The organism is Kitasatospora sp. NPDC001119 (genome assembly GCF_053598475.1).
In genome coordinates, this window is sequence record NZ_JBSFKI010000007.1 from 168,578 (window position 1) to 223,172 (window position 54,595).

53 protein-coding genes, 3 tRNA genes and 1 pseudogene (2 of these 57 cut by a window edge) are annotated in these 54,595 nt (G+C 74.3%); 29 read left to right on the forward strand and 28 right to left on the reverse strand.

The window, feature by feature from the left end:
- Both ACWDD9_RS11255 and ACWDD9_RS11260 read left to right on the forward strand, forming a co-directional pair.
- A protein-coding gene (locus ACWDD9_RS11255) for a MarR family winged helix-turn-helix transcriptional regulator (protein WP_074000762.1) crosses the window boundary here: on the forward strand, positions 1–323 show its 3' portion. 142 nt of this gene lie to the left of the window's left edge; the window shows 323 of its 465 coding nt (coding positions 143–465); its start codon lies off the left edge, out of view; it ends in the stop codon at positions 321–323.
- Positions 324–449: 126 nt separating this feature from the next.
- Positions 450–2,042: an LCP family protein gene (locus ACWDD9_RS11260; RefSeq protein ID WP_449811435.1), complete on the forward strand. Its 1,593-nt coding sequence runs from the start codon at positions 450–452 to the stop codon at positions 2,040–2,042.
- Positions 2,043–2,198: 156 nt separating this feature from the next.
- Here the strand turns inward: ACWDD9_RS11260 and ACWDD9_RS11265 are convergent, their stop codons facing one another.
- The 5 genes from ACWDD9_RS11265 to ACWDD9_RS11285 form a co-directional block, all read right to left on the reverse strand.
- Positions 2,199–3,110, reverse strand: a complete 912-nt coding sequence (locus tag ACWDD9_RS11265) for a 1-aminocyclopropane-1-carboxylate deaminase/D-cysteine desulfhydrase (RefSeq protein WP_117487564.1) — start codon at positions 3,108–3,110, stop codon at positions 2,199–2,201.
- 96 nt (positions 3,111–3,206) lie between these two features.
- Positions 3,207–3,911, reverse strand: coding sequence for a GOLPH3/VPS74 family protein (locus ACWDD9_RS11270; protein WP_449811436.1), 705 nt, complete (start codon positions 3,909–3,911; stop codon positions 3,207–3,209).
- Positions 3,912–3,952: 41 nt separating this feature from the next.
- Positions 3,953–4,225 carry a hypothetical protein gene (locus ACWDD9_RS11275; RefSeq protein WP_380781115.1) on the reverse strand — a complete coding sequence of 91 codons (273 nt, stop codon included), beginning with the start codon at positions 4,223–4,225 and terminating at the stop codon, positions 3,953–3,955.
- A 9-nt stretch (positions 4,226–4,234) separates the two neighbouring features.
- Positions 4,235–5,182 (reverse strand): SPFH domain-containing protein, encoded by a 948-nt coding sequence (locus ACWDD9_RS11280; RefSeq protein WP_049650209.1) that lies wholly within the window; start codon positions 5,180–5,182, stop codon positions 4,235–4,237.
- A 304-nt stretch (positions 5,183–5,486) separates the two neighbouring features.
- A tRNA-Ile gene (locus tag ACWDD9_RS11285) sits at positions 5,487–5,560 on the reverse strand.
- A 189-nt stretch (positions 5,561–5,749) separates the two neighbouring features.
- On the opposite strand from ACWDD9_RS11285, the gene ACWDD9_RS11290 reads away from it, so the two are divergent.
- Together ACWDD9_RS11290 and ACWDD9_RS11295 are read left to right on the forward strand one after the other, a co-directional pair.
- On the forward strand, positions 5,750–6,613 hold the full coding sequence (locus ACWDD9_RS11290) for a trypsin-like serine peptidase (RefSeq protein WP_117487690.1): 864 nt from the start codon (positions 5,750–5,752) through the stop codon (positions 6,611–6,613).
- 117 nt (positions 6,614–6,730) lie between these two features.
- Positions 6,731–7,477 (forward strand): trypsin-like serine peptidase, encoded by a 747-nt coding sequence (locus tag ACWDD9_RS11295; RefSeq protein WP_053111986.1) that lies wholly within the window; start codon positions 6,731–6,733, stop codon positions 7,475–7,477.
- A 156-nt stretch (positions 7,478–7,633) separates the two neighbouring features.
- Here ACWDD9_RS11295 and ACWDD9_RS11300 read toward each other — a convergent pair.
- Both ACWDD9_RS11300 and ACWDD9_RS11305 read right to left on the reverse strand, forming a co-directional pair.
- Positions 7,634–7,706: transfer RNA gene (locus ACWDD9_RS11300), tRNA-Asn, on the reverse strand.
- Between the two features lie 61 nt (positions 7,707–7,767).
- Positions 7,768–7,840 (reverse strand) — tRNA-Asn (locus tag ACWDD9_RS11305).
- A gap of 228 nt (positions 7,841–8,068) precedes the next feature.
- Between ACWDD9_RS11305 and ACWDD9_RS11310 the strand changes: the two genes are divergently transcribed.
- The 4 genes from ACWDD9_RS11310 (at position 8,069) to ACWDD9_RS11325 (ending at position 12,978) form a co-directional block, all read left to right on the forward strand.
- Positions 8,069–8,374, forward strand: a complete 306-nt coding sequence (locus ACWDD9_RS11310) for a hypothetical protein (protein ID WP_310593127.1) — start codon at positions 8,069–8,071, stop codon at positions 8,372–8,374.
- 169 nt (positions 8,375–8,543) lie between these two features.
- Positions 8,544–9,977 (forward strand): FGGY family carbohydrate kinase, encoded by a 1,434-nt coding sequence (locus ACWDD9_RS11315; RefSeq protein ID WP_449811437.1) that lies wholly within the window; start codon positions 8,544–8,546, stop codon positions 9,975–9,977.
- 126 nt (positions 9,978–10,103) lie between these two features.
- Positions 10,104–11,507, forward strand: a complete 1,404-nt coding sequence (locus tag ACWDD9_RS11320) for a glutamate decarboxylase (RefSeq protein WP_449811438.1) — start codon at positions 10,104–10,106, stop codon at positions 11,505–11,507.
- Between the two features lie 439 nt (positions 11,508–11,946).
- Positions 11,947–12,978 carry a DUF2690 domain-containing protein gene (locus tag ACWDD9_RS11325; protein WP_449811439.1) on the forward strand — a complete coding sequence of 344 codons (1,032 nt, stop codon included), beginning with the start codon at positions 11,947–11,949 and terminating at the stop codon, positions 12,976–12,978.
- A gap of 9 nt (positions 12,979–12,987) precedes the next feature.
- Here the strand turns inward: ACWDD9_RS11325 and ACWDD9_RS11330 are convergent, their stop codons facing one another.
- The 5 genes from ACWDD9_RS11330 to ACWDD9_RS11350 all read right to left on the reverse strand — a co-directional run bounded on the left by ACWDD9_RS11330 (position 12,988) and on the right by ACWDD9_RS11350 (position 19,990).
- The gene (locus ACWDD9_RS11330; protein WP_449811440.1) at positions 12,988–14,130 is read right to left on the reverse strand and encodes an RNA polymerase sigma factor; all 1,143 of its coding nucleotides are present in this window, start codon (positions 14,128–14,130) and stop codon (positions 12,988–12,990) included.
- Positions 14,131–14,300: 170 nt separating this feature from the next.
- Positions 14,301–16,208 carry a DNA primase gene (gene dnaG / locus ACWDD9_RS11335; protein ID WP_449811441.1) on the reverse strand — a complete coding sequence of 636 codons (1,908 nt, stop codon included), beginning with the start codon at positions 16,206–16,208 and terminating at the stop codon, positions 14,301–14,303.
- Positions 16,209–16,309: 101 nt separating this feature from the next.
- On the reverse strand, positions 16,310–17,620 hold the full coding sequence (locus ACWDD9_RS11340) for a deoxyguanosinetriphosphate triphosphohydrolase (protein ID WP_049650217.1): 1,311 nt from the start codon (positions 17,618–17,620) through the stop codon (positions 16,310–16,312).
- A 173-nt stretch (positions 17,621–17,793) separates the two neighbouring features.
- Positions 17,794–18,801, reverse strand: a complete 1,008-nt coding sequence (locus ACWDD9_RS11345) for an SGNH/GDSL hydrolase family protein (RefSeq protein WP_449811442.1) — start codon at positions 18,799–18,801, stop codon at positions 17,794–17,796.
- Between the two features lie 244 nt (positions 18,802–19,045).
- A complete protein-coding gene (locus ACWDD9_RS11350) occupies positions 19,046–19,990 on the reverse strand; it encodes a PAC2 family protein (RefSeq protein ID WP_049650218.1) in 945 nt (314 codons plus the stop codon).
- Between the two features lie 765 nt (positions 19,991–20,755).
- On the opposite strand from ACWDD9_RS11350, the gene ACWDD9_RS11355 reads away from it, so the two are divergent.
- On the forward strand, positions 20,756–21,490 hold the full coding sequence (locus ACWDD9_RS11355; protein WP_049650219.1) for a GNAT family N-acetyltransferase: 735 nt from the start codon (positions 20,756–20,758) through the stop codon (positions 21,488–21,490).
- Here ACWDD9_RS11355 and ACWDD9_RS11360 read toward each other — a convergent pair.
- Positions 21,480–22,754, reverse strand: coding sequence for an ADP-ribosylglycohydrolase family protein (locus ACWDD9_RS11360; RefSeq protein WP_449811443.1), 1,275 nt, complete (start codon positions 22,752–22,754; stop codon positions 21,480–21,482). The two genes, ACWDD9_RS11355 and ACWDD9_RS11360, sit on opposite strands and share 11 nt — an antisense overlap.
- Positions 22,755–22,866: 112 nt before the next feature.
- Here ACWDD9_RS11360 and ACWDD9_RS11365 point away from each other — a divergent pair, with 112 nt between their 5' ends.
- On the forward strand, positions 22,867–23,862 hold the full coding sequence (locus ACWDD9_RS11365; RefSeq protein WP_380779627.1) for a hypothetical protein: 996 nt from the start codon (positions 22,867–22,869) through the stop codon (positions 23,860–23,862).
- A gap of 30 nt (positions 23,863–23,892) precedes the next feature.
- On the opposite strand, the gene ACWDD9_RS11370 is transcribed toward ACWDD9_RS11365, so the two are convergent.
- The 6 genes from ACWDD9_RS11370 to ACWDD9_RS11395 form a co-directional block, all read right to left on the reverse strand.
- The gene (locus ACWDD9_RS11370) at positions 23,893–24,432 is read right to left on the reverse strand and encodes a ribonuclease (RefSeq protein ID WP_053111988.1); all 540 of its coding nucleotides are present in this window, start codon (positions 24,430–24,432) and stop codon (positions 23,893–23,895) included.
- Between the two features lie 245 nt (positions 24,433–24,677).
- Entirely contained in the window at positions 24,678–27,386 is a 2,709-nt protein-coding gene (gene ppdK, locus ACWDD9_RS11375; protein ID WP_387827008.1) for a pyruvate, phosphate dikinase, read from the reverse strand.
- 564 nt (positions 27,387–27,950) lie between these two features.
- On the reverse strand, positions 27,951–29,120 hold the full coding sequence (gene dusB / locus ACWDD9_RS11380; RefSeq protein WP_388043998.1) for a tRNA dihydrouridine synthase DusB: 1,170 nt from the start codon (positions 29,118–29,120) through the stop codon (positions 27,951–27,953).
- A 200-nt stretch (positions 29,121–29,320) separates the two neighbouring features.
- Positions 29,321–30,145 carry a DUF4097 family beta strand repeat-containing protein gene (locus ACWDD9_RS11385; RefSeq protein ID WP_449811444.1) on the reverse strand — a complete coding sequence of 275 codons (825 nt, stop codon included), beginning with the start codon at positions 30,143–30,145 and terminating at the stop codon, positions 29,321–29,323.
- Positions 30,146–30,147: 2 nt separating this feature from the next.
- Positions 30,148–30,795, reverse strand: a complete 648-nt coding sequence (locus ACWDD9_RS11390) for a response regulator transcription factor (protein WP_049650224.1) — start codon at positions 30,793–30,795, stop codon at positions 30,148–30,150.
- Positions 30,783–31,997: a sensor histidine kinase gene (locus ACWDD9_RS11395; RefSeq protein WP_117487700.1), complete on the reverse strand. Its 1,215-nt coding sequence runs from the start codon at positions 31,995–31,997 to the stop codon at positions 30,783–30,785. Before ACWDD9_RS11395 ends, ACWDD9_RS11390 begins: the two co-directional genes overlap by 13 nt.
- 135 nt (positions 31,998–32,132) lie before the next feature.
- Here ACWDD9_RS11395 and ACWDD9_RS11400 point away from each other — a divergent pair, with 135 nt between their 5' ends.
- Both ACWDD9_RS11400 and ACWDD9_RS11405 read left to right on the forward strand, forming a co-directional pair.
- A complete protein-coding gene (locus ACWDD9_RS11400; RefSeq protein ID WP_449811445.1) occupies positions 32,133–32,708 on the forward strand; it encodes a hypothetical protein in 576 nt (191 codons plus the stop codon).
- On the forward strand, positions 32,705–33,094 hold the full coding sequence (locus ACWDD9_RS11405) for a hypothetical protein (RefSeq protein WP_049657058.1): 390 nt from the start codon (positions 32,705–32,707) through the stop codon (positions 33,092–33,094). The genes ACWDD9_RS11400 and ACWDD9_RS11405 overlap by 4 nt, the downstream gene beginning before the upstream one ends.
- A 43-nt stretch (positions 33,095–33,137) precedes the next feature.
- Here the strand turns inward: ACWDD9_RS11405 and ACWDD9_RS11410 are convergent, their stop codons facing one another.
- Entirely contained in the window at positions 33,138–34,016 is an 879-nt protein-coding gene (locus ACWDD9_RS11410) for a helix-turn-helix transcriptional regulator (protein ID WP_049657061.1), read from the reverse strand.
- Positions 34,017–34,127: 111 nt separating this feature from the next.
- Between ACWDD9_RS11410 and ACWDD9_RS11415 the strand changes: the two genes are divergently transcribed.
- Positions 34,128–35,657, forward strand: a complete 1,530-nt coding sequence (locus ACWDD9_RS11415) for an MFS transporter (protein WP_449811446.1) — start codon at positions 34,128–34,130, stop codon at positions 35,655–35,657.
- Positions 35,658–35,835: 178 nt separating this feature from the next.
- On the opposite strand, the gene ACWDD9_RS11420 is transcribed toward ACWDD9_RS11415, so the two are convergent.
- Positions 35,836–36,681 (reverse strand): alpha/beta fold hydrolase, encoded by an 846-nt coding sequence (locus tag ACWDD9_RS11420; protein ID WP_449811447.1) that lies wholly within the window; start codon positions 36,679–36,681, stop codon positions 35,836–35,838.
- A gap of 61 nt (positions 36,682–36,742) precedes the next feature.
- Positions 36,743–37,114, reverse strand: a complete 372-nt coding sequence (locus ACWDD9_RS11425; RefSeq protein WP_117487704.1) for a MerR family transcriptional regulator — start codon at positions 37,112–37,114, stop codon at positions 36,743–36,745.
- Between the two features lie 78 nt (positions 37,115–37,192).
- On the opposite strand from ACWDD9_RS11425, the gene ACWDD9_RS11430 reads away from it, so the two are divergent.
- The 3 genes from ACWDD9_RS11430 to ACWDD9_RS11440 are packed head-to-tail and all read left to right on the forward strand — an operon-like array spanning position 37,193 to position 39,172.
- Complete coding sequence (locus ACWDD9_RS11430; protein WP_387966238.1) at positions 37,193–38,434, forward strand: MFS transporter; 1,242 nt, start codon at positions 37,193–37,195, stop codon at positions 38,432–38,434.
- 31 nt (positions 38,435–38,465) lie between these two features.
- Positions 38,466–38,759, forward strand: a complete 294-nt coding sequence (locus ACWDD9_RS11435; protein WP_387966239.1) for a type II toxin-antitoxin system Phd/YefM family antitoxin — start codon at positions 38,466–38,468, stop codon at positions 38,757–38,759.
- On the forward strand, positions 38,756–39,172 hold the full coding sequence (locus ACWDD9_RS11440; protein WP_449811448.1) for a type II toxin-antitoxin system VapC family toxin: 417 nt from the start codon (positions 38,756–38,758) through the stop codon (positions 39,170–39,172). Before ACWDD9_RS11435 ends, ACWDD9_RS11440 begins: the two co-directional genes overlap by 4 nt.
- Positions 39,173–39,482: 310 nt before the next feature.
- Here the strand turns inward: ACWDD9_RS11440 and ACWDD9_RS11445 are convergent, their stop codons facing one another.
- Entirely contained in the window at positions 39,483–40,079 is a 597-nt protein-coding gene (locus ACWDD9_RS11445; protein ID WP_387966241.1) for a Clp protease/crotonase-like domain-containing protein, read from the reverse strand.
- Between the two features lie 308 nt (positions 40,080–40,387).
- A complete protein-coding gene (locus ACWDD9_RS11450; protein WP_375876430.1) occupies positions 40,388–40,567 on the reverse strand; it encodes a hypothetical protein in 180 nt (59 codons plus the stop codon).
- Between the two features lie 34 nt (positions 40,568–40,601).
- Here ACWDD9_RS11450 and ACWDD9_RS11455 point away from each other — a divergent pair.
- A pseudogene (locus tag ACWDD9_RS11455) lies at positions 40,602–40,826 on the forward strand (phosphatase PAP2 family protein); the annotation flags it as partial.
- A 228-nt stretch (positions 40,827–41,054) separates the two neighbouring features.
- On the opposite strand, the gene ACWDD9_RS11460 reads toward ACWDD9_RS11455, so the two are convergent.
- Positions 41,055–41,759, reverse strand: coding sequence for a response regulator (locus ACWDD9_RS11460; RefSeq protein WP_449811449.1), 705 nt, complete (start codon positions 41,757–41,759; stop codon positions 41,055–41,057).
- 91 nt (positions 41,760–41,850) lie between these two features.
- The gene (locus tag ACWDD9_RS11465) at positions 41,851–43,455 is read right to left on the reverse strand and encodes a sensor histidine kinase (RefSeq protein ID WP_449811450.1); all 1,605 of its coding nucleotides are present in this window, start codon (positions 43,453–43,455) and stop codon (positions 41,851–41,853) included.
- Positions 43,456–43,620: 165 nt separating this feature from the next.
- Between ACWDD9_RS11465 and ACWDD9_RS11470 the strand changes: the two genes are divergently transcribed.
- From ACWDD9_RS11470 to ACWDD9_RS11480, 3 genes are all read left to right on the forward strand, one after another.
- Positions 43,621–44,115 (forward strand): MarR family winged helix-turn-helix transcriptional regulator, encoded by a 495-nt coding sequence (locus tag ACWDD9_RS11470; RefSeq protein ID WP_449811451.1) that lies wholly within the window; start codon positions 43,621–43,623, stop codon positions 44,113–44,115.
- Positions 44,112–44,618, forward strand: a complete 507-nt coding sequence (locus ACWDD9_RS11475) for a MarR family transcriptional regulator (RefSeq protein ID WP_449811452.1) — start codon at positions 44,112–44,114, stop codon at positions 44,616–44,618. The genes ACWDD9_RS11470 and ACWDD9_RS11475 overlap by 4 nt, the downstream gene beginning before the upstream one ends.
- Positions 44,619–44,778: 160 nt before the next feature.
- Positions 44,779–45,012 carry a hypothetical protein gene (locus ACWDD9_RS11480; protein ID WP_049656043.1) on the forward strand — a complete coding sequence of 78 codons (234 nt, stop codon included), beginning with the start codon at positions 44,779–44,781 and terminating at the stop codon, positions 45,010–45,012.
- A gap of 23 nt (positions 45,013–45,035) precedes the next feature.
- Here ACWDD9_RS11480 and ACWDD9_RS11485 read toward each other — a convergent pair whose 3' ends face one another.
- Both ACWDD9_RS11485 and ACWDD9_RS11490 read right to left on the reverse strand, forming a co-directional pair.
- Entirely contained in the window at positions 45,036–46,172 is a 1,137-nt protein-coding gene (locus ACWDD9_RS11485; protein ID WP_449811499.1) for a serine hydrolase domain-containing protein, read from the reverse strand.
- A 202-nt stretch (positions 46,173–46,374) separates the two neighbouring features.
- Positions 46,375–46,821, reverse strand: coding sequence for an Lrp/AsnC family transcriptional regulator (locus ACWDD9_RS11490; RefSeq protein WP_074000737.1), 447 nt, complete (start codon positions 46,819–46,821; stop codon positions 46,375–46,377).
- 93 nt (positions 46,822–46,914) lie between these two features.
- Between ACWDD9_RS11490 and ACWDD9_RS11495 the strand changes: the two genes are divergently transcribed.
- The 9 genes from ACWDD9_RS11495 to ACWDD9_RS11535 form a co-directional block, all read left to right on the forward strand.
- Positions 46,915–47,724: an LLM class flavin-dependent oxidoreductase gene (locus tag ACWDD9_RS11495; RefSeq protein ID WP_449811453.1), complete on the forward strand. Its 810-nt coding sequence runs from the start codon at positions 46,915–46,917 to the stop codon at positions 47,722–47,724.
- A complete protein-coding gene (locus tag ACWDD9_RS11500) occupies positions 47,721–48,158 on the forward strand; it encodes a nucleoside deaminase (RefSeq protein ID WP_388044025.1) in 438 nt (145 codons plus the stop codon). Before ACWDD9_RS11495 ends, ACWDD9_RS11500 begins: the two co-directional genes overlap by 4 nt.
- A 110-nt stretch (positions 48,159–48,268) precedes the next feature.
- The gene (locus ACWDD9_RS11505) at positions 48,269–48,904 is read left to right on the forward strand and encodes a DUF6939 family protein (RefSeq protein WP_449811454.1); all 636 of its coding nucleotides are present in this window, start codon (positions 48,269–48,271) and stop codon (positions 48,902–48,904) included.
- Between the two features lie 145 nt (positions 48,905–49,049).
- Positions 49,050–49,913 (forward strand): alpha/beta fold hydrolase, encoded by an 864-nt coding sequence (locus ACWDD9_RS11510; RefSeq protein ID WP_449811455.1) that lies wholly within the window; start codon positions 49,050–49,052, stop codon positions 49,911–49,913.
- A 91-nt stretch (positions 49,914–50,004) separates the two neighbouring features.
- Entirely contained in the window at positions 50,005–50,661 is a 657-nt protein-coding gene (locus tag ACWDD9_RS11515) for a hypothetical protein (protein WP_449811456.1), read from the forward strand.
- 27 nt (positions 50,662–50,688) lie between these two features.
- Positions 50,689–51,798: a threonine aldolase family protein gene (locus ACWDD9_RS11520; RefSeq protein ID WP_449811457.1), complete on the forward strand. Its 1,110-nt coding sequence runs from the start codon at positions 50,689–50,691 to the stop codon at positions 51,796–51,798.
- An 88-nt stretch (positions 51,799–51,886) separates the two neighbouring features.
- A complete protein-coding gene (locus ACWDD9_RS11525; RefSeq protein WP_082346093.1) occupies positions 51,887–52,465 on the forward strand; it encodes an NADAR family protein in 579 nt (192 codons plus the stop codon).
- Entirely contained in the window at positions 52,462–53,634 is a 1,173-nt protein-coding gene (locus ACWDD9_RS11530; RefSeq protein WP_449811458.1) for a hypothetical protein, read from the forward strand. Before ACWDD9_RS11525 ends, ACWDD9_RS11530 begins: the two co-directional genes overlap by 4 nt.
- Before the next feature lie 68 nt (positions 53,635–53,702).
- Positions 53,703–54,595, forward strand: the 5' portion of a protein-coding gene (locus ACWDD9_RS11535) for a hypothetical protein (RefSeq protein WP_449811459.1). 259 nt of this gene lie beyond the right edge of the window; 893 of the gene's 1,152 nt are visible here — the first part of the coding sequence; its start codon is at positions 53,703–53,705; its stop codon lies beyond the right edge, outside the window.

Genomic DNA, 54,595 nt, shown 5'->3' on the forward strand with positions numbered 1-54,595 from the left:
AGGCCAAGGTGCTCGCCCTGCTGCGGCGCGGACCGATGCCGATGCGCCAGATCGCCCAGACGCTCAGCTGCGAGCCCTCCAACATCACCGGCATCGTCGACCGGCTCGAATCCCGCGGCTTCGTCACCCGCGAGGCCGACCGGCACGACCGCCGGGTCAAGCTGGTCGCCGCCACCGGCACCGGCTCGGCCGCCTCCGAGGAGCTCCGCGAGTCGCTCAACTTCGCCCGCGAGCCGCTGGCCGCACTCGGCCCGGACGAGCGGACGGCCCTGCGCGACCTGCTCCGGAGGATGCTCGCGGGCGCCTCCGGCCCTGGCGCGTGACCAGCATCACAGGTCCCGGGGGCTGTCCGTTGGCCCCGGGGGGGTAACCGAACCGCCTCCCGGAACGTCTAACGTTCGAACATCGAACATCGAACGCGAGATACCTGAAGACGGGGGGCACTGAGGATGAGCAGCAGTGCGCGTCGGCGCCGCTACCTGCGGACCGCCATCGGCCTGGCCGCCGCACTGGTGCTGTCGGTCGCGGGTGCCGGAGCCTGGTTCTACCACCGGCTGGACAACAACATCACCACCTTCGACCCGGGCGGCGTCGCCACCGAGCGCCCGCCCGCCGCCGTGCCGGCCAGCCCCGGCGCCCAGGTGCCGGTCAACGTGCTGCTGCTCGGCTCGGACACCCGCGACGGGGGCAACGACTCGCTGGGCGGCGGCGACGAGGGCGTCGGCCACTCGGACACCGCGATCCTGGTGCACATCTACGCCGACCACAAGCACGCCGTCGGCGTCTCGATCCCCCGCGACACCCTGGTCACCATCCCGTCCTGCAAGCTGCCGAACGGCAGCTGGACGACGCCGAAGAACGACCAGATGTTCAACTCCGCCTTCACCGTCGGCCTGGCGGAGAGCGGCAACCCGGCCTGCACCCAGAACACCGTCGAGAAGCTGACCGGGCTGCGGATCGACCACACCGTCGTGGTCGACTTCAAGGGCGCGGCCGCGATGTCCGACGCCGTGGGCGGCGTGGAGGCCTGCGTGCCCAACGACGTCAACCAGTTCGGCATACACCTCAAGAAGGGCCTCCAGAAGCTCTCCGGGCAGTCCGCGGTGGACTACCTGAGAGCGCGCCACGGCATCGGCGACAACTCCGACATCGGCCGGATGAAGCGCCAGCAGGCCTTCCTCTCGTCGATGATCAAGAAGGTGCAGGGCCAGGGCTTCTCGCTGCCCACCCTGCTGCCGCTGGCCGACGCGGCCACCAAGTCGCTCACCGTGGACGAGGGTCTCGGCACCGCGATGAAGCTGGTGGACTTCGCCCGCTCGATCCAGGACATCAAGCTCTCGGACGTCTCCTTCGTCACCGCCCCCTGGCGCTTCGCCGGCGAGCGGGTGCGACTGGTCCAGCCGGACGCCGACGCGCTCTGGAAGCTGCTGCGCGAGGACCGCACCCTGGACGGGCAGAGCACCTCCGGGACGGGCCAGGTGACCTCCTCCCCCGGCGCCGACCCGGGGGCCCCGGCCGCCCCGGCCACGCCGCTCACCCCGGAGCAGGCCGCGGCGCCGATCACCGTGGTCAACGGGGTCGGCACGCCCGGCCTGGCCGGCTCCGGCGCCGAGACGCTCAAGGCGCGCGGCTTCCGGAGCATCACCCTCGGCCCCAACTCCCCCGGGCAGCAGGCCACCCAGGTCTCCTACGACCCCGCGCTGAAGGCCGTCGCCGACCAGGTCGTGGCGCTCTTCCCCGGCGCCAAGGCGGTCGAGGAGCCCGGCTCGGGGGCGATCACCGTCACCCTCGGCGCCGACTACCGCGGGGCGGGCACCCGGATCGACGCGGTGGCCGCCCCGAGCCCGGAGCCCGGTGCCGGGACCGCACCCGGGGCTGCCGCCGGGGCCCCTGCCGCCGCGGCCCCCGCCGGGGCGGGCGCCGCCCCGGGCGCCACCACGGGCAGCACCCCCGGCGCCCTCCCGGGCGGCGTCCCCACCGGCATAGCGGAGAACACCCGCACCGCCGACACCGACCCGTGCGCGAACCTGACCTTCGGCTGACCGCGCCCGGCCTCCGGCCCGCCTGAGGGCCGGGCCGCCCGTCGAACTCCCGCCCGCCCTCCCCGCGTTCGCCCGGGGAGGGCGGGCGGCCCGGCGTCCGGGCGGGCACCTCGCGCGGCTGATCCGTGGGCGCCTCGCCCCGACGGCCGCCGGCCGCTACTCCGGATCCGGCAGCCCGGTGACGACGGCGGTGAGGCGGGTGCCGCGCGGGAAGGCGCCCGCCGCCGCCAGGTCCGCCAGCGCGGCGAGCAGCTTGGCGACGTAGCGGCGCTCCAGCGGGACGCCGTGGCGGCGCTCGAACCGCTCCGCGAAGCCGGCCAGCTCGGCCGGGACCTTCCCGTAGCCGCCGCCGTGGTGCCCGTGGTCGATCCGCCAGTTGTCGAACCCGCGCCCGTAGGCGGCCCGGTGCAGCCGGGCGACCTCCTCCTCCAGGTAGCCCTCGCCGCCGCGCAGCACCGCCACCCCGAGCGCCCGGGCGCCCGCCGGCAGGCCGGCCGCGATGCCGGCCAGGGTGCCGCCGGTGCCGACCGGGCAGCAGACCACGTCCCGCTCGCCGAGGTCGGGCAGTTCGGCCGGGATCGCGGCCGCGCCGACGGCGGCCAGGGCGTTGGAGCCGCCCTCCGGGAGCACCAGGCAGGGGCCCCAGCGGCGGAGCGGGTCCGCCGCGCCGTCCTCCCCCTCGGCCCGGCCGGTGGCCTCCCGGTACGCGGCCCGGGTCAGGAACTCCAGCCGCATCCCGGCCGCCTCGGCGGCCCGCAGCGACCAGTTGCGCGGCCGGTCGGCCAGCTCCTCGCCGCGGACCAGCCCCACGCTCTCCAGTCCGAGCGCGCCGGCGGCGGCCGCGACGGCCCGCAGGTGGGTCGAGTAGGCGCCGCCGAAGGTCAGCAGCCGGGTGTGGCCCCGCTCCACGGCGGCGGCCAGGTTGGGCGCCAGCTTGCGCCACTTGTTGCCGGGGACGGTCGGGTGCAGCAGGTCGTCCCGCTTCAGCCGCAGCTCCACCCCGGCCCGGGCGAAGGCCTCGTCGGTGCAGTCCACCAGCGGGGTCGGCAGCAGGGCGGCTTCGAGCATCCGGCCAGCATAAGGCGGACGCGCGGAGCCCGGCCCGCCGGTGCGGCGGCCGGGCTCCGCGCCCCGGGACAGGCCGCCACCCCCGTGGACGGCCCGTCAGCCCAGGACGGCGATCTCCGCCGTGTGGCCCGCCTGGCGCCAGGCGAGGGCCGAGCCGAGCGCCTTCGGGACCGGGCCGGCCGCCGGGTACAGCTTCTCGATCCGGCCTCGGTGCTCCCGGCGCTGCTTGGGATCCAGCACCGTGCGCAGCCGCCCCGCGGCGGCCAGGGCCACCAGCGCCGCGTCGGCCGGGTCCACCCGGCTGAGCGGGCCCTTCAGCGCGGCGGTGACGGAGGCCGCCAGCGCCGCGCGCACCTCGGGCCCGTCCAGGGTGACCCGGGTGACCGGGAACACCCCGGCCGCCCGGCCCTGCTGGAGGCCGATCCAGCCCGCCTCCGCCAGGCCCTCCCGGATCCGCCGGGCCGGCTGGTCACGACCGACGCTGGGGGCGCGGCCGATCCACCAGCTCCAGCTGTGCGGCCGCTTCTCCTGGATCCGGCCCAGCAGGTGGGCGCTGTACGGGTCGAGGCCGGCCGAGGCGGCGGAGTCCCGGACCCTCGCGACGGCCGTCCGGCCCTCCTCGCGCACCAGTCCGCGGCGCAGCAGTTCGGTCAGCGCCGCCGCCTGCAGCACCAGGTGGAGGGTGGACTGCCGGGTGATCCGCCCGCGCCGCGGGTCGTAGGCGAGCAGGTACAGCTTCTCGGGCAGGTTGACGGGGAGGTCGGCGGGCGGCTTGCTGGGCAGTTTGGCGAGCAGGTCCATCTCGTTCTCCGGTCGTTCGGTCGGTGCCCGGCCCGCCGCGGTCAGTCCGCCGCGGAACCACCGCTCTGCGGACTCTCCGGGCTCTCCGGGCGGCTCTCCGGGTTCTCCTCGGGCGGGCTCTCCTTGGGCGGGCGTCCGCGCCGGGGGAGCCGGGCCGCGCCGCCGGGCATCCGGCCGGCGTCGGTGAGGGCGCGGCGGAGCAGGAACTCGATCTGGGCGTTGGTGCTGCGCAGTTCGTCCCCGGCCCACCGGGCCAGCGCGTCGTGAACTGAAGGGTCCAGTCGCAACAGGAGCTTCTTCCGTTCCGTCGCCAAGGCCTCGCCTTACTGGTAGAGGGAGCCCGTGTTCACGACGGGCTGGGTGCCGCGGTCGCCGCAGAGCACCACCAGGAGGTTGCTCACCATGGCGGCCTTGCGCTCCTCGTCCAGCTCCACGACATCGCGTTCGGCGAGCCGGTCCAGCGCCTCCTCGACCATACCGACGGCGCCCTCGACGATCAGCCTGCGCGCCGCCACCACGGCCCCGGCCTGCTGGCGCTGGAGCATCACCTGGGCGACCTCCGGAGCGTACGCGAGCCTGGTGATCCGGGACTCGATGACCCGCACTCCGGCCGCGGCGACCCGGGCGGCGATCTCGGTGGAGAGCTTGCGGGCGATCTCGTCCGCGCCGTCGCGCAGCGACAACTGGCCCTCGTGGTGGGCGTCGTACGGGTAGCTGGTGGCGATGTGCCGTACGGCCGTCTCGGTCTGGATGGCGACGAAGTCGGCGTAGTCGTCCACCTCGAAGACCGCCATCGCGGTGTCCTCGACCTGCCAGACCACCACGGCGGCCATCTCGATCGGGTTACCGTCCGCGTCGTTGACCTTGGTGGTCTCCGTCTCGTGGTTGCGGATCCGGGTGGATATCCGGCGCCGACTGGTGAAGGGGTTCAGCCAGGTCATGCCCTCGGCGCGGACGGTGCCCCGGTAGCGCCCGAGCAGCTGGACCACCCGGGCCTGTCCGGGCGAGACCACCGTCAGCCCGCACATCAGCACCACCGAGCCGAGCAGCAGCACCGGCCCGAGGACCATCAGCCCGATGCCCAACCCCTTTCCGCCGCCGGAGAGTTGGACCGCGCCGGCGACGAAGGAGCCGACTCCGGCGAGCAGGCCGAGCAGCGTGCCGCCGAGGACCGGCAGGCCGGCCGCCCCGGTGATGGCCCGTTCGGTGATCTTGGGGACCGGGAGGTCCAGGACGGCACCGTCCTCGACGGCGAAAGGCGGGGTGGTCATGGGGCGACTCCTTCGGCGAGCATCCGCATCCGATGGCAAAGTGATATCACTTTTTGAGCGCGCGGCGCCAGGGTCCGGTGACGGGAAGGAGGGGACGAACGGCCGCGGAGAAGGCGGCGGAGAGCCGTCGGGGACGGTCGGGGCCGATGCCCACGGGCGGGTGAATTCCGGCGCGCCACACGGGGAAGGAGGGTGGCCGCGGCCTAGACTCTGCGACGTCGCATGCGGTGGAAAGGCGGCGGGGCCCCCGCTCGGCGGCCCGCCCGCGAAGGGTCGTCACGACACTCGTCGCACATCGAGAAGGTGGGGCGGGTGGGACTCGAACCCACGACCAAGGGATTATGAGTCCCCTGCTCTAACCGGCTGAGCTACCGCCCCGGTTCGCCGCGCGCGCCGGTCGTCGACACGGCAGCAGCAGACGGCCCCAGCGAGGCCGTCCCGGGCAGCATAGCCGGTCGATCACCCGTGATGCTCGCCGGGGGCGCACCTGGGTGCGCGACGGTGCGCCCCTCCCGGGCGGCGCAGCCCGGGTGGCGGCGGGGCACCCGTCCGGGGCAGCCTGGGCGGATGACGACACGTGGGACGGGGGCGGCGGCCGCGGCGCTCGCGCTGGTGCTGGCCGCGGCGGGCTGCACCACCGCGGCGCGGCCGGGCGGAAGCTCCCCGACCGTCACCTCCGCACCACCCACCACCGCCGCCACCTCCACCGCCGTCAACAGCCACGGCTGGAACCGGCAGCGGTTCAAGGGCGCGTCCGGCCGGCACACCGGCGTCACCCGCACCGCCAAGCCCACCGTGCTCAACGGCCTGGTCGGCGCGGTGTTCACCCGCAACGCCACCGGCGACCACTTCTGCACCGCCAGCGTGGTCGACAGCGCCGGGCTCAACCTCGTCGTCACCGCCGCCCACTGCGTCTGGGACCCGAAGCTCGGCCGGCGCGGCGACCTGGTCTTCGTCCCCGGCTACCGCGACGGCGACACCCCCAGCGGCGTCTGGCCGCTGCTGGCCGTCACCGTGGACGACGCCTGGAACGACCACGCCGACCCGGACATGGACGTCGCCTTCGCGGTCGTCCAGGCCCAGAACGGGCAGCAGGTCCAGCAGGTGCTCGGCGCCAACCGACTGGGCGTCAACCGCGGCTACCGGCTCCCGGTGAAGATCACCGGCTACCCGAGCAGCAGCGGCGTCCCGATCACCTGCTCCAACACCACCCTCCAGCAGAGCCCCACCCAGCTGCGGATCGACTGCCCCGACTACACCGGCGGCACCAGCGGCAGCCCCTGGGTCACCGACTTCGACCCGAGCACCAGGACCGGCACCGTGGTCGGCGTGATCGGCGGCTACCAGGAGGGCGGCAACAGCCCGGACACCTCGTACAGCAGCTACTTCGGCGACCGCGTCCAGGCGCTGTACGACCGCGCCACCGGCTGACCGGGCGGCGGGCGGGACCCCGGCGGTGGCGCCGCCGGGCCCGGCCTGGTAGATCTTCCTCACGAACGGCGGAACGCACGGCCCCGGTGCCCGCCCCGAGGACGAGACGGAGCCCCGATGGCCTCCCGCCCGGCGCGGCCCGCGCACACGGCACGAACGGTCGCGCTGGCCGCCCTGCTGCTGGCCGCCGGCACCGCCTGCGGCGGGCAGGACGCGGCGCCCCGCGCCGAGGTCGCGCAGCGGAGCCCCGCCCGGGACCGGATCGGCACCCTCTCCATCCACACCGCGCAGGGACCGCGGGCCTGCACCGCGAGCGTGGTGCACAGCCCCCGGGGCAACCTGCTGGTCACCGCGGCGCACTGCGTGCAGACCCGCCGGATCGGCCTGCTGGACGGCCTGGTGTTCACCCCCGGCTACCGCAACGGGTCCACCCCGTACGGGACTTGGCCGGTGCAGGCGATCACCGTCGACCCGCGCTGGGCGGCCGGCGACGACCCCGAGTACGACGTGGCCTTCGTCACGGTGGGCCCGGTCGACGGCCGGCAGGTCGAGGAGGCGGTCGGCGGCAACCCGGTCGGCACCGGCCAGGGCTTCGGGCTGTCCGTCTCGGTCACCGGCTACCCGAACGAGAGCGACGAGCCGATCACCTGCGCCGTCCGCACCAGCTCGCAGAGCGCCACCCAGGAGCGCTTCGACTGCGGCGGCTACACCGACGGCACCAGCGGCAGCCCGTGGGTCACCTCGAACGGCGCGGTGGTCGGCGTGATCGGCGGCTACCAGGAGGGCGGGGAGACCCCCGGCACCTCGTACAGCGTCACCTTCGACCAGCGGGTCGCCGAGCTCTACCGGAAGGCGACCGCCTGACCCGGGAGCCGCCCCCGGCGCCGGCCCTGCGGCGACCCGGGCCCGCGGGCGGTGTCGCGCACGTCACGCCGCGGAGCCGGACGGGGACAACACGAAGGCCCCCCGGTCGACCGAGGGGCCTTCGCTCTGAGCAGTCACCGGGCAGGCCCGGTGCAGCTCCCGCAATTGGACTCGAACCAATAACCTGCCGATTAACAGTCGGCTGCTCTGCCAATTGAGCTATGCGGGATCGCGGTACCCAACTTCCGTACCACGGACGGGAACAGGACCCCGGAGGGCCTTCTCCCGAGCTCCCCCAATTGGACTCGAACCAATAACCTGCCGATTAACAGTCGGCTGCTCTGCCAATTGAGCTATGGGGGATCGGCTCCCGCCTCGGCCCCGGTCTCCCGGGCTCCTCGGCGCTCGCTGCGGGACATACATTAGCGCACTCGGGGGGGTGGTCCGCCAATCGCTTTCCCGGATCGCCCCCGGATCGCCGCCCGGCGTGCCCCGCGCGCGCCCGGCGACGGGGCCGGGGATGCTGGGGCGCGGACGGTTCGCCGTCCCGACGTACGGGTAGGGCAATGCGGCAGAGGCCGCCAGGAGAGGGTGGATCCGACCATGTGGAAGCTGTCGTTGGCCGTGGGTTTCGCGGCCGGCTACGTCCTGGGCTCGCGAGCCGGGCGCCAGCGCTACGAACAGATCGCCAAGGTCACCCGGGAGATCGCCCGGAACCCCACGGTCCAGAACGCGACCGACCGGGCCCGGCAGCAGGCCGGTGCGGTGGCCGGGAAGGCGGCCGACGCGGTCGCCGGCCGGGTCGGCGACCGGCTGCCGAACGCCGTCACCGACCGGGTGCCGTACTTCAACCGCACCAGGGCGGAGGACGACGGCTGGGGGACCTTCCGGCCGTGAGCGCCGGGCCCGGCCCGACCGCCTCACCCGGGGCGGTCGGGCCGGGTACCCGCCGTCCGTGACGGGACGGTGACAGCTGGGCGAAGCGGACCCCGCCCCGGGGTCGCGAACCCGCAACAGGCCGCCCGGCCCGGACGCGTCCGGGGCCGGGCTGAGGCATGATCTCGGCATGGCCATCGTCGCGGGGATAGACAGCTCGACCAACCGCACCAGGATCGTCGCGTGCGACGCCGACACCGGCGCCGTCCTGCGCTCCGGCAAGGCGCCGCACCCCGTCCCCGAGGACCAGGACCTGCGCCCGGGCGAGGCCGACCCCCAGGTCTGGCTGCACTCGCTCGGCGACGCCGCGACCGGCGGCCTGCTGGAGAGCGTCCGGGCGATCGGGGTCAGCGCCCAGCAGCACGGGATGATCGGCCTCGACGCGGGCGGGGTGCTGGTCCGCCCGGCGATCCTCTGGAACGACCCGCGCTCCAGCGGCGCCGCCGCCAAACTGCTGGACGCCCTCGGCGGCCCGGCAGCCTGGACGGCCGCGATCGGCTCCGTGCCGGCCCCCACGTACACCGTCGCCAAGCTGCGCTGGCTGGCCGAGTTCGAGCCCGCCAACGCCCGCCGGGTCGCCGAGGTGCTGCTGCCGCACGACTGGCTGGTCTGGCAGCTGCTCGGCCACCCCAAGCGCCGCACCACCGACCGCGGCGACGCCTCCGGCACCGGCTACTGGTCGCCGATCACCGGCGAGTACCGGCAGGACCTGGTGGAGCTGGCGCTCGGCCACGAGCTCAGACTGCCCGACGTCCTGCCCCCGGCCGAGCCCGCCGGGCACACCCCCGAGGGCCTGCTGATCTCGGCCGGCACCGGGGACAACATGGCCGCCGCGCTGGGCCTGGGCCTCGGCCCGGGCGACGCGGTGGTCTCGCTCGGCAGCGCCGGGACGATCTTCGCGGTGCACGAGGAGGCCGTGGTCGACGCGTCCGGCCTGGTCTCCTCCTTCGCCGACGCCAGCGGCCGGCACCTGCCGATGGTCGCCACCCTCAACGCCGCCCAGGTGCTGCGCTCCACGGCCGCCCTGCTCGGCCGGGACCTGGAGGGCCTGAGCGACCTCGCCCTGCACTCCTCCCCCGGCGCCTACGGCCTGGTGCTGCTGCCGTACCTGGACGGCGAGCGCACCCCCGCGCTGCCGCACGCGGCCGGCACCCTGACCGGCCTGCGGGCCGAGGCGATGACCCCTCAGCACCTGGCCCGGGCCGCCGTCGAGGGCATGCTCTGCAACATCGCCGACGCCCTCGACGTGCTGCGCGCCCGGGGCGTCCCGGTGAACCGGGTGTTCCTGCTCGGCACGGCCGGGCGGCTGCCCGCCGTCCGGCACATCGCCCCGATGCTGTTCGGCGTCCCGGTCGTGGTGCCGCCGCCCGGCGCGCACGCCGCCCGCGGGGCCGCCCGGCAGGCCGCCTGGGCGCTGGCCGGCACCCCGCAGCCCCCGGAGTGGGAGCTGCCCGACGCCGAGACCGTCGAGCCCGACGGGGAGCAGGACCTGGCGATCGGCTCGGCGGTGCGTCAGCAGTACCGGGCCGCCCGCGACCAGGTCCACCCGGAGGCGGCGGCCTGACCCCGGAGCGGGGGTGACGGACCGCGCCCCGGAGCGGGGGCGGCGGACCGCGCGGATGCGTCGCCCGGCACCCGGTGGCAGCGTGGGACGGGACACGGCCACCGACCCGAAGGACGGCAGGACGCCATGGCGCTGCACAAGGGGGCCGGCGGCGACCGCCGGCTGAGCATCGGCCCGTACCCGACCATCGCCGACCCGCTGGGCGCGATGAAGCTGGCCCCGCCGCTGCACCGGCTCGGCGAGGTCCCCGTCGCGGCCGAGACCGCGTACCAGCTGATCCACGACGAGCTGATGCTGGACGGCAACGCCAAGCTCAACCTGGCGACCTTCGTCACCACCTCGATGGAGGCCCAGGCCACCCGGCTGATGACCGAGTGCCTCGACAAGAACATGATCGACAAGGACGAGTACCCGCAGACCGCCGAACTGGAGCGGCGCTGCGTGGCGATCCTCGCCGACCTCTGGCACGCCCCCGACCCGGACGGCGCGGTCGGCTGCTCCACCACCGGCTCCAGCGAGGCCTGCATGCTGGCCGGCATGGCGCTCAAGCGCCGCTGGATGCACCGCAACGCCGACCGCTACGCCGCCGGGGCCCGGCCCAACCTGGTGATGGGCGTCAACGTGCAGGTGTGCTGGGAGAAGTTCTGCAACTTCTGGGAGATCGAGGCGCGCACCGCACCGATGGAGGGCACCCGCTTCCACCTGGACGCCGAGCGGGCGGTCGCCCTGTGCGACGAGGACACCATCGGGGTGGTCGGCGTGCTCGGCTCCACCTTCGACGGCTCGTACGAGCCGGTCGCGGAGATCTGCGCGGCCCTGGACGCCTACCAGGAGCGCACCGGCACCGACGTCCCGGTGCACGTGGACGGCGCCTCCGGCGCCATGGTGGCGCCCTTCCTCGACCCGGAGCTGGTCTGGGACTTCCGGCTGCCCCGGGTGGCCTCGATCAACACCTCCGGCCACAAGTACGGCCTGGTGTACCCCGGCGTGGGCTGGGCGCTCTGGCGCGACCGGGCGGCGCTGCCGGAGGAGCTGGTCTTCCGGGTCAACTACCTGGGCGGCGAGATGCCGACCTTCGCCCTCAACTTCTCCCGGCCCGGCGCCGAGGTGGTGGCCCAGTACTACGTCTTCCTGCGGCTCGGCCGGGAGGGCTTCCGGGCCGTCCAGGGCGCCTGCCGCGAGGTCGCCACCTACCTGGCCGGGCGGATCGGGAAGCTGGACGGCTTCCGGCTGCTGACCCGGGGCGACCAGGTCCCGGTGTTCGCCCTCACCACCGAGGGGGACGTCCCGTTCGACGTGTTCGACGTCTCACGGCGGCTGCGCGAGCGCGGCTGGCAGGTCCCCGCGTACACCTTCCCGGCGAACCGGGAGGACCTGTCGGTGCTCCGGGTGGTCTGCCGCAACGGCTTCTCCCGGGACCTCGCCGACCTGCTGCTGGCCGACCTCGACCGGCTGCTGCCGGAGCTGCGGCGCCAGCCCGTCCCGCTCCGGGAGCTCGGGGTGCCGCCCCGGCCGGGCTTCCACCACTGACCCCGTTCGCGCGGCCGGGCGTGCATCCGGCCGGTCGTACGACCGGGAGAACGTCACAGCGGGGAGGGCGCAGCGAAGCGCCCTCCCCGCCGGAGCATCCCGGCGGACCCGGGGCAGCCTCCCCCCGCGAGGCTGCCCCGGACCGGTGGGGGCCGGGAGCGGGTGCGGACCGACGACGGGTGATCGATCGGGGTCCGAACGGTTCCACCGACGGGTGGACCGCACCGGCCAGAGAACTCTGCACGATGACCACATGGATGTTCGAGCGTCTCCGGGGGTTGTGAGACACTTCCGTCCGTCTCAGCGCCATGACCTGGGGTTTGGGACGCCAGGCCGATCAGGTTGGAGAAGCGGAGACGCCGAACGGCCCGGACCGGGACCCTGCCGCTCCCCCGTTCCCCGTTCCCCGCCCCCCGTCTCTCGAGTTTGGAGCGCCGCCGTGGGTTCCGCCTGGAAGCAGCTGCCCGACGAGCTGTCCGAGCCCGCCAGACGCCTGGCGGAGGAGCTCCGGGCCGTCAAGGACGCCGCCGGACTGTCGCTGTCCGAGCTGGCCGCCCGCACCCACTACAGCCGGGCCTCCTGGGAGCGCTGGCTCAACGGCAAACGGGTCGTCACCGAGCAGGCGCTGGAGGCGCTGGCCGGGGCGGTCGAGTGCGACGGGGCCGCGCTGCGGGCGCTGTGGCGGCGGGCGGTGGCCGGGCCGGAAGCCGTCGCTGACGGGCCCTCGGGCGCCGAGGAGCCCGCCGTGGAGGAGGCCGTCTCCGTCGCGGAGGCGCCGGTGGCCGGGCAGGAGCCCGGGCCCGCCCCCGCCGTCTGGTGGCGGCGCCCGGCGGCACTGGTCTCCGGTGCGGCCGCGCTGGCGCTGCTGCTGGTCCTGGTGGGCCTGCGGATCAGCCGGCACGACGGGCAGGCCGCGGCGGCCGACCGGCCCGCCGCGACGACCGGTGCCTCCGCCGCTCCCAAGCCCGGGCCCACCGCCCCGGCCTGTCAGGCCGTCGGCTGCGCGCACAAGGACCCGAAGACCACCGGCTGCGGCAAGGACGCCCGGACCCTGCAGACCCAGGTGGTCGGCAAGGTGGTCGTCTACCTCCGGTACAGCCAGACCTGCCGGGCCGCCTGGGCGGCCATCACCGAGGGCCAGCCGAAGGACTACGCGACGATCACCGACGGCACCGGCGAGAGCGAGACGGCGCTCATCCACTGGGGCTACGACAACTACTCGGCGATGCTGGACGCGGCGGACCCGACCGTCACCTTCCAGGTCTGCGGCTACCAGCCGGCCGGCCACGACTGCACCGCGGTCGTCTCCGACCTGGCCATGGTGGTGGCCTCCACCCCGATCCCGATCGGGCCCGCCTCTCCCCCGCCGGGCACCGGCGCGGGCGCGTCCACGACCCCGGCCCCGGCCACACCGGCCGACCCCACTCCGACCGACCCGTCGGCGCCGGCCGCGTCGCCGACCCCGCTCTAGGGTCCGGGCTCAGTCGAGGTAGCCGCGCAGCTGCTCGGCGCAGGCGTGGTCGCGGAGCTTGACCAGGGTCTTCGACTCGATCTGGCGGATCCGCTCCCGCGTCACGCCGAACACCGCGCCGATCTCCTCCAGCGTTCGCGGGCGGCCGTCGTCCAGCCCGTAGCGGAGCTGGACGACCTGGCGCTCCCGATCCCCCAGGGTGGCCAGGACGGCCTCCAGGTGCTGGCGCAGCAGCAGGAAGGTCGCGGACTCGGCGGGCGAGGCGGCGTCGGCGTCCTCGATCAGGTCCCCGAGCGCGACGTCGTCCTCCTCGCCGACCGGGGTGTGCAGCGAGATCGGCTCCTGGGCCAGCCGGAGCAGCTCGCGCACCCGCTCCTCGGTCAGCTCCAAGGCGGCGCCGATCTCGGCCGCCGTCGGCTCCAGGCCGCGCTCCTGGAGCAGGCCGCGCTTCGCCCGGACCACCCGGTTGATCAGCTCGACCACGTGCACCGGCACCCGGATCGTCCGGGCCTGGTCGGCCAGGGCCCGGCTCATCGCCTGCCGGATCCACCAGGTCGCGTACGTGGAGAACTTGAAACCGCGGGTGTAGTCGAACTTCTCCACCGCGCGGATCAGGCCCAGGTTGCCCTCCTGGACCAGGTCCAGCAGGGTCAGCCCGCGCCCGACGTAGCGCTTGGCGACGGAGACGACCAGCCGCAGGTTCGCCTCGATCAGCCGGCGCTTGGCGATCCGGCCCCGCACCACCAGGGTGTCCAGCTCGCCGCCCAGCGGGTCGGGCGGCGGCGGGTCGCCGTTCAGCCGCTCCTCGGCGAAGACGCCGGCCTCCACCCGGCGGGCCAGCTCGACCTCCTCCTCGGCGGTGAGCAGGCGGATCCGGCCGATCTCGCGCAGGTACTGGCGCAGCAGGTCGGCGGACGGCCCGGTGTCGTCGGCGGGCCCGCGGCGCTCGTCCGGGTCCTCGGCGCCGGACCCGGTTTCGGGGTCCGGGCTGTCCGGATGGCCCTCCGGCAGGCCCTGGGCGGGGATCCGGGCACCGTCCGGGGGCACCGCCCCGGCCCGGCCGTGGTGGGTGTCCTGCTCCCCGTCCGGTTCGGCGGGGTTCGCTCTCGTACTGGTGGTGGTCGCTGCGACGACGCCTTGCTCCACGGGCATCCCCTCGGGGCGGGCGCGACTCTGGCGGACCCGCGCAGTACGGAGGTGGGACGCCCTCCAGTGTGCGGTACGCCACGCTCCGTGGCCGAGACTCGTGCGCCGACTTTCTGCGCGCGGGTTCGGGCGCCGGGTCCGACACCGCGTCCGGGCGGCGGGTGCCGCGGGGCGCGCTACAGCGCCGCCGCGCCCTGGCTGCGCAGCTGCTGCCCGTACTGCTGGAGCTGCCACAGCTCGGTCTGCACCGCGTGCAGCTGCTCGGCCTCGGCCCGGGGGCCGAGCCGCTGGAGGTAGCCGCGGACCTCGGTGATCCGCCGGTCCACCGCCAGCAGGCGCAGCTTGACCAGGAACTCCCCCGCGTAGATCGCGTCCGCCTTGCGGCGCGAGCGGACCGGCTCGACGGTCAACTCGGTGACCAGCGAGCGCACCTGGTCGTCCGGGGCCGCCTCGCGCACCGCGCTGGTGAAGTCGGGCAGGGTCGCCCCGTACGCGGCGCCGCCGGCCTTGGCGACGGCCTGCCGGACGGCGGTGTACGGCGGGGTCGGGAACTCGTCCTCGCCGTAGTGGTCGAAGGCCGGGCTGACCAGGTCCGGGTGCTGGAGCGCCAGCTTGAGCAGCTCCCGCTCGACGAACTGGGCCGGGTCGCGCGGGTTGAGCCGGTAGGCGGGCTGCGCGGCGCGCTGCGGCTGGGCCGGCTCGGGGCGGCGCTGGGCGGCCGCGCCGCGCGGGTTCTGCTGGCGCTCGCGGTCCCAACGGGCCAGCTGGGAGATCCGGCGGACGACGAACTGCTCGTCCAGGATGCCGAGCATGCCGGCCAGGCGGACGGCGTACTCGTGCTGGATCGAGCGGTCCTTGATCTTGGCGACGATCGGGGCCGCCTCCTCCAGCGCCGCCGAGCGCCCCTCCGGGGTGTCCACCCGGTGCCGGGCGACCGCCGAGGTCAGCGCGAACTCGAACAGCGGGACCGGGTTGTCGATCAGGTGCTTGACCGCCTCGTCGCCCTGGGCCAGGCGCAGCTCGCACGGGTCCATGCCGCCCGGGCTGACCGCGATGGAGGTCTTGGCGGCGAACTTCTGGTCGTCCTCGAAGGCGCGCAGGGCGGCCTTCTGCCCGGCCGCGTCGCCGTCGAAGGTGAAGACGGTCTCGCCCCGGTACTGCGAGGTGTCCATCAGCAGCCGACGGATGATCTTGATGTGGTCCTCGGCGAAGGCGGTGCCGCAGGTCGCCACCGCCGAGGTGACCCCGGCCAGGTGGCAGGCCATCACGTCGGTGTAGCCCTCGACCACCACCGCGCGGCCCGACTTGGCGATCTCCTTCTTCGCCAGGTCGATCCCGTACAGCACGTGGGACTTCTTGTAGATCGGCGTCTCGGGGGTGTTGAGGTACTTCGGGCCGTTGTCGTCCTCGCGCAGGCGGCGGGCGCCGAAGCCGACCACCTCGCCCGCGATGTCCCGGATCGGCCAGACCAGCCGGCCCCGGAAGCGGTCGATCAGACCGCCGCGCTGGCCCTGCGAGGCGAGGCCGCCGAGCAGGATCTCCTTGTCGGTGAAGCCCTTGCCGCGCAGGTAGCGGACCAGGTGCTCCCAGCCCGCGGGAGCGTAGCCGACGCCGAAGGTCTTGGCGGCCTCCTCGTCGAAGCCGCGCTCGGCCAGGAAGCGGCGGCCGATCTCCGCCTCCGGCGAGGCCAGCTGCTCCTGGTACCAGGCGGAGGCCACCTTGTGCGCCTCGACCAGCCGGGTGCGCTCGCCCTGCTGGTGGCGGGGGCTGTAGCCGCCCTCCTCGTAGCGCAGGGTGATGCCGGCCTGGGCGGCCATCCGCTCGACGGCCTCGGCGAAGGTGAAGTGCTCGATCTTCATCAGGAAGGCGATGGTGTCGCCGTTCTCCTGGCAGCCGAAGCAGTGGAAGACGCCCTTGGCGGGGTTCACGTAGAAGGAGGCGGACTTCTCGTCGTGGAAGGGGCAGACGCCCTTGTACTCGCCACCGCCACCGTTGGTCAGCTGTACGTAGTCGCCGACCACCGCGTCGATCGGCAGCGCGCTGCGCACCGCCTGTACGTCTTCGTCCCTGATCCGCCCGGCCACCCCGGAAGTCTACTGGGGCGGCGGGGCATTCCGGCCGCGCCGAGGGCTCGGCCCCGGTCGGGGCACGGCCGCACCGGAGCCGTCGCGGCCGCGCCCGGCGGCTACGCCCAGGCGGCGCCGACCAGTTTGGCGTGCAGGGCCAGGGCGGAGGCGTCCGTGAGGGTGGCGATCTGGTCGACGACCGTGCGCAGGGCGGCGCGGTCGTCCTCGGCCTCGTGGTACATCGCGGCGAACACCGGGTCCAGCCCGTCGGGGGCGCGCTGGGTGAGGACGTACGCCAGCTCGGCGATCACGATCCGCTGCCGGGCCCGCAGCTGGGCCTGCTCGTCGCGCTGCATCACGAAGCGGACGGCGACCGCCTTGAGCACCGCGCACTCCAGCCGGACGTCCCTCGGCACCACCAGCTCGGCGGCGTAGCGGGTGAGCCGGCCGGGGCCGTAGCGGGCGCGGGTGGCCTGCTCGGCGGCCAGGCAGAAGCGGCCGATCAGCTGGCTGGTGAGGTCCTTGAGCCCGGCCCGGGCCCGGGCGGTGCCGTCGTAGGAGCGGGGCCACCACTCCTGGGCGAGCAGCCGGTCCAGGGCGGCGGCCAGCTCCTCCGGCTCGGCGTCCGGGGCGTAGCGCTCGGCGACCTTGAAGAGTTCGGCCCGCTCACCGGGGGCGCGCAGCACGGCCGGGTCGATGTGGCCGGCCTGGAGGCCGTCCTCGACGTCGTGGGTGGAGTAGGCCACGTCGTCGGACCAGTCCATCACGGTGGCCTCGAAGCACTTGCGCCCGGCCGGGGAGCCGGCCCGCAGCCAGCGGAAGACCGGCAGGTCGTCGGCGTAGACGCCGTACTTGGAGGAGGCCGGGTCGGTGGGGTGGGCGCCCTTGGTCCACGGGTACTTGCCGGCGGCGTCGAGGGCGGCCCGGCTCAGGTTGAGGCCGACGCTGCGGCCCGGCCAGGGGGCGAGCCGGACGGCCGGCTGCTCCCCCTCGGGCGCGAAGCGCTTGGGTTCGAGCCGGGTCAGGATGCGCAGCGACTGGGCGTTGCCCTCGAAGCCGCCGCAGGCCTCGGCGGCCTGGTCGAGGGCCTCCTCGCCGGTGTGGCCGAACGGCGGGTGGCCGATGTCGTGGGCCAGGCAGGCGGTCTCCACGAGATCCGGGTCACAGCCCAGGGCGGCGCCCAACTCCCGCCCGACCTGGGCGCATTCGAGGGAGTGGGTGAGGCGGGTGCGCGGGAAGTCGCTGCGCATCGGGGCGACCACCTGGGTGGTGCCGGCCAGCCGGCGCAGCGCCGCCGAGTGCAGCACCCGGGCGCGGTCCCGCTGGAAGGCCGTACGGCCCGGGCGCTTGTCGGGTTCGGGGACCCAGCGGGCCTCGGCGGCGTGGTCGTACGTGATCGGGGCGGCGAGGCGGTGCGTGGTGTCGTCCATATGTCCTTCACCGTACGCCGCGCCCCCGACACGCGGGGTGTGCCGCGCACGAAGGGGTGCGGGCCGGGGCGTGAACGGTGCGCGGCGCGCGGGTGCCCGCCCCGGTGGGTCGGCCCCACCCGGCCCGCGCACCCCTCGCGCCCCCTCCGTCCCGCGCCCCGGCGCGGGCGTCCTCAGCCCTTGATCGCCTTCAGGACCACCCCGGACATCGCCTCCTGCCCCTTGGCGTTGGGGTGGATCGGCGCCGACCCCTGGGCCGGGAGCGGCGGCTCCACCCAGCGCTTGTCCTCCCCCGCGCACATGTCGTGCCCGGCCGAGGGCCCGGCGAGGTCGACGAAGACCGCGCCGGCCGCGTCCGCGCGCTTCTTGAGCATGCCGTTGAGCTGCTGCTGCTTCTCCACCAGGAAGGCGAGGTCGGAGGCGGCCACCGCGTTGCCCAGCACCGGCAGGCAGCTCGCCGGGTCGGCCGGGAGCAGCCCCGGGTAGCCGATCACGTACACCTTGGCCTTCGGGGAGCGCTTCTTGACGTCCTGGAGCACCTGGCCGATCCGGTCGCCGGCCGCGTCCACCTTGCGCTGGACCTCGTCGGTGCCGCTGCCGGCGGCGTAGTGGTCGCGGCAGGGCGAGTCGCTGATCCGGTCCGCGCTGTCGCTGATCACGCCCTTGACGATGTCCACCAGGTTGGCCTTGGCGCACTCCGTCACGACCTCGATGAAGCCGGCGTCGTTGCCGCCGATCCCCAGGGTGACCAGCCGGGTGTCCGCGGTGAGCGCGTCCAGCTGGGCCGGGTTGGTGCCGTCGGCGACCTTCTGCGGGCCGGTCAGGTCCCCGGTGCGGGCGCCGCTGCAGCTGACGTCCTTGAACTGGTCGGCGGCGAGCGAGAGCCCCTTCGCCACCAGGGACGGGTAGTTGGCCCCGGAGCGGTAGCAGGCGCCCGGCTCGCCGACCTGCGGGGCGATCTTCATCCCCGCGGTGTACGAGTCGCCGAGCGCGACGTACGGGCCAGTGGGCGGCGGGGCGGCGGTCGGCGACGCGGCCGCGCCGGCCCGCGCGCGGTCGGACGCCGCACCCGCGGCGCCGCCCGTCCCGCTGTCCGAGCCGGTGTTGTCGGTGCAGCCGGCCAGCAGCGCTGCGGCCAGTCCGACGGTCAGGGCGATGGTCGGGCGTACGGTCCTCGGCATGGTCTCCCCCCGGGGATACGGTTCACGGTCGGCTCCTTGCGGCGGCCCGTCCCCCGGGCACATCAGGGGCCAACGAACGGTCCCGGCCGATGACTCCCGCCCCGGCCGAATCGCCTTCCGGCGGGCCCGAACCGGCCGGAAACCGACCCCGGGGCCGTCCGGGCACCGGCTTCCGACCGCTTCCGCGCGCCCTCTCCGGCCGGCGCACCACGAAACCGCGTGCGCGTCGGCCGCTCCGCGTCGACTACTCCGCGCCGCGCTCGTGCTCGGCCAGGAACTGCTCGAAGCGCCGCCCCAGTTCGTCCGCCGAGGGCAGGTCCACCGGTTCGGCCAGCAGGCTCTCCCGGCCCTCCGCGCCCGCCACGGCGTCGTACTGGCCCTCCATGCCGCGGATCGCCGAGCGCAACTCGCCGTCCCCCTGGGCCAGCTGCTCCTCGATGTCGGCGTAGACCTCGGAGACCTGCTCGCGCAGCCGGGTGCCGGGCAGCACCAGCCCGGTGGCGGACTGCACCGCCTCCAGGACCTGCACGGCCGCCGCCGGGTAGGCGGAGCGGGCCACGTAGTGCGGGACGTGCACGGCGAAGCCCAGGACGTCGCACCCGGCCTCGGCCAGGCGGTACTCCACCAGCGCCTGGGCGCTGCCCGGCACCTGCGCCTGCTCGAACCACTGCGGGTAGCCCGGGGCGAGGTCCAGCCGGTTGCCGTGCGGCGTCATGCCGACCGGGCGGGTGTGCGGCACGCCCATCGGGATGCCGTGGAAGTCGATCGAGAGCCGGACCTCGAAGCGCTCCACCAGCTCGCGGACGGCCCGCGCGAAGCGCTCCCACTCGACGTCCGGCTCGGGGCCGCTGAGCAGCAGGAACGGCGCGCCGGCGGCGTCGTGGACGAGCTGGAGCAGGATCTCCGGAGGGTCGTAGGACGTCCAGTGGTCGTGGTCGAAGACCATCGCCGGGCGGCGGGCCCGGTAGTCCACCAGACGGTCGTGGTCGAAGCGGGCCACGACCTGCGGCGAGCCCGTCTCCAGCAGGTGGGCCACCACCTGGCCGCCGGCCTCCCCGGCGTCCATGAAGCCCTCGTAGTGCTGGAGCAGCACGAGGCCGGCACCGGTGTCGCGCAACTGCTCGTTGGCCGCGGCGACGGCGGCCACGCCCTGCTGATCCAGCTCGTACAACGCCTGGAAGTCACGCACCGCGCACCCAACCCCGTTCCCTGCTCGTTCCGGTCGACCGGCTTCTCGTCCTCTGCAGCGTGCCGGGCGCCGCCGGAATTCCCGCCCCGGCCCCGCCCCGCCCCCGCCCCGCGGACGGACACGTCCACGGGGCCGCGCCGGGGCCGTTCCGGAGCCGCTCCACGGCCGCTCCGGTACCCGTCCGACGGCTCCCCGGGGGGCGCGCCCGACGGCCTCGGCCGACCGCTCCGGACCATGATCGCACCCGACCGAAGAGCCCCTGGTCACGGCCCTGGTAGCGCCCCCGCGGGAGGCCCGTCCGCGGGGCCCCGGAACGGCCCGCGCGGCCATTCGCGTGCCGCGAAGTGACGCACCGCCTTCTGGCGGGTATCGTCCTCTCGCTGCCTCGCATCGTCGCGTCGTCGCCACGTCGTCCGTAACGCCGTCGGCCACGTCCCGGTCCGCTGCTCGGCCAGCCCCCACGACGCATCTTGCCTTCACCTGGCCGCCCGCTTCCCTTCGCGCTCTCGTCTCCTCTTCGGCCATTTCGCGGACGCACACTGTCCCCTCGCTGTTCCCGCCGGACCGGTCCGAGGACCCGTGTCCGTTCCGGCACCCCCGCGCCGCCCGCTCCGGGCCGCCGCCCCCACCCCGTTCGACCGGACCTCCGGCGTGCGCGGGTACCCGGCGGACGGACCCGGGCCCAGGCGTACCCATGTCCAGCGCACCCCGTGCCGTACCCCGGCCCGGGAGGCTCCCTCCGACCGATGAAGGACAGAAGGTTCCGTGCCCGTACCTGTCACCCTCACCGGCCGCACCGTGCGGCTGGAGCCCCTCGCCGCGCACCATGCCGAGGCCATCGCCGAGGCCGGCGCCGAGGACCGTACGACCTACGCCTTCACCCCCGTCCCGCACGGCCTGGAAGCCGCCCGCGACTACGTCGCGCGGGCGCTCGCCGACCAGGCCGCGGGACGGTCGCTGCCGTTCGCGACGGTGAACGTCGCCGACGGCCGGGTCGTCGGCTCCACCCGCTTCCTGGAACTCGACTACTGGCAGGGCCCGATGGTGTGGCCGCCCGTGCCCGGCGTCCCGTTCGGCGATCCGGCCACGGCCGTCCCGGACGCGGCCGAGATCGGCAACAGCTGGCTCTCGCCGCGCGCCCAAGGCACCGGCATCAACACCGAGGCCAAGCTGCTGATGCTGCGCCACGCCTTCGAGACCTGGGGCGTGCAGCGGATCTCGATGCGCGCGGACGCCCGCAACATGCGCTCGCGCGCCGCCATCGAGCGGCTCGGCGCGACCTCCGAGGGCGTCCGCCGGGCGCACTCGCGCGGGCTGGACGGGGTGGTGCGCTCCACCGCGTTCTACTCGATCCTCGACGACGAGTGGCCGGCCGTCCGCGACATCATCGAGCTGCGGATCGCCGCCGCCACCTCGCCGAGCGCCCCGGATCCGGCGATCAACCAGGAGTGCCTTAGACAGGGCGGCAGCGGCGCCGGGCAGCTGATGATCACGGTCTGAGGCCGGCCCGGAGCGGCTCGTAGCCGAGGCGCGCCAAGCCCAGGACGGCCGGCAGGGTCGTGCGGTCGTCCCAGGCCCGGTGGCGTCCCGGGTGCGCCTCGACCAGCGCCTCCACCGGCCGCCAGCCGCCCCGCACCCGGGCCACCCGGACCCGGTAGACCTCCGCGCCGCCCACGCCGCGGTGCAGGTGCAGCACGCCCTCGGAGACCACGGACACCCAGCGCTCGTCCACGTCCCGGGCCCGCAGGCCGCGCCTGATCCGCTCCCAGTCGGCGTCCGACCAGAGCAGGTCCGGCACCGGGTGCGGGCGGGGCAGGCGGATCGGCGTCAGGTGCGGTTCCCCGGCCGCGCGGATGCCGCCCGGCTCCGGGAACGCCCACGCGGGCAGCGGCTCCCGGGCGGCCAGCCAGGCCCGCGGAATGCCTCCGGTGCCGGTGTGCGCCGCCACCACTCCCCCGGTGATGGCGGCGACGGTGTCCATGTCGCCGCCGACCGCGACCGCCTCCCACACGGCGGTGCGGTAGTCGGCCAGGTTCCGGGCGGCGCACCACAGGGCGTACGGGACGGTGTCGGCCGCGGAGGTCCGGCTGCCGTTGCCGAGCACCTGCGCGGCGAGCCGGAAGTCCGGCCGGGCGAGCAGCCCGCGGGCCTCCTCCAGGCCGTCCCTGACCGCCCCGTTCGGGGTGAGGTCGGCGACCGCCGCCAGGAAGGCCTCCGGCGTCATGGCCTCCGCCCGCGCCCGCACCGCGTACGCGGCCGCCACCGCGACCGCGATCGCGCCGTCCACGGCCTGCGGGTGGGTGTGGGTGATGACGGCGGTGTCGGCGGCGGGCCGGACGACGGCGGCCGGGTCCTCGGCGTACGCGGCCCCCAGCGGGGCGACCCGCATCGCGGCGCCGTTGCCGTACGAGCCCTGGCCGTCGAAGAGTTCGGCGGCCAGCCGCCGGGCGTCGCCGCCCTCGCGGACCAGCCGGAGCAGCCGGTTGGCGGCCGGGCCGTAGCCGCGGTCGAAGTCGTGGCGGAGGGCGAAGGCGTGGGTGAGGTCGAAGGTGTCGATCGCGCCGCGCTCGGTGTGGGCAGCGTGGACCGAGCAGGCCATCTCGGTGTCGTCGGTCCAGGGCCAGGGACCGGGCGGTTCGGTGCGGGCGGCGAGGTGGGCCCGGGCGGTTTCCGGGACGAACATCTGGGCGCCGAGGGCGTCGCCCACGGAGAGGCCGTTGAGGGAGTCCAGCGCGGGGCCGGTGTGCGTGGATGGAATGGTCATATGCCCTCCAGCTCAGCGGGTTGACCGCCGTCCCGTCAACACCCGTGGCCGGCATCCCCACCGACGGGGGATGTTTCGCATACCTCCGATTCCGGCGGGCAGGCACCGGGGCATGACCCGCGCGAACCCCCTCGACCCGGTCGCCCTGCTCGGCGCCGACCAGCAGCACATCGCCACCCGGGCGCAGCTGCGCCGGCTCGGGGTGCCCTCCGGCACCATCGCCCACCGGCTGCGGCCGGGCGGGCCCTGGCAACAGGTCCTGCCCCGGGTGATCTGCCTCCAGAGCGGCCGGTTGACGTTCCACCAGAAGCTGCGGGCCGCGCTGGCGTACGCGACGCCGAAGGGCCGCGACCCGCGGGCCGGGGAGGTGCTGCTGACCGGCTTCGCTGTGCTGGCCGAGGCCGGGCTGCCGAGCGCCGGGCACCCGTCCGACCTGAACGCGGTCGACATCCTGATCCCGACTCAACGGCGGGTCGGGGACAGGGAGTTCGTCCGGATCCACCGGGCCTCCGGGGCGATGCCGGGCGGCTTCGAGCGGGACGACGGGCTGTGGAGCACCACCGTCGCCCGGGCGCTGGCCGACCTCGCGCCGGGGGAGACCGGGCAGCGCCGGTTCCGGGCGCTGTGCGCGGAGGCCGTCCAGCGGCGGCACTGCGAACTCGGCGAGCTGCTCGACCAGTTGCTGTCCCGCCCGGGTGCGCTCGGACTGCCCCAGGTGGCCCGGGTGGTGGAGGACCTGACGGTCGGGGTGCGGTCGGTGGTGGAGGGCGAGGCCCGCGAACTGCTGGCGCACGCGGGGCTGCCGGAGCCGCTGTGGAACCCGGTGCTCTTCCTGGACGGCCGCTTCCTCGCCGTCCCGGACGCCTACTGGCCGCACGCCTGCGTGGCCCTGGAGATCGACTCCCGCGCCTGGCACCTGCGCCCCGCCGAGCACGAACGGGGCCTCGCCCGCGCCAACCGCCTCACCGCCGCCGGCCTCCCGGTGGTCCGCACCACCCCGGTCCAGCTCCGCCGCGACCCGGCCCCGGTGCTCCACGAGCTGACCGCCCTGGTCACCACCGGCCCGCACGCCCCCCACCCCCGCGTCACCTGGCGCCGGGCCCGGTGAGGGACGCGGCGAGGGCTGCCGAGGCCCGGCTCAGCAGCGGGAGTCGATCTCCTGGAAGGTGGCGTAGTGGTCGGCGGACCAGTACTGCTCGCCGGAGTCGCCGGTCACCACGCGGCGGGTGCCGCGGTCGTTGGAGCCGGGGGTGACGACGGTGTACTCGTGGTAGTAGCCGCCGGACTTCTTGGGGAGGCGGCTCTCGCGGTTCTCGAAGACGATGCCGTCGCGGTTGTACGGGTAGGGGCCGCCCTTGGCGATCAGGCCGAGGGTGTCCTGGGCCTGGCTGGGGAGCTTGGTGCGGCAGACGTCGGCCATGGCCGGGTCGGTCGGGACCCAGGTGCCGGCCGCGGCGGGGGTGGTGCCGGCGCCCCCGGCGGGCGGGCTCGGCTTGGGGGCCGAGGGCTTGGGCGCCGTGGCCCCGGACGTCGTGGCACCGGCGGCCGCGCTCGTGGTGGCGCTCGCGGCGGCCTTGGGGTGGCCGCTCCCCTGGTTGGCGAGGAGGTACCCGGCCCCGGCCAGGACCGCCAGGATCAGCACGGCCACGGCCACGAGCGGGTTTCTGCGGTTGGTCATGCGGTCCAGCTTGGCAGGCGGCCGGGCCGGGCCGGGCCAGCTACACACGTGGCCGCCGCCACACCGTCCGGTGCGCCGGTCCGTACGCGGACGTACGGCCGGGCGGGAACGGACGCCGTTGTCCGTTCCCGCCCGGCCGTGTCACGTACGCCGGTTCTCCTGCGCCGAGCTCCGGTGTACGCCCTCCCGACGGGAGGGGAAGCGGTCAGTCGTGCCCGCGCGTGAGGTGGGGATGCCTACCCTCCTCAGCGCGAGTCGCTGCCCGCCGTCTCGATGGCGGCGCGGCCTGCCTCCAGGCGCGCCACCGGGATCCGGAAGGGGGAGCAGGAGACGTAGTCCAGCCCCACCTCGTGGAAGAAGTGGACCGAGTCCGGGTCGCCGCCGTGCTCGCCGCAGACGCCGAGCTTGAGGTCGGGGCGGGTCGCCCGGCCGGCCTCGACGGCGTGCTTGACCAGCGAGCCGACGCCGTCGCGGTCGATGGTCTCGAACGGGGAGACCCCGAAGATGCCCTTCTCCAGGTAGGCGGTGAAGAACGAGGCCTCCACGTCGTCCCGGGAGAAGCCCCAGACCGTCTGGGTCAGGTCGTTGGTGCCGAAGGAGAAGAACTCGGCGGCCTCGGCGATCTGCCCGGCGGTCACCGCGGCGCGCGGCAGCTCGATCATGGTGCCGAGCTTGATGTCCAGCTTGACGCCGGTGGTCCGGGCGACCTCGGCGAGCACCCGCTCGCACTCGTCGCGGACCAGCTCCAGCTCCTGGACGGTGCCGACCAGCGGGATCATCACCTCGGGGCGCGGGTCCCCGCCGGCCAGCCGGCGCTCGGCGGCGGCCTCGGCGATGGCCCGGACCTGCATGCCGAACAGGCCGGGGATGACCAGGCCGAGGCGGACGCCGCGCAGGCCGAGCATCGGGTTCTGCTCGTGCAGCTTGTGCACCGCCTGGAGCAGGCGCAGGTCGTTCTCGTTCGGGTCCTTGCGGGCCTCGGCGAGGGCGACGCGCACCGACAGCTCGGTGATGTCCGGCAGGAACTCGTGCAGCGGCGGGTCGAGCAGCCGGACGGTGACCGGCAGGCCGTCCATCGCCTGGAAGAGCTCCAGGAAGTCGCCCTTCTGCAGCGGCAGCAGGGTGGAGAGGGCGAGCTCGCGGTCCTTGTCGTTGTCCGCCAGGATCAGGTGCTCGACCTCCTTGCGGCGCTCCTCGCCGAGGAACATGTGCTCGGTGCGGCACAGGCCGATGCCCTGGGCGCCGTAGCGGCGGGCGCGCCCGCCGTCCTCGGCGTTGTCGGCGTTGGCGCGCACCGCGAGGCGGCGGCGGCCGTCGGCGTGGGACATCAGCCGGTGCACGGCCTGGACGAGGCCGCCCTGGACGTCGGCGCCGGCGTGCAGGGTGCCCTCGAAGTACTCCACCACCGCGGAGGGGAGCACGGGTACCTCGCCGAGGTAGACCTTGCCGGTCGCGCCGTCGATCGAGACGACGTCGCCCTCCTCCAGCACCAGGCCGTCGGCGGTGGTCATCCGGCGGCGCTTGGTGTCGACCTCCAGCTCCTCGGCGCCGCAGACGCAGGTCTTGCCCATGCCGCGGGCGACGACGGCGGCGTGCGAGGTCTTGCCGCCGCGCGAGGTGAGGATGCCCTCGGCGGCGATCATGCCGTCCAGGTCGTCCGGGTTGGTCTCGCGGCGGACCAGGATGACCTTCTCGCCGGAGCGCGACCACTTCACCGCGGTGTAGGAGTCGAAGACGATCTTGCCGATCGCGGCGCCGGGCGAGGCGGCGAGGCCCCTGGCGATCTGCTTCGACTCGGAGTCGGGGGCGAAGCGCGGGAACATCAGCTGCGAGAGCTGGCCGCCGGTGACCCGCATCAGGGCCTCGTCCAGGTCGATCAGGCCCTGGTCGACCAGCTGGACGGCGATCCGGAAGGCGGCCGCGGCGGTGCGCTTGCCGACCCGGGTCTGGAGCATCCAGAGCTTGCCGCGCTCGATGGTGAACTCGATGTCGCAGAGGTCGCGGTAGTGGTTCTCGAGCGTCTGCATGATCGCCATCAGCTCGTCGTACGACTTCTTGTCGAGCTTCTCCAGCTCGGACAGCTGCAGCGTGTTGCGGATGCCGGCGACGACGTCCTCGCCCTGGGCGTTGGACAGGTAGTCGCCGTAGACGCCCTGGGTGCCGGTGGAGGGGTCGCGGGTGAAGGCGACGCCGGTGCCGGAGTCCTCGCCGAGGTTGCCGAAGACCATGCTGCAGACGTTGACCGCGGTGCCCAGGTCGTTCGGGATGCGCTCCTGGCGGCGGTACAGCCGGGCGCGGTCGCCGTTCCAGGAGTGGAAGACGGCGTGGATGGCGAGGTCCATCTGCTCGCGCGGGTCCTGCGGGAAGGCCCGGCCCGTCTCGCGCTCGACGATGCCCTTGAACACCTCGACCAGCGTCTTGAGGTCGGCGGCGTCCAGGTCCAGGTCGTTGACGGTGCCCTTGGCGTGCTTGGCCTCGTCCAGGGCCTCCTCGAACAGCTCGCCGTCGACGCCCAGCACGGTCTTGCCGAACATCTGGACCAGGCGGCGGTAGGAGTCCCAGGCGAAGCGCTCATTGCCGGACTGGGCGACGAGGCCGACCACCGAGGCGTCGGAGAGACCGATGTTGAGGACGGTGTCCATCATGCCGGGCATGGAGAACTTCGCGCCGGAGCGGACCGAGACCAGGAGGGGGTTGTCGGCCTGGCCGAGCTTCTTGCCCATCTCCTGCTCGAGGGCGTCCAGGTGGGCGCTGATCTCCTCGTGCAGGGAGGACGGCTCGCTGCCGGTCTCCAGGAAGACCTTGCAGGCCTCGGTGGTGATGGTGAACCCCGGAGGGACGGGGAGGCCCAGGTTGGTCATCTCGGCCAGGTTCGCGCCCTTGCCGCCAAGAAGATCCTTGAGGTCCTTGTTTCCTTCGGTGAAGGAGTAAACAAACTTCTGCTGGGACGGCACGGGTCGGTCTCCTCGTACGCGGTTGCCCTGACGCCGGAGAACATACCCATTTCGAAGGCACTTCTCTGCCCTGAATAGGCCACCCGAGGCTGGTACCCAGCGGTAACCCGCTAGATCGAAAGCACATAAAGGCGTTCACCTCTGTTGGTGAAATCGTCCGCCTGACGCGAGCAAGCATTCAACTCTTGAAGGCATGCACCCGCGAAGATCGTGCGATCCGGACGCACCGTAGCGACCGCGGGTCCATGGCGTTGCCCCGGCTTGATTTCCTGCACCCGGATCGCCCGATCACCGGTCGACCGACTTCGGGAAGCGATTCACAGCCGACCTGTCCATTTCGTCCACTGACCGGCCGTCAGCCCCCACCGCGTGTGGCAAGCGTCACCAGAGCGTCTCACCGGTCGAACGTAGAGCGCCTGCGCCGATCGTCGCACTGCGTCCAGAAACGTGCCCGCTCCGTGATGTTCGGACGCCGAAAAGGAGCCCTCTTGTCCAGGATGGACAAGAGGGCTGGGACCAGGTGGCCATCGACCCGAACGGGTCATTTTCGCCAGGTCGTACAGATCATCCGCCGGAGGTGTCCGATTCGGCGTCAGCACCCGGGCGGGCGCAGTCGTACGGATCGTCCAACCAGCCCTCCGGCAGGACCACCCGGTTGTTGCCGCTGGTCCGCCCGCGCGGGCCGTCCGCACCGTCCGGCCAGCCCTGGGACTGCTCCACCTGGGCGAGGGTTTCGGCCAGTTCGGCCAACGAGGAGGAGCCGGCCAGCCGCACCCGCAGCTCGGAGCCGACCGAGAAGCCCTTGGTGTACCAGGCGACGTGCTTGCGGAAGTCGATCACGCCGCGCGCCTCGTCGCCCAGCCACTCGCCGAGCAGCTGCGCGTGCCGCACCATCGCCGCGGCCACGTAGCCGAAGTCGGGGCGGGCGTAGTCCACGTCGCCCTCGAAGATCGCGACCAGGTCCTTGAACAGCCACGGCCGGCCCAGGCAGCCGCGGCCCACCACCACGCCGTCGCAGCCGGTCTCGCGCATCATCCGCAGCGCGTCGTCGGCCGACCAGATGTCCCCGTTGCCCAGCACCGGGATGTGCGCCGGGACGGACTCGCGCAGCCGGGCGATCGCCGACCAGTCGGCCGTGCCGCCGTAGTGCTGGGCGGCGGTGCGCCCGTGCAGGGCGATCGCGGCCACCCCCTCCTCGGCGCCGATCCGGCCGGCGTCCAGGTAGGTGAGGTGGTCGTCGTCGATGCCCTTGCGCATCTTCATGGTCACCGGCAGGTCGCCCGCGTTGGCGACGGCCTCGCGCAGGATCTCGCGCAGCAGGTTGCGCTTGTACGGCAGCGCCGAGCCGCCGCCCTTGCGGGTGACCTTGGGGACGGGGCAGCCGAAGTTGAGGTCGATGTGGTCGGCCAGGCCCTCCTCGGAGATCATCCGGGCGGCCTTGCCGACGGTCACCGGGTCCACCCCGTACAGCTGGATGGAGCGCGGCTTCTCGCTCGGGTCGAACTTGATCAGCTGCATGGTCTTGGCGTTGCGCTCGACCAGCGCCCGGGTGGTGATCATCTCCGAGACGTACAGCCCCTTGCCGCCGCTCTGCTCGCGGCACAGGGTGCGGAACGGCGCGTTGGTGATACCGGCCATCGGCGCCAGCACGACGGGCGGCCACACCTGGATCGGGCCGATGTCGAGCGGCGCGAACTCGGTGCCGGACGCGGTGGGTGCGGGCGTGACTGTCATGCGCGGCTGACCTCGGGTGGTGGGGACGGGACTCTCCATTGTCCCCCACCCGGGTGAGCGGCCTCCGCCCGCGCCGGGGCTCCCCCGGTACGGGGCGCCTCCACCACCGGCCGCCTCCCCTTACCGGCCGCCTCCGCCACCGGCCACCTCCGCTACCGGCCACCTCCTCGGCCGGACGCCTCCGGAACGGGCCGCCTCCGCTACGGGGCCGACGAGGCCGACGGAGCCGCCGGGGCGGTGGGCGCCGACGAGGCCGGCGCCGGAGCGATGGAGATCGACCCGGAGGTGACCGCGGCGTGCACCCGGTTCGGGCTCGCCGAGTCCGCCAGCCCCGGGTCGATCCGGCCGTTGCCGCTGCCGACCTCGCTGGAGACGGCGTAGCGACTGTCCTTCGGCAGGCTCATCTCCACCGAGCCGGAGGTGGCCGTGGCGTCCACCTCGCGCGGAGCCCTCGCGAAGCTCAGCTGCACCGAGCCCGAGGTGAGCTGCGCCGTCAACCGCGGGGCGCTCAGGTTGGTGCCCTGCACCAGACCGGAGGTGGCGTGCACGGTCACGTTCCCGGAGGTGTCGGACAGCAGCAGCTGGCCGGAGGTCAGCTCCAGCTTCACGTCCCCGCTCAGGCCCTCCACCTGGACGGAGCCGGAGGTCACCGAGCCGGACACCTCGGTCGCGGCCGGCACCTCCAGCTCGATCTCGGCACCGCAGCCGAGGTCCACGAACGGCAGGACCAGCCGGCAGTGCATCCCGACCGTGAGCACGCCCTTGTCGAAGACGGCGGACACCACCGGCTTGCGCACCAGCCAGTCCAGGCTCTGCCGGACCACCACGTGGCCCTCCCGTCCGGCCCGCACCCGGACCGACGCGGGGCCGGTCTCCAGCTGGACCCGGTGGATCTCCTCGTCGTACGGCCGACTGCTGCTGGTGCGCTGCTGCACCGCCATCGACCAGGTCTGCAGTCCGGCACCGATCATGACCAGGACGATCACGAGCGTCCCGGTGGCCCGCCAGCCCTTCACCCCCTTCACCGCTACCCGACCTCCAGGAAGCGCAGCACCGCCATCACCCGGCGGTGGCTGTCCTCGGCCTGCGGCAGTTCGAGCTTGGTGAAGATCGAGTTGATGTGCTTGGCCACCGCGCTGTCGCTGACCACCAGCGAGCCGGCGATCGCCGCGTTGGAGCGGCCCTCCGCCATCAGGGCGAGCACGTCGCGCTCGCGCGGGGTCAGCTTCTCCACCGGGTCCCGGTGCCGGCGGCGCACCAGCAGCTGGGCGACCACCTCCGGGTCCAGCGCGGTGCCGCCCTCGGCGACCCGCTGGAGCGCGTCCACGAAGTCGTCGACGTTGGCGACCCGCTGCTTGAGCAGGTAGCCGACGCCGCTGGTGTTGGTCGCCAGCAGGTCCGCGGCGTAGCGCTCCTCCACGAACTGGGAGAGCAGCAGGACGGCGGTGTCCGGCCACTGCCGGCGGATCACCATCGCCGCCTTCACCCCCTCGTCGTGGAAGCCCGGGGGCATCCGGACGTCGGCCACCACCACCTTCGGGCGGTGCTCCTCGACGGCGGCCAGCAGTTCGGTGGCGTCCCCGACGGCGGCCACGACCTCGAAGCCCACCGCCTCCAGGACCTTGACCAGGCCGACCCTCAGCAGGACCGAGTCCTCGGCGATCACAGCGCGCACGGCAACTCCACGGTGATGGTGGTGGGGCCCCCGAGGGGGCTGAGAACGGACATCGTGCCGTCGACCGAGGCGGCGCGCTTGCGCAGACCGGTGAGCCCGGTGCCGCGCGAGGCGTCCGCGCCGCCCACGCCGTCGTCGCTGATGACCAGGCGCAGCCGGCCGCCGGTCGTCCGCACCGAGAGGTCGACCCGGCGGGCCCTGGCGTGCTTGGCCACGTTGGTGAGCGCCTCGGAGACGGTGAAGTAGGCGACCGCCTCGACGGTCGGGGCGATCTGCTCGGAGAGGTCGACGTCCAGGTGCACCGGCAACGGGGCCCGGGCGGCGATGCCGGACAGCGCCGCGTCCAGGCCGCGGTCCTCCAGGACGGCGGGGTGCAGGCCGCGGACCAGGTCGCGCAGCTCGTCGATGGCCGCCTGGGCCTCCTCGTGCGCGTCGATGATCACCTGCATCACCTCGGGCGGCACGTCCTTGAGGGTGCGCCGGGCCAGGCCCAGGTTCATCGCGAGGGAGGTGAGCCGCTGCTGGGCGCCGTCGTGCAGGTCGCGCTCGATCCGGCGGCGCTCGGCGTCCACCGCGTCGACCAGGCCGGCCCGGCTCTCGGCGATCTCCTCGACCCGCCGCTCCAGCGCCTCCGCCCGGTCCGGGCCGAGCAGCCGCCGGGCCACCCACACCTCCAGCCGGGCCAGCTGGGTGCCCGACAGCGGGAGCACCGCCAGCAGCAGCACCCCGCCGAGGGTGAGCAGGACGTCCTCCCCGGCCAGGCCGGTGCGCAGCGCGGTGCCGGCGGGCAGCAGCCAGATCCAGCCGTACACGGTGGCCAGCACCACGGCGGCCGCCCAGGCGTACAGCACCACCAGGGCGCCCGCCGCCAGCAGCGGGCCGGCCACCAGGTGGTGGAGGACCTGGCGCCAGGTCACCCCGAGCAGCCAGACCCGGCGCCCCGTCGGCGGGCGCAGCGGCGGCACCTCCACCCCGTACAGGGCGCGCAGCCGGCCGCGCTGGACGGCGGTCAGCGGGTGGGTGCAGAGCAGGACGGCGGCGAGCACCGGGAAGAGCAGCTTCGACTCGGTGACGGCCAGCCAGACCGGCAGCGCCACGGGTATCCCGGCGGCGGTGAAGCGGACGTCCCGCCAGACCTCGGGCGACCACGGGGGGCGCCGGAGGCTCCTGACGAACGCTCGGCGCAACGTGGTGGAGGGCATGGCCGACAGCGTAGGGCCCGGTGATCACGAGCCGCCATGAAGGGGGGTTCCCGATGGGGGTGTAGCTAGCTACACCCCCGATTCGGTGTGGAGCACCACCGACAGGAGGGGGGTCCGGGCGGAAGGCTTGAGGGCATGACGAGCACTGCATCGCACTCCGCCACTCCGCCGCACGGGCGGCCCGGCCCCGGGAGTGCCGCCGGAGCGGCGGCGGCCCAGGAGGCGCTGCCGGAGCGGGCGCTGCCGACAGGAGCCCTGCCGGAGGAGACGCTGCAGGAAGGGGAGCTGCCGGAGGGCGCGCTGCCCGCCGGGGCCGGCCCCTGGTCGGTCCGCTGCGTCGCGTCCGGCCGCGGCCGCGCCGCACTGGAGCTGTACCAGTACGGGGAGTTGGCCGACGTCCTGGTCGCCGCCCGGCTCACCCCGCACCTGCTGCGCGGGGCCCGGCACTGCCCCTCCGCCGGGCGGAGCCGGCACGTGCTGGCCTGGGGCCGGCTGGCGGCCGACGGCACGGCGCCCGCGGTGGTGTTCACCGGGCGGCGGCCGTTCCGCCGGGTGTGCTCGACGGCCGAGGCGGTCACGGTGGCCGACCGGTTCTGGGTCGCCTGGGCCGAGGGGCCGTTCGACGCCGTGCGGGTCGAGCACACGGCGGGCGGGGCCGCCGAGCGGCTGCCGCTGGAGCGGGTCCGGGAGCGCGGCCGGGGTGCGGCGTGAGCGGCACCTTCGCCCTTGCCCTCGGCCCCGCCCGTTCGTCCGTCCTGCCCGCGCGCTTCGCCCAGGTCCCGGTCCTGGCCGCGGTCGCGCTGCTGCCCTGGCTGGCGGTCCTCGCCGTCTGCCACGAGACCCCGTGGGTCGTGCTCGACCTCACCGAGTTCGCCGCCCTGCTCTCGCTGGACGCGCTGCTGCGCCGCCGCAGCCCCGCCGCGCTGTGGGCGGGCGCGGCGGTGGCCCTGCTGCTCACCGGGGACGCGCTGGCCGACATCGCCTGCGCCGGGCCGGGCCACGCGGTGCTCGCCGCGCTGGTCATGGCCTCCTGCATAGAACTGCCGCTCGCCGTGGTGTGCCTGCGGCTCGGGCGGGACGCGGCGGTACGGGGCTGAGGCACGTCGACGCCGCCCGGCCGACGCGAGCCCGAGGCACTCCCTAGGCCCCGGTGGGCAGGCGGTCCATCAGCGCGCGGGTCTCGTCGTCCAGCGGGGTGTACGTGATCATCCGTGTCCCCAGCTGCGGGCTGAGCCAGAAGTTGGTGTACTCGCAGCGCAGCAGCCCGACGTCCGGCACCTGGAAGCGCTTGATCCCGTTGCCCGGCCGCATCACGTCGTGCCGCTGCCAGACCTCCGCGAAGTCCGGAGAGGCCTTGAGCAGCCGGGCCAGCAACGCCTTCCAGGCCGGCTCCGAGCTGTGGTCGGCCATCGCCGAACGGAACCGGGCCACCATGCCGAGGCGCTCGGTGCGGTAGTCGATCAGCACCTCGCGGAACTGCGAGGGCGTGAACGCCATCCACATCAGGTTCCGGTCCTCGGGAGCCATCCGGTCGAGGTCGCCGACGACCGCGGTGTACTGGGCGTTGTACGCCAGCACCTGGTAGCGGGAGTTGAGCACCACGGCGGGGTACGGCGCCAGCCGCTCCAGCAGCAGCCGCACACTCGGGGTCACCGAGGGGCACTCCTTCACCGGCGCCGGGTCGTCCGTGCCGGCCAGGGTGAACAGGTGGGCGCGCTCGCTCGGGTCCAGCAGCAGCGCCCGGGCCACCGCGTCCAGCACCTGGGCCGACACCTGGATGTCCCGCGCCTGCTCCAGCCACGTGTACCAGGTCACCCCGACCGCGGCGAGCTGGGCGACCTCCTCCCGGCGCAGCCCCGGTGTCCGGCGGCGGCCGGTCATCGGCAGGCCCACCTGCTCGGGCCCGAGGCGCTCGCGACGGCTGCGCAGGAAAGCGGCCAGCTCGTGCCGACGGGCGTCGCCGGGGGCGCTCCGGCGCTGTGCGGCGCTGTGCGCGGCGTCTTGCGCGGCGGGGGTCATCAGGCTCATGCTCCCCAGCATGCGCCAGCCGTAAGCCTGTTGCCAGGTACTTCTTATACCTGGATAACCACACTCTGGTACCAGGGTACGGCGCGGCGGATCGTAGGACCCGTGACCCAACCACTCACCGTCGCCCCCGCATCGAGCCGCGCCGCCACCACCCCGGGCACCGCGGCCGCCCGTACCTCCGGCACCGGGCCGGCCGGCTCCACCGGTCCTACCGGTCCTGCCGGTCCCGCCATCGGCTCCACCGGTCCCGCCGCCACCCTCGGCACCGCCGGACTGGTCACCGTCCTGCTCGGCGCCTTCCTGCCGATGCTCGACTTCTTCATCGTCAACGTCGCCCTGCCCACCATCGACCACGACCTGGCCGCCGGACCCGCCGTCCTGGAACTGGTCGCCGCCGGCTACGGCATCGCCTTCGCCGTCCTGCTCGTCCTCGGCGGACGCCTCGGCGACAGCTACGGCCGCCGCCGGCTCTTCGTCATCGGCGCCGTCGCCTTCGCCCTCACCTCGCTGGCCTGCGGCCTCGCCCCCGGCGCGTGGTCCCTGGTCGCCGCCCGGGCCGCCCAAGGCGCCTCGGCCGCACTGCTGATCCCGCAGGTGCTCGGCACCATCACCGCCGCCACCGAGGGCGCCCGGCGCGGCCGCGCGCTCAGCGTCTACGGCGCCGTCGGCGGGATCTCGGTGGTGATCGGGCAGGTGCTCGGCGGGATGCTGGTCGCCGCCGACCTGTTCGGCACCGGCTGGCGCTCGGTGTTCCTGCTGAACGTGCCGTTCGCGCTGCTCGCCGTGGTGCTCGCGGTCCGCTACGTCCCGGAGAGCCGGTCCACCACGGCCGCCCGGGTCGACGTCCCCGGCACCGTCCTGCTCACCGCCACGCTGCTCTCCCTGCTCGTCCCGCTGATGGAGGGCCGGGCCGCCGGCTGGCCGCTCTGGTCCTGGGTGCTGCTGGCGCTGTTCCCCGTCTTCGCCGTCGCCTTCGGTGTCGTCGAGCGGCGCGCCGAGCGGCGCGGGGACACCCCGCTGGTGCCGCCGTCCCTGCTGCGCATCCCGGAGATGCGGCGCGGCCTCGGCATCGCGCTCCCCTACTTCGCGGGCTTCGGCGGCTTCATGTTCGTCATCGCGGTCGCCCTCCAGCAGGGCCTCAGGCTCGGCCCGATCGCGGCCGGCTGGGCGCTCGTCCCGATGGCCGTCGGCTACTTCTCCGCCTCGCTCGCCGGCCCGCGGCTGATCGGCCGCTGGGGCAGCCGGGTGCTCAGCGCGGGCGCCGTCGTCCAGGCCGCCGGCCTCGCCACCCTCGCCCTGACCGTCCTGGCCGACTGGTCGCACTTCTCCCCGCTGCGGATGGCCCCGGGCGTCGCCCTCGCCGGCATCGGGCAGGGCCTGATCGGCACCCCGCTGTTCCGGGTCGTCCTCGCCAAGGTGCCCGCCGCCCGGGCCGGCGTCGGCAGCGGCGTCCTCGCCACCGGCCAGCAGTCCAGCCTCGCGCTCGGCGTCGCCACCCTCGGCACCCTCTACCTCTCCCTCTCCCCCGTCCTCGGCATGGACCGCGCGCTCGCCCTCTGCCTGGGCATCCAGCTCCTCGGGTCCTTCACCATCCTGTACCTGACCACCCGCCTGCCCCGCTCCATCGGCTGAGCCGTGGCTCCGGGGGCTCCGGGGGCCGGTTCACGGGTTCCGAGCTCCGGACTCCTGCGGCGGTGGACGGCCTCGCGACCGGTACGACCGGTCGCGAGGCCGTCAGCGTTCCCAGGGCCGTCGGCGTTCCCGGCGCCGTCGACGTTCCCGAGGCCATCGGTGTTCCCGGAGCCGGCCCTCAGCGCGGGAGCGCGTCGAGCCAGCGGCCGACCAGGGCGCGGACGGTGTCGGCGGCCTCGACCTGGGGGTTGTGCCCGACCCCGTCGAGGACGGCGGCGGCCATCCGGGGGTAGTGGTCGAGCAGGGCGAGCTGGTCGCGCCAGCCGACCAGGGCGTCCTGCCGGGTGGTGACCAGCAGGTGGCGGCCGCGGTGCCGCGCGGCCCGGTGCTCGGGCCAGTGCGGCAGCAGGAAGTCGGCTTCGAGCTCGGCGGCGGCCGCCCGGTCGTGCGCCTCCCAGCCGGGCCGGACGTACCGCTGGAACAGCTCCCAACTCGGGCCGGTGTGGCGGGCCATGACGTACCGGAACAGGTCGCGGTCGGCCGCCGGGAGCCGGGCGAGGAGGTCCTCGTCGCGTTCGACCACAGACTCCTCCGGCAGGTCGCGGTCGGCACCCCAGCGCACCACCGGCACCAGCAGCGCCGAGCCCAGCACCTGCTCGCCGAAGCGCGCGGTCACCGCCCGGGCCAGCTGGCCGCCGAAGGACTGCCCGACCACGGCGAAGGGCCGCCCGCCGACCTGGGCCTCGATCCACTCGGAGAGCACCTCGGCCAGGGCGGCCGCCGAGGTCGGGCCCGGCAGCCGGGGGCTGGCGCCGTGGCCGGGGAGGTCGACGTAGAGGCGCCGCCAGCCGGGGCGGTCGGCGAAGGCGGGTTCGAGCGGGAGCAGGACGCGGTGGTCGACGGTGTAGCCGTGGATCAGGACGATCGGGGTGCCGTCGCCGAAGGCGGTGTGGTGGATCGCGGGGGCGGTCGCGGCGGTCGTGTCGGTCGCGGCGGCGTGGTTCAGGTCGGTCGTGTCGGTCATGACGGCAGCGTCCAACCCTGACACCCGTGGCAAGGTCAAGCCGTCGAGTTCGGGTGGTGGATCAGGAGAGGCCCTTGACCACGTCCAGGTACTCCCGGATGGCGTCCCGGTTGCGCGTCAGGCACAGGATCCGGCGGGTCATCCGGTCCGTCTCGGACTCCAGGGTGGCGAGCATCTCCGGTGTGGCGTCGGCGAAGTGGATCGTCCGCGGGGCGTCCAGGGTGTCCAGGCAGGGCAGGATCTGCTTGATGATCCGGGTCGGCAGCCCCGCGTCCAGCAGCCCGCGGATCTGCAGCACCCGGTCCACGAGGTACTCGTCGTACGCGCGGTAGCCGTTCGCCTCACGGCGCGGTGTGATCAGCCCCTGCTGCTCGTAGTAGCGCAGCAGGCGCGGAGTGGTCTCCGCCCGCCGGGCGAGCTCGCCGATGCGCATGTGTGACCACCCTCACCCCGGGCCGGCGCCATCCCGGCTGGACCTTGACACGAATGTCAACGATAGACGATCGGGCCCATGCCCACTCCCGAACTCCGCGCCCCCGCACAGCCGGTGACCCCCGCACCGAGGCTGCCCTGGCCCGCACTGCTGGCCATGAGCACCGCCGGATTCGTCACGATCATGACCGAGGCCCTGCCCGCCGGAGTACTGCCCGCGATGAGCGCCGACCTCGGCGTCGGCCAGTCCGCCGCCGGGCAGTCCGTCACCCTCTACGCCGTCGGCTCCATCGCGGCCGCCATCCCGCTGACCGCCGTCACCGGCCGCCTGCCGCGCAAGCGCCTGCTGCTGGTCGCCGTCGGCGGCTTCGCCGCGGCCAACGCCGTCACCGCCGTCTCACCCGACTACCCGCTCACCATGGCCGCCCGGTTCGCGGCCGGCCTGGTCGCGGGACTGCTCTGGGCACTACTGGCCGGGTACGCCCGGGGCATCATCGCGCCGGAACAGCGCGGACGGGCGATGGCCGTCGCCATGGCCGGCTCGACGGTCGCCCTGTCGGTGGGCGTACCCACCGGCACCCTGCTCGCCGGCCTGGTGGGCTGGCGGGTCACCTTCGGGCTGATGAGCGTGATCGCCGTGGCACTGACCGGCTGGATGCTGCTCGCGCTCCCGCCACTGCCCGGCCGCGCCGACCAGGCCCGCGTCCCCGTCCGACGGGTGCTGCGGACGCCGGGCGTGGCCACCGTCCTGGCCGTCACCGCGACCTTCGTGCTCGCCCACAACGTCCTCTACACGTACGTCGCCGCCCTGCTCGCGCCGCTGGGGCTCGACGGCCGGACGGACACCGTCCTGCTCGTCATCGGACTGTCCTCGCTGGTGAGCATCCTCGGCACCGGCGCCCTGATCGACCGGTACCTGCGCCCCCTGACCATCGCCGCCTCCGTCCTCCTCGCGGCCGCGGCCCTGCTCCTCGCCGCCGCCCTGCTCGGCTCGACCGGCCGGCCCGCCTACGCCGCCGCCGCACTCTGGGGCCTCGGCTTCGGCGGCGCCGCCACCCTCCTCCAGACCGCCGTCGCCGACGCGGCCGGCCCGGCCGGGGACATCGCCCAGTCGCTGCTCGTCACCTGCTGGAACCTCGGCATCGCCGTCGGCGGCCTGGCCGGCGGCCTCCTCCTCGACCACGCCGGGCCGACCGCCCTGCCCTGGTCCGCCCTCGTCCTGCTGGCCGCCGCCCTCGCCACCACCATCGGCGGGCGCCGGCACGGGTTCCCGGGGCATGGCGGCACTCGTTCGTGTGAAATCGACGCACATTCCTCGTGATCGCCGCACGCTTGGCTCTACCGTGAGTCGTATGGCAGCCAGAGTCCCCATCCGACAGCTCCAGCAGCACGCCAGCGAGTTGATCGACCGGGTCGCGGCCGGCGAACGCGTGGAGATCACCCGCAACGGGCGGCTGATCGCCGTCCTCGCGCCGCCCGACCCGGAACAGCGGGTGCTGGAGGACCTCGTTCGAGACGGCACGATCGCCCCCGAGAACGCCGCCACCGCGCGTGGCCTGGCCGACTGGACGTTGCCCGAATCCGGCGCCGGGCTCGCGTCGGCCGCCGACGCCCTGCACGCCATGCGGGAGGAGGAAGGCCATTGATCTACCTCGACTCACGCGCGATCCTCAAACTTCTGGTACCTGAGGACGAATCCACCGCACTGCGCACATTCCTCTCCTCGCACGGCTCCGAGGGCCACGCGACCAGCGCGCTGGCCCAGGTCGAGGTGCCGCGCGCGCTGATCCGGGTCGGCGCACCACAGGAGTTGCTGGACGCATCGGTGGACCTGCTCGACCGGCTTCTCCGCATCCGGCTCTCCGAACCCGTCCTCAGGGCCGCCTGCCAGTCCCCCACCCGACACCTCCGCACCCTCGACGCCATCCACCTCGCCACTGCCGAGCACCTCGAGCACGCGCTCACCGCCTTCGTCACCTACGACAAGCGCCTGGCCGACGCAGCCGAGGAGCGAGACCTGCCAGTGGTCGCGCCCGGGCGGCCGACCGACTCCCGGTAAGCGGGCATCCGGGCGCCCTTGGCCACGTCGGCGCCGGACGGTGGCACCGGCGGACGATGACCGGCTCGCTGCCGCGCTTCCACGAAACCAGGCAGTGATACCTGTCGACGTCGTAGCCGCGGTCGGGAACAACCGCTGCGGATGCGCGGAATCGCGTGCGGCAGCGGCGACAGCCGATCCCCTTGGATCCCGGTATGCGACACGAACAGGCTCCCCTGCGGACAGCCCCGGTCGCCCGGCGGCCGACGGCCGGGCTCCGGAGGTCGTCCGGTAACGACCACGGCCGTCTCTTCCCCCGGGGCTTCCTTCCCTACTCTCCCTTCGTCAGGGAGGCGACGAAGCGGTCCAGGCGGGAGGTGACCTGCCGCAGGACGTCGATCGAGCCCAGGGGGTCGTCCGGCAGCTCCAGACCGTGGTCGGCGGCGGGTACTTCCAGGACCTCGTGTCCGGTCGATTCGGCGGTCCGGCGGTCCCACAGCTTGTCGGCGCCGCCGCCGACGAGGAGGGTCGGGGCTTCGGCGCGGGCGAGGGCGCGGGCGACCAGCTCGGAGGTCAGGACGGGGGTCAGCCAGGCTGCGGCGAGGCCGCGGTCGGCGGCGACGCCGCAGGCGAAGGAGGCCAGGGACTTGCCGACGAGCAGGCGGCAGGCGCCGCGCTCGGCGTCGACGGCCTCGGCGACCTGCCGCTCGACCCAGGCGGTCCGGTCCTCCGGCTCGAACGCCCGGAAATCGTCCGGGAGTTGCCACCACAGCTCCTGGACCGTCCAGCCGTGCCGGAGGAGCACCGAGCGGGCGAAGTGGAGGAGGGGCCTGGCGGGCGTGTACCCGACGCCCGGGACGACGAGCGCGACGCGGTCGGGGGCTCCGTCGAAGCGGGTGGGGACGGCGAGCGGGGAGGGATCCGGCATGGGCGCAGGGTACGTGGCCGACCGCTGTGACGTGATGTCAACCCTGACCATCGTCAGGGGCATTGCTTGACTTTCGGGTCGGGTGCCAAGGGGGTCTCGGCCTCTACCGTCCGGACCATGACGTACACGGGCAGGAATTCGAGGCAGACCGGCGCCGCCAGGCCCAGGGCCAAGCCCAGGGTGAGGCCCAGGCCCGTCCTCGCCGTGGCCCTGCTCTGCGCGGGGGCCGGGGTGGTGGCGTGGCTGGCGCCGGAGCGGGGTGGCGGGGCGGGGCCGGTGCGGGTGTCGGCCGGGTGGTCGGCCGGCGGCTACCGGCGGGTGGCGGAGGCCGTCGGCGAGGCCCCGCACGCGATGGCCTCGCTGCTGGAGCCGGCCACCGAGGTCGGGCTGCTGGTGCTGGGTCTCCTGCTGGCGTTCTGCTGGTGGACGGCCCGGGCCCGGCGGGCCACCGGGGTGGTCGCGGCGGTGGCGCTGGTCGGGCTGGGCACGGTGCTGGCCTACGGGGCGAGCGAGGTGCTGAAGGTGGTCCTCGACGAGGAGCGGCCCTGCCGGGCGCTCACCGGGCTGCCGGGCACGGCGGTCGCCGCGTGTCCGCCGCCGGGCGACTGGTCCTTCCCCAGCAACCACGCCACCCTGGCGGTCGCGCTGGCCACGGGGCTGGTGCTGCTGCGCCCGCACTGGGCGGTGCTGGTCATACCCGTCGGCGGCGCCACGGCAGCGCTGAGGGTGGCGGCCGGGGTGCACTACCCGCATGACGTGATCGCCGGTGCCGCGCTTGGCGGCACGGTCACGGCGGCGGCGGTCCTCGCCCTGCGGCCGGCGGCCACCACTGCCGTGACGGCGCTGGCCGGGGTGCCGGTCCTCGGGCGGCTGCTGTCGGCGCCGCCGATACCGTCGGCCCCGGGCTCGGGCTCGGGCTCCAGCTCAGGCGCGGGTTCCGGCTCCGACTCCGGCACCGCCCCGGGCGCGGCAGCCTCAGTCCCGTGGACCGCCCGCGCAGGTCGCGCCGAGGGTCAGTCCGGCCTCGTGCGCGAGGACGGCGGCGGCCGCCCGGTTGGCCACGCCCAACCGGGCCAGGATGGAGCTCACATGGGCCTTCACGGTGCCTTCCACCACCCCCAGCCGACGGGCGATCTGACCGTTGGACAGCCCGGCGGCGATCAGCGTCAGCACGTCCCGTTCCCGGGCGGTCAGGGCGGCCACCTGCTCCCGGGCGCCGGCACGCCGGTCGGCGGGGCCGCCGGCCCCGGTGGCGGCCAGGTGGGCGACCACCCGGGCGGCCACTTTGGGTGACAGGTAGGCCGCCCCTCCGGCCACCGCGTGCACCCCGGCGAGCAGTTCCTCGGGCTCGCCGGACTTGATCAGGAAGCCGTTCGCGCCGCCGCTGAGCGCGCGCAGGATGTAGTCGTCCTCACCGAAGGTGGTCAGCATGAGTACTCCGGTGGCCAGGCCGTTCCGGCGGATCTCGGCGGCGGCCGTGATGCCGTCCGTCCCGGGCATCCGGATGTCCAGTACGGCGACGTCCGGCCGGTGGCGCCGGACCAGTTCGACGGCCTCCCGGCCGTCCCCGGCCTCGGCGACGATCTCGATGCCCGGGTCGGTGGCGAGCACCGCGCGCAGTCCCGCGCGGATCATGGGCTCGTCGTCGGCGAGCAGCACCCGGATCGGTGCGGTGGTCATCGGCGGCTCCTGTCGGTCGCTCGGTACGGAGGTGGTGGGGAAAGGGAGTTGCGGCGGGAGCGTGGGAGGTGGAAGGCCGGAAGACAGGGCTTCAGGAGACGAGCACGTCCCGCGAGACCAGCCGGGAGTCCTGGAAGCAGAGCCGGTAGGCATCGCCGGCCCGGTCCACGAACAGCTGGGCGGTGATGGCGTAGTACACGCACGAGACCCCTTCCCCCGGCGGCGGCGCGGGCGTCGCCGGCCCGCTCGGCGGGCGGTACGGCAGCCGGTGGCCCGGCAGCAGACGCTCGACGGAGGCCTGGTCCTGCCCCATCTGGAGGGCGGCGTAGACCTCCGGGTCCAGCACCGACAGGCTGACCACGTAGAGCGTCCATACTCGCAGCGCCACGGTCAGCAGTACGGCCGTCCCCAGCGGGACGAGCACCACGGCGGCCAGCGTACGGCCCACCCTGCGCCGCGCCCGTCGCAGCTCGCGCACCGGCGACGACGGGGCGGCGGGCGGCAGCGGGACGGGCCCGGCGGCGCGGCGCGGCAGAGTGGCCTCGACCTCGAACCCGCCGTCCGGGCGGGCGCCGTGGGCGAAGGTGCCGCCCGCGAGCCGGACCCGCTCGGCCAGCCCGACCAGGCCGCGGCCACCGGTGGGCGGCACGGCAGGCGTCGAGGCGGACCTTCCGGCGGGTGCGGCGGACGTCCCGACGAACGCTCCGGTGAACGTTCCGGTGGGCGTTGCGCCGCGCGGGGTTGACGCAGGTGCCGAGCCCGTCGCCCGGGCGACGGTGAGCGCGGGCGCAGGTGCGGGCATGGGCGCGGATGCGGGTACGGGCGCAGGTCCGGGCACGGGCACGGCCGCGGGCACAGGCCCGGGGCCGTTGGCCACCCGGAGGCGGGCGCCGTCGGCCGAGTACGCCACCTCCACGGTGACGGCCGCTCGTGGTGCGTGCTTGGCGGCGTTGGTCAGCGCCTCCTGCACCACCCGGTACGCGGCGTGCTCGGTGGCGCGCGTGAGTCCGTCCGGCTCACCGGTGATCTCCGAGCGGACGTCCAGGCCGGCGGCGGCCGCCTCGGCGACCAGGTGCGGGATGTCCGAGTCGGCCGGTCCGTGGGCCGCGCGGGCGGCGGCGCCGCTCTCGTCCCCGTCGCGCAGGATGCCGATCACCTCGCCGAGCCGGTCGACGGCGGCGGCCGCGCCCGCCCGGATCTCCTGGACGGCCTCCCGGTGGGGCGGGGCCAGGTCGGGGGCGAGCTTGAGGGCCCCGGCGCGCAGGGCGATCAGGCTGAGGTCGTGGCCGAGGGCGTCGTGCATGTCCTGGGCGATCCGGGCCCGTTCGCGCAGTCGGGCCTGCTCGGCGACGAGTTGCTGCTCGCGCTCCAGCCGCTCGGCCCGCTCCCACCCGGCGCGCACGAGTTCCTGCGACTGCCGCCAGAACCGGCCCAGCAGCCAGGGGCCCATCCCGGTGCTCACGGCGAGCGCGACGAACCGCAGCCCCAGGACGATCCAGGAGGGCACCGCCCCGACCACCAGCACCCCGGCCGCGACCAGCACGGCGAACACCACCGCCGCCGGCCGCACCCGTTCCATCCGCAGCCCGGCCAGGAAGGAGAACCCGATCGCCGGCAGCGCCCACCAGAGGCTCGTGACACCGAGCCCGATACACACCGACGCCACCACGGGCAGCGCCGCCCCACTCATCCGCATGCCCACGACCCTACGAGGGCCGCCGCCGCACCGGATCTGTCGAAAGTCATGCCCGAGGCGCTCCGCCCGGCACCCCGAGCCCCATTCCCCGGGCCCGGCCCCGGCCCCGGCCCCGGCCTTGAAAAATAGTAGCCATGGACATAGTAGCTATGTACTGTATCCGCCGTGAGTTCAACAGCTGAGGGCGCCACCGCGGGATTCCTGGTCTGGCGCCTGTCGATGAAGTGGCGGGTGGCGGTCGACCGGGCGGTCGCACCGCTGGGCCTGACGCACGCCCAGTACGCGGTGCTGGCCTCCCTGTACGGCATGTCGCGCTCCGGGCTGCGCCCCAGCCAGCGCCGCCTCGCCGACCACACGGGCCTAGAAGCGCTCTACGTCTCCAAGCTCGCCCGCGCCCTGGAGGCCGCCGGGCTGGTGGCCCGCACCCGGGACCCGGACGACCCGCGCGCCATGCAGCTGTCGCTCACCGAGCAGGGCAGCGACGTCACCCGCCGCGCGATCACGGTGGTCCAGGGCCTCCTGGACCAGCTGCTGGCGCCACTCGGCGGCCAGGACAGCCCCCGCGCCAGGGAGTTCACCCGCGAACTGGCCGTCCTGCTCGACGCACCTCTGGATCCGCCGCACGCCGAGACCGTCGAGAACGCCGAGGAGCCGTCATGACCACCGCCGCCGCGCCCGACACCGCCACCAACACCGCCGCCACGGCCAACGCCGCACCGGCCACGGCCCCCACCGCCGTCAACGGCCGGGTCATCGCTCTGGCCCACTACGCGGCGCGCGCCCTCCTGGAGGACGTGCTGGACCGCCACGGAGCGACCTTCCACCAGAGCGTGACGCTCCGGGTCGTCACGGTCGCGGGCGGCTCCATCGCCCGGGACGCGCTCGTCCGCGACGTCACCGGGTCGCTGAAGGCCGAGGAGTCGGTCGTCCACGGCGTGATCGGGGAACTGACCTCCGCCGGGCTGCTCTCGCAGGACCCGGCGGAGGCGTCCCGGCTGCACCTCACGGCGGCCGGCCGCGAACTCTACGAGCGCACCACCGCCGAGGCCGCCGGGATCACCGCCCGCCTGTACGCCGGCATCCCGGCCGAGGACCTCGCCATCGCGGGCCGCGTCCTGACGCTGGTCACGGAGCGCGCGAACGCCGAACAGGCCCGCCCCTGACGCCCCGTACGGTCGCCGGAACAGTCGGCCGTCGCGACGGTCTGCCGTCCCGACCGCCCGACTGTTCCGGCTGTTCCAGCTGTTCCGACGACTCGGGTGAGACCGCCCTACGCCCGTGAGATAAAGGTTGGACGCATTCGAACGGGGGGAAGGTGACGGCATGGTCTTCGTCACGGTGTTCCTGGTCGCGCTCGTCGGCGCCATCGTCGGTGCCACGGCCTTCCTGGTACTCCGGGAACGCGCGCGGCGGCACCAGTCCGACAACGCCGAGGGAATGCTGATCGAACAGCACCGGACGGCTCACGCCACGCGCATGCGGGCGACGTACTCCAGCGTGTCCGTCCACCACGGGAACGGTGTGATCGGCGACGAGGGGAACCACCACCGCTCCTGACCACTCACGGCCCGGTCACGACCTCAGCGGCACAGGGCGGCGTCGACGACGCCTTCGAGGTGCCGGGTGACGGCGTAGTCGGCCGGGATGGTGGTCATCGCGATGTTCACGGCACGGCCGTCGTCGGTGGCGCCGCCCCGGGTCTCGTAGCCCGGGATGTCGCCGCCGTGCCCCCAGTAGACCCCGCCGCAGGTGAGCGTCCGGCTGAAGATGCCCAGTCCGGCGGCCATGCCGTCGCCGACCGGGACGGTGGTGCGCATCTGGGCGAGTTGGGCCGCGGGCAGCAGGCGGTCCGGGACCAGCAGTTCGGTGAAGAAGCGGTTGAGGTCCGAGTTGGTGGAGATCATCTGCCCGGCCGCCCAGGCCGCCGACGGGTCCAGCTCCGTGAAGTCGGCCAGCGGCGCGTCTGCGGAATCCCTGCGGTAGCCCTTGGGGTGGGCCTCCCGGATCGTCCGGTCGCCCACGGCCGGGAAGTAGGTGTGCCGCAGCCCGACGCGCCGGATGATCCGCCGGTCGATCTCCTCGGCGATCGGCCGGCCGGTCACCCGCTGGACGATCAGGCCGGCCAGCACGTAGTTGGTGCTGCTGTAGCCGAACTTCTCCCCGGGCGCGAAGGCGGGCTTCTGCCCGAGGGCCATGTCCAGCAGCTCCCGGGGCTCGAAGTACCGGGTCCGCAGGGCGGTTTCCTCCAGCAGCCCCTCGTAGTCGGGCAGTCCGCTGGTGTGCTGGAGCAGCTGCCGGACGGTGATGCCGTGCCCGTCGATGCCCTCGCCGCGGACCAGGCCGGGGAGGTACGTGTCGACGGAGGCGTCGAGGTCGACCTTCCCCTCCCCGACCAGCTGGAGCACGACGACGGCGGTGAAGGTCTTGGTGTTGCTGCCGATCCGCACCTGCCCGTCGACGGGGACCTTGGCGCCGGTGGCCAGGTCCCCCACCCCCGCGGTGTAGTCGCGGGTCCGGCCCCGCCCGTCCCGGACGGTCGCGAGCGCGGCGGGTATCCCGTCCGTCCGCACCAGCGCGTTCAGTCCCTGCTGCACGGCGTCCGAGGAGGCCGCGGCCGACGTGGCCGGCGCGGCCGCCGGTGCCGCCATGGCGGACGGTGCCGACGCCCCGACGGCCGCGACGGCCCCGGCGGTCGAGAGCGTGAGGGCGAGTGCCATGTGGCGGATGCGCGAACGACGCACGGGTCAACTCCTGTGGAATCGTGGGGGGTAGGAAACCCCCGGTCACGATCGCCAGTCTGTCCGCGCGACGGCCGGCCGACCTCCCCCGATCGAGGGAGCACCTTTCCCTCCCGACTCCCCTCCGACTCCTCTCCGGCTCTCCTCCGACATCAGGGCCGAGTCCGACGCCCCTCCGACATCAGGGCCGAGCGGGCCCGCGCAGCGGCAGCGTCCGGCTGTAGACGACGCTCGTCGTGGTGCTGCCGAAGCCGGCCAGCTCGTCCACCAGGGTCTCCAGGTGCTCCATGGAGGTCGCCGCCACTTTGAGGGTGTAGCAGTCGTCGCCAGTGGTCCGCAGGCACTCCAGGACCTCCCGCCGCTCGGCGAGCAGTCGCCGCAGCGGCTCGTGCCGGTTGCCCGGGTACTTCAGTCGGACGACGGCGAGCACCGGGTAGCCGACCTTCGCCAGGTCCACCGTCGCGTGGTAGCCGGTGATGACGCCCAGCGACTCCAGGTTCCGCACCCGTTCCGTGGTCGCCGACGGGCTGAGGGACACCCGCCGCCCCAGCTCGCTGAGCGAGATGCGGGCCTCCTGTTGCAGCTGCTCGATGATCGCCCAGTCGGTGTCGTCAAGATTCACGGCCATGGCGCGAATCTACCGGGAAATCCCCGGCGATCCGCAGGTGACAGAGGGAGGATGCCGTTCCGTCCGCCATGATCACGGGGATAGCCTCGATCCATGCAACTTGGCGTCAACGTACCGAACTTCGGCCCCGGGACCGACCCCGGCGTGCTGCGCGAGTGGGCCCGGACCGCGGAGGGCCTCGGCTTCGACCTCCTCATGGTGTCGGACCACGTCGCGGTGACCCCGGACGTGGCCGAGCGGTACCCGGAGCCGTTCTACGAGCCGTTCACCACGCTGTCCTGGCTCGCCGGGACCGCCCCCGGCCTGCGGCTGGGCACGACCGTCCTCGTCCTGCCCTACCGGCACCCGCTGCTGGTGGCGCGGACGGCGAGCACCCTCGACCGGCTCAGCGGCGGCCGGTTCGTCCTGGGCGTGGGGATCGGCTGGGCGCGCCGGGAGTTCGAGGCCCTCGGCGTGCCGTTCGGCGTCCGCGGCAGACTGACCGACGAGTACCTGGCCACGCTGCGCGACACCTGGGCGGGCGAACCGGGCCACCGGCCGGTACCGGTGTGGGTCGGCGGCCACAGCGAGGCGGCGCTGCGCCGGGCGGTCCGGTTCGGCGACGCCTGGCACCCGCTGCGGCTCCCTGTCGCCCGGATGCGGTCGGTCCTGGCCGAGCACCCGGTGCCGGGGTTCGCCCCCCGCATCGCCCTGCGGCTGACCACCGCGCCGGTCGACGACCCCGAACGGCCCGCCGGCATCGGCACCCTCGACCAGGTCCTCGACGACCTGCGCCAGTTGCGCGACCTCGGGGCCGAGACCGTCGTGTTCGACCCCTACCACGGCGATCCGGAGGACACCCGCCGCCCGCGGCAGGCCTGGCGGACCCTCACCACCGTCGCCACCCACTGGAGGACCGCATGATCACCGAAGCCGACGAGGCCCTGCTGCGCCGCGCCATCGCCCTCGCCGCCCACGCGGTCGCCCTCGGCGACGCCCCGTACGGCTCGCTGCTGGCCGGCCCGGACGGCGAGGTCCTCGCCGAGGCCCACAACACCGTCCGGCGCGACGACGACATCACGGCCCACCCCGAACTGAAGCTCGCCCGCTGGGCCGCCCGCGAACTCACCCCGGACACCGCCGCGCGCACCACGATGTACACCAGCTGCCAGCCCTGCGGCATGTGCGAAGGGGGCATCCTCCGCTCCGGCATCGGCCGGGTCGTGTACGCGCTCGCCACCGAGCAACTCGTCGAGCTCAACCCCGACTCGGGCGCCTGGCCGGCGGTGCCGACGGACGGCCCCGCCCTGCCCGAGGAGGCCCGGGCCCCGGTCGCGGCCTACTACCGGCGCACCTGACCACCGGCCCCCGCGCCGGATCCGCTCCCGTCCGCCCGCACTCCGGCGAGGAATGTCAGTGGCACCGGGGACACTCGGTGGCCCGCGCCGTCGAGCAGGAGAGCCCGCACATGCCGATCCACATCGCCGGCCGTCGCCGTACGGCGGCCGCACTGACCGCCGCGTTCCCCGGCGCGGAGATCATCGACGTCACCTCCAGGGCGCCGGACCCGTGGGTGCGGCTGAGCCCGTTCTACCCGCACGGCGGCATCCCGGTCCCCTACGGCGACGGCGCGACCAGCCAGTCCGTGGAGGGGATCTGGCAGGCCCTCAAGGTCTTCCGGGACGCCGATGTCGACCCCGCCAAGCTGCACGTCACCTCGATGAAGGGCCTCAAGCGGACGGTGCGCCGCTTCGGCCCCGTCCAGGGCCACCGGACCGGCCTGCACGGCGACCGGCTCCTGTCCTACGAGACGGCCCGCCGCCGGATCTACCTGCCGGCCTACCGGTGGGTCCTCGAACACCGCGCCGCCGACCTGGTCGAGCGGCTCCGGGAGAAGGGCGAGGTCGTGCTCCTGGACTACACCACCAACGGCGACGTCGCCGACCCCAGCAGCCCGCTCTCCCACGCCGCGCTCGTCCGGCTGTACGCGGAGGGTCGCTGGCCCGCCGAGGACGGCACGGACCCGCACCCCGAGCAACCCCGGGGCGGGCGGTGGAGCACCGAAGCCGTGCCGCCGAAGGGTGGGCTGATGATCATTCACTGAGTAGGGTGAATCACCGGACCGTGGGCAGCCGTTCGCACGCCGCCCTCGCGCGTCCGCAGGTGACCGCCGGCGCCTGCCACGCACGAAGCAGTCCCCGCGGCCGGCCCAGTGCGCCGCAGGGGACCGGAAAGTGAGCAGTAGACAGATGCAACCCACCTTCGTCCTGGTCCACGGGGCTTTCGCGAACTCCTTCTCCTTCGCGCCGCTCCAGGCCGAACTCGGCCTCCTCGGACACCGTTCCGTCGCCGTCGACCTCCCTGGCCACGGCTTCGCCGCGACGTACCCCCGGTCCTACCAGGCGCCGCAGGACCTCGAAGGGCTCGCCGCCGCCCCCGGGGCCATCAAGGGCGTCACGCTCGCCGACAACGTCGCGCACCTCGTCGGGATACTGGAGCGGGCCAAGCGGAACGGGCCCGTCGTCCTCGTCTCCCACAGCCGCGGCGGCCTGACGGCCACGGCCGCGGCCAACCAGCGGCCCGACCTGGTCGACCGCATCGTCTACGTCTCCGCCTGGTGCCCCGTCGACCTCGACGTCAACGCCTACTACGCCGAGCCCGAGATGGCCACGGCCGACGCCGCGGGGCTGATGGCGGCGCTGGTCGGGAACCCGGCCGAACTCGGCCTGCTGCGCATCAACTTCCGCACCGCCGACCCCGGCGTCCTCGCCTCCTTCAAGGCGTCCTTCCTCGCCGACGGCACGGACGACGAGTTCATGCTCTTCCTCAACACCTTCCAGCCCGACGAGAACCTCGACACCGGCACCCCCGACGACCGGGCCCGGCCCGACACCTGGGGGCGGATCCCCAAGTCGTACGTCCGGCTGGCCGAGGACGCCGGCATCCCGCTCGCCATGCAGGACCGCATGATCCGCGAGGGCGACGCGCTGACCCCGGAGAACCCCTTCGACGTCCACACGCTCCCCGGCAGCCACCTGAAGTGGCTGGTCGACCCGGCGCCGGCGGCCCGGCTCCTGGAGGACATCGCCGCGCTGCTGCCCGCCGCGTCCTGACCGGAGCCGGAGGCCGTCCGCCGCGTCGATCCCGGCGTGGGCGGACGGCCTCGCGGCCCCGACCCGCTCCGGCCCCACCCCGAGGAGGACGATGAACCCCGACGGCCCGCGGAACATCCTGGAGGTCGGCTCTCCCACCTCCGCCGCCCACCCGCCGTACGACGGGGTCCGCGCCACCGACCCGGTCCGCCTGGTCCCCTACGGCTGGGTGCGGCAGACCAGGCCCGGCGGCACCGTCTCGGCCGTCCTCGGCACCTGGCAGGAGGGCGCCGGCCGGGTCGAGCTGACCGTGCTCCCCGACGGCACCGCCGAGGGCCGGGTCACCGGCCGGGCCGCCGTCCCGCGCCCGTCCCGCCCGCCGTTCCTGCCCGGCTGGTCCGGCGCCGACGACACCGGGCGTCCGACCGACACCTCCCCCACCCTCCTCAACGACCCGACGCCCGCCTTCCTGGTCCAACTCGCCTTCCCCGAGGCGTGGTTCTGGGTCACGACGGGCGAGGACCTGGAGTCGGTCTACTGCCTCTCCGTCCCCGGCGCCTCCGCCCAGATCCAGGACGACACCTACGGCTGGACGGTCCACCAGGGCGGCCGACCCGCCCTCTGGGACGAGATCGAGCAGCTCCTCGCCGCCTGGCAGGAGGCCGGGCGCCCCGACCTCACCGCCGTCCGGCTCCGCGTCACGGCGGACACCCAGACGGCGTGGGTACCCGGACACCCCGCCCTGCGGTGGGAAAAGCGGTTGGTCTGACCGCGCCACCGGGCTGACAATCGCCGGATGACCGACGACCAGAGTGAGTTCCACCGGCGCCGCGCTGCCCGCATGACCTGCGAGCGCTTCCTCTCCACCGACCGCGTCCTCAGCATCCGCGAACGCCTCGCCCAACTCTCCGCCCTGGACGATCTGGACGTCCTCCCCGACTTCTACGGCAGCGGCGGGCCGGTGCGGCAGCTGGAGGAGCGGACCGCCGCACTGCTCGGACAAGAGGACGCGGTCTTCTTCCCCACCGGGACGATGGCCCAGCAGGTCGCCCTCCGCTACCACGCCGAACGCACCGGCAACCCGGCCGTGGCGCTGCACCCGCTCAGCCACATCGAGCGGCACGAGCGGCACGCCTACACCCAGCTCACCGGCCTGCGCGGCCTCTGGCCCACCACCGAACAGCGCCAGCCGACCCCCGGGGAACTCCACGCGGTCGGCGAGCCCTTCGGCACCCTCGTCGTCGAACTCCCGCTGCGCGACCCCGGCTACCTCCTCCCCACCTGGGACGAGCTGACCGCCCTCGTCGCCGCGGCCCGCGAGACCGGCGCCCGGGTGCACTTCGACGGCGCCCGGCTCTGGAACACCACGGTCCACTTCGACAAGGGGCTCGACGAGATCGCCGCCCTCGCCGACAGCGTCTACGTGTCCTACTACAAGGACCTCGGCGGCATCAGCGGCGCCGCCCTCGCCGGCGACAAGGCCCTCACCGCCTACGCCCGCACCTGGCGCCACCGCTACGGCGGCCAGCTCTCCCAGCAGTGGCCGGCCGCCCTCGCCGCCCTCCACGGCCTGGACACCGCCCTCCCCCGCATCCCCGCCCACATCCACCACGCCGCCACCGCCCTCACCCCGGCCCTGGCCGCCCTCCCCGGCGCCCGCCTGTACCCCGAGGTGCCGCCCACCCACGAGTACCAACTCTGGCTCCCCCACCCGGCCGAGGCCCTCAACGCCGCCCACCTGGCACTGGCCGAGGAGGAGGGCATCTGGTTCGTCTCCCACTGGGAGGACGCCGCCCCCGGCCTCGCCATGGCCGAAGTCAGCCTCGGCGAACCGGCCCTGGGATGGACGGCGGACGAGGTGACGGAGGTCGGCCTGCGCTTCCTGGACATGGCCGCCAAGGCCTGACCGGGGAAGACTCGCCGGGTCACCACCCCGAGGGTGATTCACCGCGAAACGGTTCGCGGCACCCACCCCTTCATGTCAGACTGACGATATGAGCGAGATGCACGTGGGGGACCTGTCCACCGTCCGCAGCCGCGAGGAGTTGGCCGTGGCGATGGCCGACGGGGTGCGGCCGAAGTGGGTGATGTTCTGGGGGCACACCGAGCGCAAGGGCGGCGGGACCCGGCAGGAGTGCCTGAGCCAGTGGTGGCCCGGCGAGTTCACCGTCGACGGGGTCGCGTACGCCTCCGCCGAGCACTGGATGATGGCCGGCAAGGCCCGGATGTTCGGTGACGAGGACATCGTGCGGCAGGTGCTGGCGGCCCGCACGCCCGCCGAGGCGAAGAAGCTGGGGCGGCTGGTCAAGGACTTCGACGAGAAGGCCTGGGTGGACGGCCGGTTCGAGCTGGTGGTGGCGGGCAACGTCGCGAAGTTCGGGCAGGACGAGGCGCTGCGCAGCTACCTGCTGGGCACGGGTGACCGGGTGCTGGTCGAGGCCAGCCCGGTGGACCGGATCTGGGGCATCGGGCTCGCCGCCGACGACATCCGGGCCCAACAGCCCGCCGAGTGGCGCGGGTTGAACCTGCTCGGCTTCGCCCTGATGGAGGCGCGGGCGCGACTGGCCGCATGAGCGGGATCGCTCCGCTGCTGGACGGGACGGTCGTGGTCTCGGCCGCCGCCGCCCTGTTCCTGGCGCCGCGGGTGCTGCGGCGGGAGGCCGGGCCCGCGCGGCGCGGGCGCTCGTACGGGCCGGAGCCGGTACTGGCGGCCGTCGTCGCGCTGATCTACCTCAACCAGGTGCTCGTCGCGGTCTACGTGAACCGCGTCCACCACGGCGACGTCTCCTTCATCACCCGCTACCTCCAGCCCGGCTGGTTCGACGTGCCCCGCCTCGACGCCCTCGCCGCCCGTTTCCCCGCCCCGGAACTCCTCGCCCCGTCCGTCCTGCGGGTCCAGGCGTTCCTCGAACTGCCGCTGGTACTGCTGGCGTTCGTCGCCGTCGTCCGCCGTCTGGACCGCGCGCTGTACGTCCGGCTGGCCCGCTCGCCGCTGGTCCCGCTGGCCGCCGCCTCGTACACGGTGGCGTTCTGCGCGGTGGAGTGGGACCTGCGGAACCCGTACACCGTGGACGACCTCGTCCTGCGTACGCTCGCGGCCTGCCTCACCCCTCCCCTGATCGCCTGGCTGGCCCGACGCGAAACCGGAGCCGAACCCGGAGCCGGAGCCGAGCCCGGCTCCGAGGCCAAGCCCGTACCCGAACCCGAACCCGCCCGCGGCCTGTTCCGCTTCACCCTCGACCTGTGGGCGTACGGCCAGCTGATGCTGGTGCTGTACGACACCGCGCTGCTCTACAACCTCGCCCGGCTCGGCGACCATCTCCCCTCCGCCGCGGCCGCGTTGGCGGTGCTCGTCGCCACCCGCACCGTCCCGCCCCGAGGCCCGCACCCGCGCCCGCAACCCGGCCCGTACACCGCCACCCTCGCGGGGACGATCGGTCGGGCGCTCGCGCTGTTCCTCGTCCCCGCCCTGTCGATCCGCTACGCGGAGTCCTTCGGCACGCCCGAACTCGCCGCCCTGGCAGGGCTCCTGGTGATCGGCGCGGCGGCCCGCCGGGACGCGCCGCGGCTCCTGCTGCCCGCCCTGGCGGGCGCGGTGGTCGGATACGCCGTCGCGGCCCTCGCGCCCGGCCCGTACTACGAGGCGACCCTCCTGCGGAGCGCGACCGGCGCACTTCTCGCAACGACCGCCCTCTGCGCGCTCCTTGACACCACTCGGGCACGACTGGTCGTGCGCTCGTAACTCCCCAGCCACATACTGTCGCCAAGATGTCACGCAGTCAGGGTCCGGATGGACAGGTTGGGGCGATCATGCGCATGCGGCCGACGGAACAACCCGCGGGCGGGCAGCCGGAGGGCGAGCTGCAGGCCGCCGAACTCCGCGCGGAGCTGGACGAATTACTCCGCGCGAGCCGCTACGCGAGCCAACGCGAACGGCGCCTGAACGAGGCGATCCGGGCCACCCCGGGCCGCCAGCGGCCGGACGGGGAGCTGCTGCGCCAGCTCGCCCAGGCCCGGACCCTGCGCGAGGGCCTGGGCGCCCGCTGCCTCCAACTCAGCGACCAGCTGGAGGCGCTGGAGAGCCGGATCCGCCACCAGCACCAGCCGCCACCGCAGCAGCAGCACCCCCAGCAGCAACAGCAACAACAACAGGCCCCGCAACCGCCGCGACAGCACCACCAGCCACCCCGGCACCAGGCCCCGCCGCCGCCCGTCCGCCCCGACCTCGGCGCCCTCACCGAGCGGATCACCGCCCTCCACCGGGCCGGCTCCCTCGCCGAGGCCACCGAGGTGATCGACACGGCCGCCGCCCGCCTCACCTCCGCCGACGCGGCGCTGCTGGTCGGCATGCTGGCCCGGTACGGCCCGACCGGCGGCTCGCTCCACCTCGCCCGCAGCATCGCCCGGACCGCGCCCGACCACTCCGTCGCCGTGCTCGCCGAGCTGCGCGAACTGGGCCTGGCCGAGGAGGCGGCCGAGGTGTTCCACGCCTTCTGGGGCTACCCGGCCGCCTCCGTGCCCGGCCTGCTCTCCGCACTGGACCAGGCCGGACTGGCCGCCGACAGCGCGACCCTGCTCTGGGAGTGGGGGTCGGCGCCGATGCCCGAGCTGACCTCCCTGGCCGCCTGCCTCCAGCAGCACGGCCGCGCCGACGACGTCCGGACGCTGCTGCGCCAGGCCGCCGGCCGCTCCACCGCCGACCT

What these genes read in the sequence shown, in the direction of transcription:
- ACWDD9_RS11260 (WP_449811435.1), top strand. Translation starts at nt 450, where the DNA reads ATGAGCAGCAGTGCGCGTCGGCGCCGCTACCTGCGGACCGCCATCGGC.
- ACWDD9_RS11265 (WP_117487564.1), bottom strand. Translation starts at nt 3,110, where the DNA reads ATGCTCGAAGCCGCCCTGCTGCCGACCCCGCTGGTGGACTGCACCGAC.
- ACWDD9_RS11270 (WP_449811436.1), bottom strand. Translation starts at nt 3,911, where the DNA reads ATGGACCTGCTCGCCAAACTGCCCAGCAAGCCGCCCGCCGACCTCCCC.
- ACWDD9_RS11280 (WP_049650209.1), bottom strand. Translation starts at nt 5,182, where the DNA reads ATGACCACCCCGCCTTTCGCCGTCGAGGACGGTGCCGTCCTGGACCTC.
- ACWDD9_RS11290 (WP_117487690.1), top strand. Translation starts at nt 5,750, where the DNA reads ATGACGACACGTGGGACGGGGGCGGCGGCCGCGGCGCTCGCGCTGGTG.
- ACWDD9_RS11295 (WP_053111986.1), top strand. Translation starts at nt 6,731, where the DNA reads ATGGCCTCCCGCCCGGCGCGGCCCGCGCACACGGCACGAACGGTCGCG.
- ACWDD9_RS11315 (WP_449811437.1), top strand. Translation starts at nt 8,544, where the DNA reads ATGGCCATCGTCGCGGGGATAGACAGCTCGACCAACCGCACCAGGATC.
- ACWDD9_RS11320 (WP_449811438.1), top strand. Translation starts at nt 10,104, where the DNA reads ATGGCGCTGCACAAGGGGGCCGGCGGCGACCGCCGGCTGAGCATCGGC.
- ACWDD9_RS11330 (WP_449811440.1), bottom strand. Translation starts at nt 14,130, where the DNA reads ATGCCCGTGGAGCAAGGCGTCGTCGCAGCGACCACCACCAGTACGAGA.
- ACWDD9_RS11340 (WP_049650217.1), bottom strand. Translation starts at nt 17,620, where the DNA reads ATGGACGACACCACGCACCGCCTCGCCGCCCCGATCACGTACGACCAC.
- ACWDD9_RS11345 (WP_449811442.1), bottom strand. Translation starts at nt 18,801, where the DNA reads ATGCCGAGGACCGTACGCCCGACCATCGCCCTGACCGTCGGACTGGCC.
- ACWDD9_RS11360 (WP_449811443.1), bottom strand. Translation starts at nt 22,754, where the DNA reads ATGACCATTCCATCCACGCACACCGGCCCCGCGCTGGACTCCCTCAAC.
- ACWDD9_RS11365 (WP_380779627.1), top strand. Translation starts at nt 22,867, where the DNA reads ATGACCCGCGCGAACCCCCTCGACCCGGTCGCCCTGCTCGGCGCCGAC.
- ACWDD9_RS11370 (WP_053111988.1), bottom strand. Translation starts at nt 24,432, where the DNA reads ATGACCAACCGCAGAAACCCGCTCGTGGCCGTGGCCGTGCTGATCCTG.
- dusB (WP_388043998.1), bottom strand. Translation starts at nt 29,120, where the DNA reads ATGACAGTCACGCCCGCACCCACCGCGTCCGGCACCGAGTTCGCGCCG.
- ACWDD9_RS11395 (WP_117487700.1), bottom strand. Translation starts at nt 31,997, where the DNA reads ATGCCCTCCACCACGTTGCGCCGAGCGTTCGTCAGGAGCCTCCGGCGC.
- ACWDD9_RS11400 (WP_449811445.1), top strand. Translation starts at nt 32,133, where the DNA reads ATGACGAGCACTGCATCGCACTCCGCCACTCCGCCGCACGGGCGGCCC.
- ACWDD9_RS11410 (WP_049657061.1), bottom strand. Translation starts at nt 34,016, where the DNA reads ATGACCCCCGCCGCGCAAGACGCCGCGCACAGCGCCGCACAGCGCCGG.
- ACWDD9_RS11420 (WP_449811447.1), bottom strand. Translation starts at nt 36,681, where the DNA reads ATGACCGACACGACCGACCTGAACCACGCCGCCGCGACCGACACGACC.
- ACWDD9_RS11425 (WP_117487704.1), bottom strand. Translation starts at nt 37,114, where the DNA reads ATGCGCATCGGCGAGCTCGCCCGGCGGGCGGAGACCACTCCGCGCCTG.
- ACWDD9_RS11430 (WP_387966238.1), top strand. Translation starts at nt 37,193, where the DNA reads ATGCCCACTCCCGAACTCCGCGCCCCCGCACAGCCGGTGACCCCCGCA.
- ACWDD9_RS11435 (WP_387966239.1), top strand. Translation starts at nt 38,466, where the DNA reads ATGGCAGCCAGAGTCCCCATCCGACAGCTCCAGCAGCACGCCAGCGAG.
- ACWDD9_RS11445 (WP_387966241.1), bottom strand. Translation starts at nt 40,079, where the DNA reads ATGCCGGATCCCTCCCCGCTCGCCGTCCCCACCCGCTTCGACGGAGCC.
- ACWDD9_RS11460 (WP_449811449.1), bottom strand. Translation starts at nt 41,759, where the DNA reads ATGACCACCGCACCGATCCGGGTGCTGCTCGCCGACGACGAGCCCATG.
- ACWDD9_RS11465 (WP_449811450.1), bottom strand. Translation starts at nt 43,455, where the DNA reads ATGCGGATGAGTGGGGCGGCGCTGCCCGTGGTGGCGTCGGTGTGTATC.
- ACWDD9_RS11475 (WP_449811452.1), top strand. Translation starts at nt 44,112, where the DNA reads ATGACCACCGCCGCCGCGCCCGACACCGCCACCAACACCGCCGCCACG.
- ACWDD9_RS11480 (WP_049656043.1), top strand. Translation starts at nt 44,779, where the DNA reads ATGGTCTTCGTCACGGTGTTCCTGGTCGCGCTCGTCGGCGCCATCGTC.
- ACWDD9_RS11485 (WP_449811499.1), bottom strand. Translation starts at nt 46,172, where the DNA reads ATGGCACTCGCCCTCACGCTCTCGACCGCCGGGGCCGTCGCGGCCGTC.
- ACWDD9_RS11490 (WP_074000737.1), bottom strand. Translation starts at nt 46,821, where the DNA reads ATGGCCGTGAATCTTGACGACACCGACTGGGCGATCATCGAGCAGCTG.
- ACWDD9_RS11495 (WP_449811453.1), top strand. Translation starts at nt 46,915, where the DNA reads ATGCAACTTGGCGTCAACGTACCGAACTTCGGCCCCGGGACCGACCCC.
- ACWDD9_RS11500 (WP_388044025.1), top strand. Translation starts at nt 47,721, where the DNA reads ATGATCACCGAAGCCGACGAGGCCCTGCTGCGCCGCGCCATCGCCCTC.
- ACWDD9_RS11505 (WP_449811454.1), top strand. Translation starts at nt 48,269, where the DNA reads ATGCCGATCCACATCGCCGGCCGTCGCCGTACGGCGGCCGCACTGACC.
- ACWDD9_RS11510 (WP_449811455.1), top strand. Translation starts at nt 49,050, where the DNA reads ATGCAACCCACCTTCGTCCTGGTCCACGGGGCTTTCGCGAACTCCTTC.
- ACWDD9_RS11515 (WP_449811456.1), top strand. Translation starts at nt 50,005, where the DNA reads ATGAACCCCGACGGCCCGCGGAACATCCTGGAGGTCGGCTCTCCCACC.
- ACWDD9_RS11520 (WP_449811457.1), top strand. Translation starts at nt 50,689, where the DNA reads ATGACCGACGACCAGAGTGAGTTCCACCGGCGCCGCGCTGCCCGCATG.
- ACWDD9_RS11525 (WP_082346093.1), top strand. Translation starts at nt 51,887, where the DNA reads ATGAGCGAGATGCACGTGGGGGACCTGTCCACCGTCCGCAGCCGCGAG.
- ACWDD9_RS11530 (WP_449811458.1), top strand. Translation starts at nt 52,462, where the DNA reads ATGAGCGGGATCGCTCCGCTGCTGGACGGGACGGTCGTGGTCTCGGCC.